We start from the raw sequence: 57,671 nt of genomic DNA, 5'->3' as shown, positions 1-57,671 counted from the left end.
GGCTCGGGGTGTCGCAATGGCGCACTCCGGTCGAGGGAAATGAGTTCTGCGTGGAGAGGCGGTTCGGCCGGGGGAGTGTGATCCATCTGGCGAGTTATCCCGGCAATGCGTATCTGGAGGAGTGGAATCCTCAATTTGAGGAGCTGCTGGCGGCGATCGTGCGCGACGCGGGAGTCAAGCTGCCGGTAGAGGTTCTCTCTCCCGCGTGCGGAGAAAAGGAGTTTCTCTATCTCAAGAGCGGCAAATCGGGAAGGAAAAGTGTGTTGTTCGTCTTTTTCCCGCCGGGGTGTTCCAGTGCACAGGTCGCACTCGGTCCGGAACTCTTCCCGGGGGGACAGGCTGCCGAGCTTTTCACGGGCGAACGGCTTCCGGTCTCCGTCGCGGCGGACGGACGTCGCGTCATGAAGCTGAAGCCGGGCCGCTGTCAGATCGCCGTCTGCACCGATGCGCCCGGCGTTCTGTGAACGTTTAAAATAAATTCACCGTTGCCCGGCGGATTGTTGAATACACTGTGCCGTGTTCACAATCCGCCTGTTTATTTTTAAGTCTTTTTTGCCTCCCGAGTTGTCTTTCCTGCGTGGTGAACGTTCATTGAAAAAAGCACGGGTTTTTGTGAACAAACTCTTGTCATTTCTCTTATTCTTTGTCATAATTATGAATGAACAAACGAGAAAGGAAATTCAGCAATGCCGGAAGAGATCACCATCAGGGAGGTGGCGAAACTGGTCGGATTTTCGACCGGTACAGTCAGCCGGGTACTGAACGGCGCTCCGAATGTGGATCCGGAGATCAACAGCCGGATTCTGCGGGCGCTCAAAGAGACCGGATATCTGGCAAAGGAACGTTATCGTCCGGGGCGGAAGACGCGCCGCTGTGGAAACCGGGTCTGCATGCTGATGCCGGGTATGAGTTCAAACTGGCGGGACAAGCCTCTTTTTATGAGCTGGGTTACTGGGATCGAGAGTGCGTGCCACAAATACGATTATCAGCTTGACATTCAGTTTTCGCATCCTGAACTTTCGAGTCGGGAACTTTCTCGGATGTTACGTCCTTATGATGGGATTCTGCTGGGTGTTCCGGCGCTGAATCCGGAGTTCCTGCCGTTTCTGCCGAAAAACATCCCGGTGGTGAGCTTCGACAGTGCCTTGCCGAATCTGCCATTTCCCCAGGTAACGGGTGACGAATATGCCGCGGGGCGATGTGTCACCAGTGAACTTATGCGATTCGGGCACGAAAAAATCGCGTTCGTGAATCCGGATATCTGGCACCGAGATTTCTCCGCCCGTTGCGCCGGATACATCGCCCTGATGATTGAAAACGGAAAATTTCGCCCGGAATATCTCATAACCTCGAGTTCTGAAATACAGGAAGTTGATGAGCCGATGGCTTCTCTGCCGGATCACTTCGCCACACTCAATTATCTACTTTCGCTGCCGGAGCCGCCGAGCTCTGTGATTTTCGCGAATGACTGGCATGCGGCCGGTTTCTACAATGCTTGTTTTTGCAGGGGAATCACAATTCCTGGCAATTCAGCATTGTTGCATTCGACAACACAGTGTCAATCTGCGAAATTCTCCATCCGAAACTCAGCAGTTATCAGCCGCCATTCGAGGAGTGCGCCTACCGCGCAGCGGAATTACTGTTCGGGAAAATTGAATCCGGGATGCTTCCTGACAAACGCAAACCGGAAATTCTCTGTCTTTCCGGTAAAATGATTCTGCGTGATTCGATCAAGACTCTATCTCGCGCTCTCAAATGACATATATTATTTATTGCATTGTTACAGTCAAAAAGGAGGAAAAATAAAACATTATCTATTTGCATTAATCGAATTTTTAATAGAGGATAATTGTTAAATGTACAAAAAGTATTTCCCTGTTTTTGTCTCGCAGTCAAGAGGGAGGTCAGAGAGAGAGAAAATGACTGTAAGGGCCACGTCTCTTTCCGAACCAACTCTTCAAACTACTCATCGGTCTTTCCATTATTTGCATTCGGTAAGCAATTCTTTATCCTCGCATCGATTGGCCGCAGTTGGGTCCGACTCTGCTCCGTTCGCGGCATCGGCGCCCTTTCGGGCGCAGATAGCTCGGAGGACGGCGATAATGTTTCCTGCCCTCAAAGGCCACACCGTATCCCAGGTAACATTTACGTTGATAGAACTTCTAATTGTGAAACTTTATCAAATGTACCTTTCTTCCCTTATTTTCACCGGGCTGTCAAGAGAGGGGTTCGGGGGAGAGAAAGCGGCTCGGGAAGCCGCGTCTCTCCCCGTACCAACCAACCATCAAACACCCCATTGGCCGATCATCGCTGCGCAACAGAGTCTCCGCTCGGCAAGCGGCGAGGTGGAGCAACAACGCGAATGGGTCTTTCCGCAGAAAAGCGGGAAGAGCCGTTCGCGTTTTTGCGGCTCATTCTCCCCGCACCGGTCGACCGCAGCCGAGTCCGACTCCGCCCCGTACGCGGCACCGGCACCTTGCCGGACGCCGGGGGTGCGGGGGCGGCGGACACGCCCCCTGCCACCCACGACCCGGTAACGAGAAAAGCGGCGTTTACGCTGATAGAACTTCTGGTGGTGATTGCGATCATCGCGATTCTGGCGGGTATGCTGCTGCCGGCGCTGAACCAGGCGCGGGAACGCGGGCGGGCAATCAAATGCGCGAGCAACATGCGCCAGATGGGTACTGCAATGGCGATGTATTCCGACACGTACAGTGATTATCTGACCCCGCAGGCCGAGGGGGGGATACATGTGGACCTGGGAGCACCAGATCTCACGTTTCATGGGAGTTGCCAACGGGGTGCAGCCGAACAGGAAAGACGGGACGGCACCGATTTTCAAATGTGATTCGGACGCTGTTGTCCGCAATGATGATACGAAGAATCCGCGTTCCTACTCATTCAACCGGGCGAAACTTGTGCTTCCGGCGGGTCGGGGCGGCTGCCGGATCGACAACAACCAGAAAGCGATCACGACCGATCCGGCCGATGGGTTGCTGATCGGGGCCAAGGTTACGCGCGTCTGCGCCCATTCGCATGTGATCATGATCGCCGAACGGATTCAGGAGAACAATTTCATCGCCAACAACTCCTGCAGCGGGGTGATGAATCCGCGTGCGCAGCGGGTGAACGGCACTTTGCCGATCAGCCACGGGCAGAGATGGAACTACCTGATGGTTGACGGGCATGTCGAGTCGCTTTCCGACTCCGAGTCGGTGGAGGGCAGCAGCAATACCAACTCCGAAACCGCGATCGGACGCTGGAAAGACAACTACTGAAATTCCGGAATGAAAATGGAGTCCATTATGAGAACGGCACTTTTCCTCCTGCTCCCGGCGCTTTCGATGATGATTGCGTCGGCTCTTGAGATTCGCAGTGCGAAATTCGGAGTCGGCGACAAGTGGGCCGATGTGACCGAACCGTTCAAGCAGCTGAAAGCCAATGACGATCTCTACATCGGCTGGATCGACGGAAACCGGATGGCGGGCAGAGATCCAGCCCCCCGCATCGCGAAAAAGCTCGTCGTGGTCTATGTGGACAACGACGGCACGGAGAAAACGGCCATGCTCGACGAGCGCACGATCAACGGCGTTGCGGCGAATACGCCTGTTTCGCAGGAGTTTCAGCTGGGGAGCGCCTGGTTCGGCGATCACGGCAAGTATCTGAACATCACGGAGAAAATGCGTGAGATCATCGCCTCCAACCGGGAAGTGACGCTCGACTTTCCGACCCTCGGGATCGACGTCAGGGACGATCCGGTTCCGGGGAAAAACAAGCTCGTGGTTCTTTTTTACAGCATCGACGGCCGGCAGTACTGCAAGCAGCTCTGGGAGAAAGACAAATTCAAAGGCAGTTCGATCTCCGGCGCATTTGATCCGATTCCGGAGGTGAAGAACGCCCGGACTCCTTTCCGCGGCATGGAGCTGGATACGGCGGTCTGGCAGTGGGCGATGCCGGTCGACGGTGTGATTTCCGGGGAAACGGTCTGCCGCCGGTGGCATATCTCTACATTCCTCCGAAGACGGCGAACGTGCGCGGCATTGTGGTCGGGCAGTTCAACATGCTCGAACTGCCGATTCTCGAGCATCCGAAGTTTCGCGAGACGCTGCAGAAACTCGATTTTGCAGCCGTCTGGATTGCGCCGTCGCTCTTCGGGGCGGACTTCAACTTCAAGGATGCCGGAAAGGCCGCGGCGGTTGGAAAGATGTTTGAAGATCTCGCTGAGTTGTCCGGCTGCAGGGAACTTGCAACGGCTCCCCTGGTCGGGATCGGCCACTCCGCCATGGCGAACTTTCCGTGGGAACTTGCGGCGTGGAAACCGGAACGGGCTCTCGCCGGGATTTCGTATGACGGCACTTTTGCAAGTCAGGCCGGGACGTTGAATGAAAACGACTTGAAACGTCTGGAGGGGGTGTTTCTCGACCGGGTTCCGCAGGGGCGTGCCGAACGTTGGAGCGGAAAAAAGGCCGGGGAGGCGATCGCGCACGGCAGCGATGCGGAACGGATTCAGATCTTTCCGATCTGCGGCCCCGTCGTCCGGATCGACAACGAGACGATGGCGGTCCGGTTCAACCGGTTCGGATTCACTTCAAGCCGCCATCCCGGAGAGATTTACATGATTGCGGTCTATCCCGGGGATGATACGTATCGGCGCATTGTTCAACAGTCGGTGATGATGATTCCGCACCGCAACACGAAAGGAGTCGCGCAGCGGATCGAATTCCCGGAGATTCCGGATCAGCGGGTCGGGACGAACTCCGTCACTCTTCAGGCCCGGGCGAACACCGGCATGCCGGTCGCATATTATGTCGAGTACGGCCCCGCGTATTTGAAAGATAACGAGCTGATCTTCACGGAGATTCCGGCCGGAGCGAAATTCCCGGTCGAAGTTTCGGTCGTGGCGTACCAGTACGGAAACGCCGGAAAGCCGCAGCTGCAGAGCGCCAACCCGGTCACCCGCAGATTCAGGATTGTCAAGTAACATGTTCATGTTCAACGGAAAAATGATTGCGCTTGCGCTAGCGTCAACATGCGCGCTGCTGCCGGCCGGGGCGGGGATGATCGATACGCTTCGTCTCGGGGATCCGGTGAGTGAAAAGGCGCACGGTTTCGACGGTCCGGAGACGCGCGTCGTCGCGGGAGGGCTCGGCGAAGCGGCCCGCGTGATTGCGCCGCCCGCAACCGCGAACTTCCGCAGCGAACCGGTCCGATTCACGATGAAAGTCGACCCGAACGCGCAGAACTATTTTCCCGCAAAATTCTGGGGCGGAGACATTTCGGAAAATCTGCTCATTTTGCATGCCGACGGGAGGCAGCTCGGTTATCGTCACCTCGGCGATTATGACATTCTCGATCACGGTGAGCCGGAGCCGCAGTTTCCGGGCCGGTTCGTTTACGTGACGTTTCCGCTGCCGAAGTCTCTGACCGAGGGCAGAAGGAGTCTGGATTTTGAACTTCATGCCACGGGGCGGATCTGGGGATACGGTCGCGATTTCAAACAGTACCAGAAAGAGATGGTCGAGCCCGGCCGCACGATGTACAGCTTCTACACGCATACCGGGAGTTTCCTCGAGATTCCGGCCGGGGAGAAACAGGGCGTCGCCCCGGCGCGCCGGAAGCCGCAGCCGGAGAAGGAGGATTTTTCCAGACTCAATGCACGGGTCGAACGCGATCTGAAGAACTTCCTGAAACCCGGGAAAATCGGCTCTCAGATGCAGATTCAGTTCGTCGCCCGGGCTTACTTCGTCGAGACGAGCAGCGCGTATCGCAATCCCGCCGCGGTTCGCGCGGTGATCGAGGGCATCGACCGGTATTTCATCCAGTTCCGGAACGATCCGAAACTCGCGGAATCCGACCGCTCCACCTGGAATCCCGGCTGGTTCGGTTTCGGACCGGTCGGGGAGGCGATCGTATTGCTGCATAAGGAGATCGCTCCCGAACTCACGTGCCGGATCGAGGATGAAAAAGGGAACTCCATTGTCCGACGCGAAGCGTGGGCCGAAATGCTCAAGGCCGCGAACGATTTTCTCGCGACTCATCGCCGGATGTATACGAATCAGTCGATGATCGTCGACATGAATCTGCACTGGAACAACCGCGCGCTGAATCTTCTCGCGCCCGGAGAGGGATTGCCCGAGGAGATGACTCTCGGATTCCTGAAAGAGTCGGTCGGCCTGCGGCCGTGGTCCGGCAGCCTCGGGAAAGACGGCAGAGCTGTCCGTCCTCAGGGGGAGAATTATATGCAGTTGACCGCCAAAGGGTTGACGAAAGAGCTCGGCTACGTCGGCAGCTACGGCGAAGTCCTCGACTTGGCGACTGGCATCTACAATGCGACCCGCCCGGCGCCGGGGGAACCGGGAGATCCGGAGATCGACGCCGCGCTTGCGAAGATGATCCGGGCCCGTTCGTACTTCCGTCACCCCGCGCTTTCTCCGGAGGGATATCCCGAGATGCGGCTCGAAACCGTCGTCGGCTGGCGGGACGTGCGCTCTCCCGGAGATGTGACCTATGCCGAACGGCCGACGCGCGATGGTTCGGCGCTCTATGCTCCGATGGCGCTGCGCGACCCGTTCGCGATCGGACTCGCGCAGCAGATGGTTGAGGAGCGGCAGTTCTTCCGCTCCGAGGAGACCCGCATGAAAGAGGGCGGATTCCGGGTCACTGCCGGACTGCTGCACTCGCAGAGCCAGTATGAAGAGCTGAAAAAGCTGCCGCGTTCTCCTTTCCGCATGCCGATGTCGCCGGATCAGCCGGATTTCGTTTTCAGTGACGAGGAGAACGGGGTGCTCGCATTGAAGTGCGGCGGGGAGATTCTCTATGCGTCGCTCTGCTGGCGAGCCCGGCATGCGGTGAATTTTCTGGCGAAAATCCACTATCTCACTCCCCGGATCGAGCGCATTGCGACCATCCGCGAGGAGATTGAGTTTGAATCTTCCGGCATGAATTATGTTCGGCCGAACTGGACGAATTTCGGATTCGGCAACGGCGGCGGCCACATTCACTATCCCGGGGAGCGGGAGTTCCGTTCCGCCCATGCGGGGGAGGTGCTGCCGATTGCGAAGATTCCGGAGGGAATTGCTTTCAAGCCGGGGCAGGAGAGTCCTTATGCCGGGCGCGGAGAGTTCTACCGCGCGAACTACGGGCCGTTTGAGATCGGCATGAATGCAACTCATGACAAAGAGTTTACCCTGCGGCTGCCCGCTGACGGCAACTCTTACCGGATACTTCCGGCCGGCCGGGTGTGCGCGCCGGGTGAGAAACTGGTGGTGAAACCCATGTCCACCATCGTATTAAGGAAAGACCAGTAACAGATGAAAGGAGTCGGGAAGATGAACAAGTTTTTTACAACGCTGCTCGCGGCCGCCTGCGCGGCCGGACTCTCCGCTGGAGAGCTCAAGATCGTGAAAGCCGCCTACGGGAACGGCGAACAGGTCAACGATGTGACGGAAGCGTTTCTGAAACATGCCGGCGGATTGCCGGGAACGTTTCTGACGATCACGCCGTCGAACAAGTTCTTCGCTCCCGACCTGGCGCCGCGCAAGGCCAAAACGCTGACCGTCACCTACACCGACGGCGGCGCGGAGAAGAGCGTCCGGATTCCGGAGCGTCAATTCGGCGTCGTGGTTGCAAATGCCGACCCCGCGCAGGAGTTCAAGGTGCTGCGCGCGTTCTATGGTTCCGGCAGGGAGTGGAAAGAGGTAACGGACAAAATTCTGTCTGTCATCGAGAACAATACCATCCTCGGGATCAACAACACGACCCTCGGCCCCGATCCGGCTCCGCGCAAAAAGAAAGAACTGCTCGTCATTTACACGCAGGACAATCAGGTGCGTTTTCTGCAGATCCCGGAGAAGACCGACTTTTCGGTTGACTGTTTCCAGAAGAAGTGATCTCTCACGGCAGGACAGGCGCGAAGAATGAAAGTCGAACTCTTTTACCAGACCCGGAACGGCGGATGGGAATCGGCAGGCATCGTCGATCCCGTCCGGGGAGCGAAATTCAAGAATGCCGACATCTCTCTGAGATTCACCTGTTTCCCGGCCGGGGAGGAGACCGGGTACGAACTCGAATTCTCCGCGCGATATCCCACTCGCGCCAAAATAGCCGGTTCGCTCGACGGAGGGGAGGCGTGGCATCTGATCCCGTGCTGCATTCACGGCGACAACAACCTTGCGAACGCGAAGCCGGGCCAGTACCCGAACCTGACGCGCGAATATCCCGAGGCGATCTACTCCTCGCCGGTCTGGGAGTTCCGCGCCGACCGCGCGAGCCATCCGGTTTCGATCGCGGTTACGGCGCGCGGGGAGGTCGGGGCGATCTCGATCGATCCCTATTGCCGTGATGGCGAGCGTCATCTTGTGCGCAACGGCCTCTTCGCCGAGTTGCCGGATCGCTTCGGGGTCACGGTCGGTTATGCGAATCTCCCGTTCACGTTCGTGAACAAGTACTGCGACCATGATGACGGCCGCTCCAAATCGACCAGTCAGCCCGTGACCGGAGCGAAATGTTCCGGGAAACTCTTTCATTTCCGCGACGGCTGCCGCGATCGGGTGCGCACGATCATCGAATCGCTTTACCGTCACTATCGCGAGTGTCCGAAATTCGAGAAGAGTTTCGAAGAGGCGGCGCGCGCCGTGCTGACCGCTTTCGTCGAACAGAACTGGTCGGATGCGTTCAATCACTATACGGATCAGGAGGCGCATCCGCCGCGGCAGCCGGAATTAAAACCGTGGCGCGCGCTGCTCGAGATCGGGTGGACGGGTGGATCGATCCTCGCTTATCCCTTTATCACGGCGATGGATGTGCTGAAACTTCCGGAGAAGTTTTTCCGCGGCCGCAAGTCCGGCTACGATCTCTTCAACGAGATTCTCGACGGGTACAACCCCGCTTCCGGGATGTTTTACGATCTGGTGCGCGAACTGCGCGGCAGCCGGGTCAACGGCTGGTGGGATTTCCTGAAGATCACACACGACCGGCACAGCGCCTACACGAACGGGCATGCGCTCTACTATCTCTTTCTGACGCTGACCCATTTGAAACGGCACAACCGGCCGATTCCGGCAGGCTGGCTCGAGCGCGCGATCGAAGTCGCCGACAACCATGTCGCATTGCAGCGTGAGGACGGCTGCTGCGGTTACGCTTTCCATACGGATCGGCGCGAAGTCTCCGACTGGAACGGGTTTGCGGGGTGCTGGATCGGCGCGGCGCTCGCCGCCGCCGGCGCTTTCACCGGGGAATCCCGGTATCGCGACGCCGCCCGCAAAGCGGCTCTGTTCTATCACAAGCCCGTTCGGGAGCAGAATGTCTGCGGTACGCCGATGGACACCTGGAAAGCCCCCGATCAGGAGGGGAATCTCGCCTTTATGAAACTCGTCCGGATGCTCCATGAGGAGACCGGCGAACCGCTTATGCTCCAGATGCTTGAGGACGGTGCGCACTATGAATATCTGTGGCGTTACGGTTTCCGGGCGGTGCCGGAGATCATGCCGCTGGCGGGCAGCGGCTGGAACTCCTGCGGCGGTTCGGTGACGAGCGTCTCGAATCCGCACATCCACCCGATGGGCGTACTTGTGATGCCGGAGCTCTTCTATCTCGCGGAGCGGACCGGAAACGAGCTGCACCGGATGCGCGCCGAGGACGGCATGGCGTGGATCATGAACTGCCTCGAACTCTATCCGGAGATCACCGGATACGGCCGCTACGGCGTGACCACGGAGCGCTACTGCCCGAGCGACGGGTTGACCGACTTCTGCTACAGCGACGGCCGCCCCTCGTCGCTCTGGTACTCCTACAACGGCTGGGCTGCGGCCAATACGCTTGAAGCGCTGCTCTGGATGGTCGCCAATCCCAGGTGAGTTTCCTCCGGAACGGCCCCCCGGGGCAGGGGGGCTTCCGGTCAGAACTCGAGTTTGAGCGTGACGATCTCGTGCGGCCGGGCCGAAACGTTGAGATTCGCCGGGTCGAGCTCGCCGAGTTCGCTTTCGTCGAGACGGCACTGTGTCACCCGCCTGAGCGGTTTCGCCGTCCGGATCGAAGCGGAGTGATCGGATGCTTCAAGGTTTACCAGTCGCAGAATGACGCTGCCGGGAGTCCCGTCGTCGGCGGGTTTCAGCGCCGTTACGGCAAGGGACCCGGTGATGCGGAGGAAGCTGCCGGAATCGGTGTTCACGGCATCCGCGCTTTTCAGCATCCAGGTTGAAACCGGAGTGCGCAGTTCCCGAAGCGTTTCGTACAGTTCGGTCCGGCTGCGTCCGGGCGGGAAAAACGCGATGGCGTACTCGAAAGGACGTTCTCCCGGGAGCTGTCCCTCCGTCTCCCCATTGGTCTGAACCGTGCGCCGGAATGCGCGCAGCAAAGTGATGACAAGCGAGTTCTGTTTGTCGTCAAGCGCGCCGCCCTCGTGGATTCCGGCGCGGGTGAGGAGGGCGATGCCGCCCAGGGAGTCCCGTTTGCCGAGAATGCCGTCGAAATTTTTCTCGATCATCTCGGGCTCGGGGAACGTTTCGGACTCTGCACCGGTCGTGCGCCCGGCCGGGCGTTCGAGGATCGTGAAAGCCTGACTTGCGAAGCCGTTTCCGGCGATGCCGGTCGGCAGCAGCATCTGCAGCCGGTAGTCCCGGACGTTGTTGTGTACGACCGTGCGGCAGTTCAAGATTTCGCTGCCGCGATCGAGGGCGACGGAAGTGACGATCTCGAGCGTGACGCGCTCCCGGCTCTCCGTGATTCCCGCATACTGTTCGCTCAGAGTTCCGTTGAAACAGAGTTCGCGCGGCATTTCATAACTCCGGACGATCTCGAATTCGGTTCTCTCCGGACCGTCCTGAACGAGCGTGACCCGGGCGCAGGAACTTCCGCAGACGCGGCGGTTGCCGACGGGGCGCACGTGATTCCAGCCGTCCCCGATTTCCCGGTCCATGCGGAAGTCGTTCAAGCCGGAATAGTTGCGGTTGCTGCGCAAATCGGTCACGTCGAACGTTCCGTCGGGATGGATCTCGAGGGAGAGAATCCCGTTCGAGGCGGAGGTCGGCGAAGTGGTCATGGTCGCGAAACTGCGCACGAACTCTTGTGCCGGGCGGATCTCGATGTTTCCCCAGCCGGCGGCCGGGAGCTGAGGCGCGCAGATGATCCTGTAGAGGTCATACCGGCGGTGATCCTGCCGGTAATAAGAACGGATCTGGTTGCAGGTGATGGATTTCAGTTGATACGGAATCTCTTCCCCATCCCCGCCGTAGAGCCGGAAGCTGTTCACGAATTCGTAACCGAACGGCTCGGATTGGAGTTTCGGATAGGGCGCGATCGTCCGGGCGGGGAACGCGATTTCAAGCTCCCGCATGCTGCCGACCGGATGCGGCAGCGGGTTGAAGAGGCGCATTGTGTAACGTCCGTCCGCCGCGACCGCTTCGCGCTCCTTGTCGTCGGTGAAACTCTGGCGGATTCCGGTCAGGAATGATTTCCCGGTAACACGTTCGTAATCAATGACGCGGAACTCCTCGTCGAGCGTGCGCGCGAGGTTGCCGACCTCCTCCATGCGGCCGAGCACCGCGCGGTGTACCTGATCGATCGAACAGCCGCAGATCGAATCGTGCGCATGGTTCTTGAGCAGATGCTTCCACGTGTAACGCAGCAGCGGCAGCGACTCGACGTCCCCGATGGCGGCGCGGATCGCGGCCTGCGGTTCGATCAGCAGTTCCAGCATGTTCTGGCAGAGATCGTTTGCCCGTTTCACGTCGGCGCGGGAACTCAAAGTCGCGCTGATCTGCCATGCGCCGTTCTTCGGACCGTCGGCGGGATGAATCTGTTCGCCGGTGATGACCGGAAGATCGGGGGAATTGTACTCTCTGTCAAAGAGTTCCGTGTAGTCGGTATGGATGATTTCCGCGTCGGGATAGAGTTCGCGGATGCAGTTGAACAGCTTTTCGGTCTCCCCGAACGGAGTGGCGTGGTCGAAGCCGTCGGAGAGAACGAAGCAGTCGCCCCACTCGTCGTAATCCTCCTCCACCCAGTCGCGGAAACGCTGCTTGAACGCCTCCGCGTCGAGCGGCAGCGGCAGGATGCCGCGGACGTTCAGCGTGAAATCGCTGTACCCGGAACGCTTTGAGAGATTCAGTGTTTTGATCCGGGTCCCGTCCGGGGACTCCCAGTAGATCAGGTGGCTGCCCCGGCCGCCCGGGACGCCGCGCCAGACGACCGCCCCCTTGAGGCCGAACCCCGCGAGAATCTGCGGCAGCTGCGCGATGTGGCCGAAGATGTCGCAGACGTAACCGACCGGCCAGGCTTTTCCGCCGAATTCAGATGCGATCCGCCTGCCGGCCAGGAAGTTGCGGATCATCGCCTCGCCGGAGACGAGAAACTCGTCCGGCATGACATACCACGGGCCGACATTGAGTTTGCCCGCGCGGATCAGCTTTTCGAGGCGCGGCCTCCAGTCCGGACGGATCTCGCAGATGTCCTCAAGGACGACGGTCTGGCCGTCGAACGTGAATTTGCGGAAAGCCGGCGTCGAGTCGTAGATTTTCAGCAGTTCGCGCGTCGCGTCGATCAGGTATTTGCGGAACTCCTCAAACGGCTGATACCATTCGCGGTCCCAGTGGGTCGAATTGAAATAGTAGAATTTCATCGCTTCCTCCGTGGTTTGGAAGAAGTATAATTCTCCGCAGGCGTTTTTTCCAGCCGGAAACGTGAAAAAAAGAGGAAAACCGCCTGAAGTCGTCATCTGCTGCCGGTTTTCCGCCAGCGGATCTCGGCCATCCAGAGGTCGTGGACCGCGATGACGGAGTTCGGCGTCCGACCCGGCAGAAGAACCCGGACTTTCGGAATGAGCAGACGCGGCGACTGCTCCGGAGCGTCGAGCCGGAGATGGGTCATCATGCCGTACCGGTTCTCGCCGCCGGCGCACCAGAAGTTGCCGTTTTCGACGAGGAACGGACCGGAGAAATTCAGATTTTCCCCCCAGCTTTGCCTGATATTGTAAGGCTTGAGGAATTCGGGACTCCCCCAGCCCATTGTCTCAATTCCGCCGGTCTCCGGATTGAAGCGGACGAAAATCCCGTACAGAATGAGCTGCCGGCGATCTTTCCAGGTTGTTCCGGTGAGGCTGAAGTCTGTCTCCGCGTTTCCGGGACGGAAGAAATTGTAATTGGTCCGGCGATCCAGAAACGCCCGTTTCTCTTCCACGAAATCCTGAAGTTTCTCCGCCTTCCCGGTATTGAGATCGTATTTCCAGAACCCGGACAACTTCGGATCGATCGCGATCACCGGGAAGAAGAGAGTTTCCCCCCGTGATGCTATCCCCCCGACATAATAGGGCTTCGCGGCTTTTTCCAGCGGGTGATCCGTCCCGTTGCGCTGCGTCGAAATGTGGGTGCGGAGATCTCTGCCGTCCGGGCGGAACGAGATCAGCGCAGTGAAGTCATCTCCGAGAAATGCGTAGATTCGCCCCTTGTGCCGCAGCAGCGCATGGACGCGCTGCTTGACGAAATCGGTGTGAACGGTCATCTTTCCGCTGTGGCGGTTGATCGAGATGATCTGATCGTCGGTGCCGATGAGGATCATATCCCGGTCGCAGAAAAGCGTCGCCCCGCCGTAGACGTAACGGCGATAATCCGCAAGATGGAGTTCGTTCGAGTTGAACGTCCGGATCTTTCTGAGGCGCAGCCGGGTTCCGTCCCAGTGTTCCAGCGTGTAGGCTCCGGTATCATTCGCGTATCGCAGGAGACAGCCGTCCCGGCCGCCGTCGGCATTGGCGGCCGCCGCAAGCAGCTGGTCCATGTACTGCGGGGTGGGGGCCATGGGCGACAGCGGGGAATCCGCGCTCATCTGCTCGCCGCTGAGCGAATCTTCGCGGCTGCGCCAGTTGGTCAGGATCGGCCGGATCACGTAATCGGGATTCCATCTCTGAAGTTCGGCCGGATTGAGCAGGTAGAACTCCCGGGAGAGCGGAACGGCCCAGACGGGGGTGCGCATGGTGAGCGCATCGACTTTCTGTTTTTTCAACAGGTCGAAGAGGCGGGCGGGGGAGGCGTTTCTCGCCGCCCGCGGGTCGTCCGGTGGCAGTCGGGCGGCTTCGAGCTCCGCAAGCTGCTGTTTGAGAGCGGCGCTCGGGAGAATGGAGTTGCCGATGTCGCAGAGTTTTTCCCGCCGTTCCTGCGGCTGCTCCATGATCCATCCGGCGTATTCCGCGACCGCATCCCGGCTGTTCTCCTGCATGCCGGGCTTGTACTTGAGGCGGGCGAGCATCGCCCGTCCCTGCGCCTCCTGACTCAGGTTCGGCGAGCGGGCGAGCCGTTCCGCGATGCTCCGGTAGAGGTCGCGTTCCTGACCGTCGGGGTACGGCAGAAATCTGGTTATGCTCAGATTCGCGTCGGGATATTGCGCCGCATAGCCGCGGAGTTGATCGATCTCCTTGTCGAGCGCCTGAAGCTGGAGTGCCCGGTCGAAGTAGAGGGCGGGCGAACAGCGCATGGCCGCGCAGGAGGCGTAAGCCGCAAGCTCCTTTTCGTTCGCCGGCGGGCCTTTCAGCTCGATCTCCGGCAGACAGGCGATCAGCCGGGGACGGTATTGAGCGACCCAGCGGCGGAGCTTCCCGTGCAGAGCCGGGGGCAGCTCGGAGGTGTCGAAATGGTCGAGCATCGCGTAGATCGTAACGGCCGAGAAGTTCTTGAAATAGTAGGTGCCGACTCCGCGCTCCATGAGGGCGGCGGCCTCCTGAATGAGCTCGAATCTCGTCTCGTCGGAAGCGCCGTTCGAGAGTTCAAACCGCATCGTGTCGAGAGCCCAGGTCTGGTAGAGAACGTTGCCCGGATCGAGTGCGATCGCGGTGTAGGAGCGCTCCATGGCCGCACGCGGATTCCCGTGCCGTTTCTGAAAGAAGAACTCGTTGTAACAGCGGCGCGCCTCCGCTTTCACGTCCGGATGTTTCTCCGGGAACGGCATTTGGAGAGAGTCGCAGATTGTGCGCAGAATTCCCTGCGGGTCATTGCGTTCCGCCCCCTGAACCGTTCGGTTGAGGAGCTCTCTGCCCGCTGCGTCGGTCAACCGCAGAGCGGCGGCCCAGTCGGATGTTCCCCCGCCGGCGGGAGTGAATTCGAGTCGGATGAACGTGCTGCCGGCGGGCAGGCGTACTTCCGGCCGGTTATCGGAGTCGTCGAGTCTGAGCATCGTGGTGTCCGGCAGGTACTGCAGCTCGAGTTCCAGGCGCGCGGCCAGCTGCGTGAATTCCCGGGGCAGGTCGGGCGGCAGTGCGCCGCGGCCGGCGGCGGAAAAGAGCAGCGTGCGGCGTTTTTCCGGCGTTTCCACCGCGCGGACAGCCTCGCCGATCGCCTCCGCCACGGTTTTTCGCGCCTCGTCCGGATTCTCGGGCAGAGAGCGGTTCAGCAGACGCAGGCCGCCGGCCTGATCGAAGATGACGACTCTCGACGGATATTTTTTCCGCGTCCCGTATGTGAGGCCGTCCCCGACGACCACAAGCAGGTCGGTCCGGTTCAGCCGTTTCAGCGTGTTCTGCTTCAGGAGTTCATCCCGGCGCAGATTGAGTTCCCGGAGAATCCGGTCGATCTCCCCGGATTTGAGAAAGAGAAACCCGCGTCCGTTGTCGGGCAGCAGTTCGCGGAACGGTTGAGAAACATCTTCCCCGGCGAGAATGGTGCAGGCCGGTTCTTTCCCGGTACAGAGTCTCCCCAGACACAGAAGAGAGACGATTGCGAACAGCCGGAAGCAAACCGCTCCGGTGAATGTGAATTTCATGATGTTCTCCCGTATGGATGGCTGCCGCCGGTCCGACCGGGCCGTCCGCACGGGGGGGGCGGTCTCCGAGGCCGGCGGCAGAGGCGTTGTTTATTCAAATGCTTCCTGAAAGCAGACTTCGACTTTCCGCGTGCGCGGCCCGTCGAATTCGCACAGATAAATTCCCTGCCACGTGCCGAGGAGCAGTTCGCCGTTCCGCACCGGAACGGTCAGCGAAAAGCCCATGAGTGAAGCCTTCAAGTGCGCGTCGCTGTTCCCCTCCATGTGGCGGTAGAAACTCTCGTCGTGCGGAATGAGCGCGGCGAGTTTCGCGAGCAGGTCGTGTTTCACATCGGGGTCGGCGTTCTCGTTCACGGTCAGCGCCGCGGTGGTGTGCAGACTGTGCAGATGGCAGATTCCGCACTTCAATTCCGCGGGTACGAGGCGCGCGACCATGCTGCTGATGTCGATGAGTTCGCAGCGGCTGCGGGTCGTGATGGTGAGTCGAGGCATGATGTTTGTTCCCTGAATCGGTTATGATTCTTCTTTCATGGCGTTGATGACCTTCTGCATCGAACGGTAGACGGCGAAACCGGTCTGCGGCTTGAGCGTCTGCAGCTTTGAAAAATTGAACGCCGATCCGTCGCGCGCGGCCCGGGCGATCGAGAGCAGTTCGGCCATGACCTCCGAGGTCATCCCGGCCCGCTCGAACGCCTGAAGCATCGGCGGGGGAATCTCATGCGTACTTTCGATCCGGCAGAAGATTTCGAGGATTCGCTTTGAAACATCGTAATGAATTCCGGCGGAGGCCATTTCGCGTGCCGCCGAGTTCAGAACGCCGTCGGGGATTTCGGCATAGCGATATCCCGTATCGACATCTGCCTCCGGGGTTTTCACGGTCTCGCGCTTCGGTCGCCGCGGCTTGAGTTCGTAGAGCGGTTCTTCCGGTTCCGGCGGGCGCGGGCGCTTCTGATCCGCGACCCGGCCGGGAGCCCACGGACGGGGCAGGGGGTGCGACGGGTCGGGCGTCGGCTGAATGATCGGCGTGTCGGGCTCCGGCGCGATGGGGCGCGGTTTCGGCGACGAGCTCACTTTCTCTGCCGGAGTCTCTGTTCCGGACGGCTGCGGTTCCGGCAGATCGGGTCTGACGGCGTCCGGCTCCGGTTCGCCGAGGCGCGGCTTCTTCGCCGTGACTTGGACCGGAGCGTCGCCGAGAGTCGGCATCGGCGGCAGCGTCGGATGTTTCGCGTCGGGCATCTCGGGGCGATAGTAGTCTCCGCCGAGGTCGCGCCGCCGCGTCATCGCCGCCAGAATGAGCACGAGCAGGAAAATCAGAAAAAAGAATCCCCCGATGGCGGCCAGAACCATCCATTGTGCCATGCGCTCCCCCCCTTTCTCCGGAATGCTCCGCTCCCCGTGTTTTCGGAATACAATACCCCGAAACGGTCGAAAAGCAAGAGCCCTGCCGGGAAAAATCGTGGATTTCCCGTCAATAATCCGGCTTGCTCCCGGTGGTGATCGTGTGTTTCCCGTTGCGGTAGGAGAGCGTGAACCCGTCCGGTGTCCGGGTGTAGGGGAACGCTTCGCCGGTTTCCGGATCGAGCGGCAGCGCGGGCAGCAGTTCGGGGACGAGCGCTTCGAGCCTCTCCGGATAATTCCCCGTCTGCGAACGGTAGAGCTTCAGCGCGAGCAGCGTCGGGAACAGGGTGCGGGCGACTTTCTCCCGTTTGAGGCAGGACAGAGCGTGTTCCGGGAGGTGTCCGGATTGTTCCGTCCCGCCGATTTTCGCTGCGGCGCGGAGCTCCGCGATCAGCGGCTGTGCCGCGACCCGGTCGCGCACCTGATCCGATATCAGCGAGATGACGAAGATCCTCTGGAAAAACGGCAGCGGCTGGTTGTGGAACGGATAGTCGAGCTCTTTCGGCCACCGGAGCGCCTTTTGAAGATAATTCGCCAGAAATTCCATCTCATCCGAAACCGTGTAATCGGCGTTGCGGAAGTAGTCGAGACAACGGCGGTACTCCTCCGCGTACTGCGGTCCGTCCGGTCCGAGCTGGACGATATTTTTTGCCAGCATGCTGTCGAGGGCAATGCGCACGAGTCCGCTGAGCGCGAGCTTCGGCGCGGAATCGAGCGTTCGCCCCACCTCCTGTTCGAGCCGCAGGAACGGCAGAATCCGGTCATGCTTCCCCTGCCAGTGATAGACCGCCGCGGTGCCGCCGAGCTGGCGCGCCGCGCTGCGCAGCGTGTTCAGCATGGGGAGAAAACCCGGCAGGTCATACTTTTCCGGGAAGAAGCTGTTGTGCGGCTTCAGTGCCGCCGCCGCCGCGAAATACGCTTTCGCCTCCGGGGAGTCGAGCTCCGCCGCGGTCATGCTCCGCATTTCCGGCGTGACCGGGGAGTCCGGCGCGGTCCAGGAGTGGATCGATTCCAGCGGCAGTTCGATCCGCGGCTCGTGTTTGTCGCAGTGCTGATACCACGCTTCCGAATTCCGGAGCAGCGTCTGGAGCGCTTCGGCTCCGGCCGGATCGTATGGATGCTGGAACTCGAACGTGCGGCCCGTCTGTTTCGCAAGTTCGAGCGCTCCGTTCGCGCGGAGGAGCGTCACCCCGCAGGCGCCGCCGAAGAGCAGGAACGAACCCGCCGTCCCGACGGCGAAGTCGCGCAGCGCCCGCAGCGGCGTATTGCGCTCTCCGCGCCGCCGGAGAATCACGACCCAGCCGGCGAGCAGCGGGATCGCCGGGAGAAAACCGCAGCAGTAGGCGAGCCCGGGCCGGATGTACAGCAGCGTTTCCGGGACGGGCAGCGCCAGCGCGATCGCCGCCGAAAGTCCGCTGAGCGCCGGGGCGGTGAACAGCCATACGAGAAAGCCCGCGAGCAGCGAACGCCCGGTGGTTTTTCCGATCGCGCGCCCCGCCAGGCCCGACAGATAGAAGTAGAGCGTGATTGCCAGGAGGCAGCCGATGTAGACCAGGTGATAAAGCCGCAGGAACTCTCCATATCCCTCCAGGGTGCAAAGCAAACGGTAATCGTTCGGGACATGGGTACACCAGATTCCGAGCCCGATGGCGAGGATCACCGGCGGAAGAAGTGCGGCAAGACATTTCGCCGTGCTCCGCTCCGGCGCCTCCCGGGAGAAGAATACGCCGAACACCCACGCCGCGACTCCGAGCCCGGGAATGAGAAGATTGGTACGGACGTTCAGGGACGGATTCCACACGGGGAGCAGGATGACCACCGCCACCAGCGGCGCAAGGCCGATGATCGCCGGAACGAGATTGCGTTTCCAGACGTTGAGGATCTCTTTGAGAAACTTCATTTCCTGTTTCCTTTCGCTCTTTCCTGTTTTGCGATTTGGAACAATCTGTCGAATCCGGGGTTAAAGGTCGAGCACTTTCTCGAGCAGCCGGGAGGCGGGCGCGAGGCGATGGAGGCGGATCAGCAGATTCCAGAGCGGATCGACCTTCTTCCAGGCGGCGGAGTAACCCGCGTGGCGCAGCGCTTTCCCGAATGACGGCTGGTGCGAGGCGCCGCGCAGAATGTTGCGCCAGCGGTAGAACTCCCGGTAGCTCCGCCAGTAGCCCGCTTCGAGTTCTTCCGGCGTCAGGTGGTCGTGACGGATCACCGCGTGGCGTGTATCGTAACGCTCCCAGTCGCGATGCAGCAGCCGTCTTTCCCGTTCCATCGCCCGGAAGAACGGCGTGCCGGGGTAGGGGGTCGCGAGATGGAACGTCGCGCTCTCGATCCCGGTCGAAACCGCCCATTCGACCGTCCGGTCGAAGACGTCCGCGCGGTCCGCGGGGAGCCCGAAGACGAAACTCGCGTTGACCATGATCCCGTGCGCGTGAAGCCGCCGGACGGTTTCGGCGTATTCGTCGATGCGGTTGATCGTCTTGTGACACGCCGCGAGCGACTCCGGATTCAGCGACTCGAAGCCGATGAAGAGACTGCGCAGACCCGCCTCCGCCGCCGCCTCGAGCAGCGCGTCATTTTGCAGCGAGCGGACCGTCGCCGCCCCCTGAAAGAGCCGCCGCATGCCGCGCATCCCCGCGAAGAGTTCGCGGACAAAGCGTTCCGACCCGAAGAGGTTGTCGTCGAGAAAGAACAAGTGACGCCCCGGCAGCGACTCGATCTCCGCGAGCGCCCGGTCGACCGGCGCGGTGTAGAACTGCCGCCCGCCCGCGAAGAAGTTCCGCGTGTAGCAGAAGTCGCAGCTCTGCGGACAGCCGCGCGAGACGACGATCGAGTTCGGCGCAAGGTAGTTCCGGCGCTTGATGAGGTCGCGGCGGACTGGCGGGACGGTTTCGAGCGTCCGGACCTGATCGGCATAGATTTTCCGGGTGTTCCGGCGGCGGAAGTCGCGCAGAAACTCCGGCCATGCCGCGTGGGCGGGGCCGAGCACGACAGCGTCGGCATGCCGCAGCGCCTCTTCCGGCAGCGAGGTCGGATGAAGTCCCCCCATCACGACGAAGATCCCGCGCGCGCGGTAACGGTCCGCCATCGCGTAGGCGCGGTGCGCGCTCGTGATATAGACCTCGATCGCCACGAGATCGGGCTCGCCGTCCTCCGGAACCGGTTCGACATGCTGGTCGTAGAGTTCAATCTCGTCGTCCGGCTCGAGATACCCTGCGAGCGTCGCAAGTCCGAGCGGAGGGAAGAGCGCGTATTTGATCGGGCGGAAGAGTCCTCTTTCCGCCTCTGCCAGCGCCGGGAGAATGAACCTGACCCGCATCCTCTTCTCCGTTGTGGTGGATATCGATGGTGAATCTTTTTTTCGATACTATGCCACGGCAGTGCGGTTTGTCAAGTCGGGAAGAAAAAAAGGACGGATTTTTCTTTCTCCGTCCTTTCCCGTTGTCGTTGCGGATTATTGTTCCGCAAGTTCAAAGTAGAGTGCCGGTCCCTCCGGCAGTGCGGCGGTGTCGACCTCGAGAACCTGCGTGCCGTCCGGCTTCCGGACGACCGGCAGCTCCGAGCGCCGTTCGCCGTTCATCGCAAGCGCCCAGGCGCGCAGCGGTTTTTCGCTCTTCCGGCGCAGCGTGATCCGGAACTTGCCGGTCTCGACCAGAATCGCGGGGTTGTTCGTTGCGGCGAAGTCGAGACAGTGCTCCATCGTCTCGTCCTCGAACACCATCCCCTCGTGGAGCGCGTTCGTCACATAGACCGCGAGCAGCCGCTTCGCCTCGGCGACGGGGCGCATGCCGTCCATCGCCGCGAGCGAGAGCGAACCCGGCGTCGTCAGATTTTCCAGCACGGCTGCCTTGAGTTCCGCCCGTCCGCCCGCGAGCGAGCACATCCCCTGAAACCGTTCCGTATCGATGGTCATGTACGAGCGTTTCGCATCGAGAAACAGCTCTCCGGTGGAGGACTCCAGCACATTCCGGTTGCGGCTGCGGTTGCCGGGCGGGAGGATTCCGAGCTTTCGGAGCTGTGCGAGCGTTTCGGCGAAGCGCGCGCTGTCACTGGTGGACTCCTCTGCGACGGTCGACTCCCATTCGCGATAGAGCAGTTTCCCGCCGACCCGCAGCGGCAGCGCCAGCTCTCCGGGCGGCAGCGGCGTGCCCTCTTTCGCAACTCCGAGGCGGACCGCCGGGGCGAGTGCCGAGAGGTCGCCCGTCACGGGTTTGTTCCAGGCGCGCGCCTCCTCGATCCCGCGCTCCGTGAAGAGCAGCGTCACGCCGCGCTTCCCCTCGGAGACGTCGCCGCGCGCGAACATCAGCGCCGCCGTCGTCATCGAGGCGCGGGCGACCGGATCCTCGAACGGCATCCACGTGAAGATGAAATTTCCCCGTTTCGAGTGGATCGTGTGGTTGTGCCGCATGATCCCGTCGTACCCCTGAAACGCCGCGAATGCCGCGAACGAAAAACTCTCCTCGTACCGGCAGCGGTTGCAGAACACCGTCGCATACTCGTTCAGGAAGAACGGTCTGCCGGTGATCCGGCTCCCCGCGTTGTAGCGCGCCTGCGTCGCGCCGGAAGCGAGGTCGCTGGACATGTTCTGCCGCGACGGACGACGCGGATCTCCGCCGGTATGGGCGTGATACGTGTGCATCGTGACGAGGTCGGCCCCGGTGCGCAGATTGTTGTAGTGCATGGACTTGGTCATGTCCCACAAGGTCGTGATTCCGCAGTATCCCATTTGGCGGAGTTCCTGTTTGTACCAGGCGTAGAGTTCCCGCCATTTCTTCGTGATGAAGCGGTTGACCTGGACGCCCTCTTCGGTCGGAGAGTCCCATGTTTTGCGCGAGAACATCGGCGCATCGGGATCTCCGAGGAAGCTCCGGAACTCCGGCAGCGCCTTGTCCCAGCTGTAATTTTTCTGCCCGGCTCCTCCCCGGATGAATGCGAACTCCTGCTCGTTGAAACAGGTGACGACCGCCAGAAGCGGATCTTCCGCGAGTGGAAGATCCGTGTACGGATTGCGGTGCGTGAGGAACGCGCCGACGCCGATCCGCCAGTTGTCGCGCGCGGATTCATCGAAGAGGATGTTGAACTTCATGAAGAGTTCAGCTCCTTTTTTCATGCTTTCGCTGGTCCAGCTGCGGACGCCGTTGTATCCGCAGTCGCTGAGCATCGCGTTCAGCATGATGTAGATGCCGTTCTCTTTGCAGCGGAAGAGGAAGTAGTCGATCCGGTCGAGCATCTCCGGATCGAGATCCGCTCTGCCGTTCTCCACCCGGATCGTCTGTGCCGGGATGTCCAGTTTGTACATGTTGCAGCCGCCGCGGCGCAGTTCGAGGACGAATTCATCGATGTCCTCCTTGCTGCCGAATCCGCTTTCGGCGAGGAGGATCCCGCCCGGACGCATCGGCTCCGGATCGATCTCGGCGGAGCTCGTCGCGAAGAAACGGGCGGGCGTCTCCGGCGCATCCTCGTAGGCGAGGTGTCCCGTCGCGTTCACAATGACCCGGCGGTCGGCACGCCGCGGCACGAGAAACGAGAGATCCAGGACCGAACCGGGCACCACGCACGGCGAGGCGGTGCGTTCGAGCGCTTTCCACCGTCGGCCGGGTTCGATGCGCAGATTTTTCGCCTCGTTCCGGATCGTATACTCCCGGTCCGAGAGCGTGACGCCCGCGACGATCCAGACCGGATCAGTGCCGGGAGTGCGGAACTCCACGGAACGGATCTTCCCGATCGCGGGATCGATGTCGAACTTCGAGAGATAGAGTCCCGTGTTCGCGCCGCTGCCGTTCGGCCACTTCGTTGCGACCGCTCCGTTCGGAAGATCGCGCGGATTCCACATGTCCGCAAGTTCGCGGCCGCGGGAGACGGCGGTCTTCTGCGTTCCGTGTTCGCCGTGCAGGAGGATTTTCCCCTCCCACGCGACCTGCGGATTCTCCCAGGCCATCGTGTGGAGCACGTAGAGAAAACTGCGTTCTGCGTCACATTTCACCTCCGCCCCGACCGGTCCGGACGGAAAATGTCCGGCGGAACGGAACGTGATGACCGCTTTCCCGCCGTTTTTCCCCGGGTCGGCAATCCGGAACGGAACCGAGAGAAACTCGTTCTTCCGGAAGTCGAATCCCGCCGCGTCGTTGTTCGGCCCCTGATCGCTCCAGCCGCCTTTCCCGTCTCCCTCGACTTCGTCTCCGAACCCCATGTTCGCCGCGGAACCGAGGTCGATGAACACATCCTCTTTCGCGCATTCGCGGAACTTCACTCCCGCGATTTTGATCGTGCTTCCCGCCGGAACATTGCCGAGAAACAGCGACGGAACCCGGATCGTTTTCGCTTCGACTGACGTGGTGAAATCCAGTCGGAACAGCTGCCACTGCGGGGTCAGGGCGATGGTTTTATCCGCCCCGCCGCCGAGTGCGGGGTAGGGCGGTGCGTTGCCGATCGCCCGCACGGTGATTTTCGTCGGAACGGAACCGGCCGCCCGGAATTCGATCCGGCAGGCGGTGCCCGGTTTGACTTTGGTATCCGAGATGAAATTCAACTGGATCGCATTGGCTCCCGCGCCGGGTTTCCGGACGACGACGCCGAACCCCTCCTGCCCGTTCCTGCCGGCGGGCAGGCGGATCAGTTCCGCCTGTGCCCCGCTGGCGACGTAGAGCTGCGGTTCACTTCCGTGGGAGAGGGCTCCTGCCAGAGTCAGCAGGAGTGTCATGTATTGCAGGATTTTCATCAGTTCTGCGCCTTGCCGTCCCAGGTCCAGACATTGTCGTCGTAGGTTGCCGCGCGCAGCGGACTGGCCTTGTCATAGAACAGTTCCGCTCCGGTGATTGAGTCAGCCCTGCCAACATGACCAACCACATGACCGTCGGCGTAGACGACATTGACGGTTCTCCCATGCTGTGGATAGAGGACGCCGTTCCATGAAGAGTTTATTTCCGCCCAGTTTGACAGTTTGTAGTAACGGGCTTTCCAAGCAAACCAGTACGATTCTCCAAATATGAGAAATCGTGAAGCCTGCCGGACTTTGGTGATCTTCATTTTGCTCGAATTGTCGCCGCAGGCGAAGATATTCAGGCCGTAATTGCACCACTGCCAGAGCGCGATGTCACCGTCATATTTGCTTTTGAACAATCCCTGATAGTGTCCTGTGACTGGTACGGACGGGCAGGTCAGATTCTCCCAGGAGACATAGCCGCTTTTCAGGAAGAGACGGGGAAAATACTCCTTCCCGTCTGAGCAGTACGGCGTCCAGTCGTTGTAATCCTGCGTGTAAAAAGCGAATGCCTTCCCGAACTGGTGCAGATTGTTCTGGCAGCTCGCCGTGCGCGCTCTTTCCCGCGCCTGGTTCAATGCCGGCAGCAGCATCGAAGCGAGAATTCCGATAATTGCAATCACGACCAGAAGTTCGATCAATGTAAAATTGCGCCGTCTCTTTGTCATAACACTTTCTCCTGCGATAAGGGTTTGGGGTGATTGTTTCATATTCCTTTCAGATAAACCGTCAACGGAATTTTCCTGTGTTCGGCCGGAAGCTGATTTTCCCGGAAGTGCCGGGCGATCCGCTCTCCGATGGCGAAGCCGGTCTCTTCAAACGGAATCTCGATGCAGAGCCCCTGGTACTCCGAATGGATCGCATGGGTTTCCGCGATCAGCCGGCACTGTCCGATCGGGTCGATTCCGCTTTCATTCAACAATTTGCGGATGGTTCTGTAATGTTCGCCGTGTGCGTAAAGTGCGTCCGGGACGTCTTCCCGGAGACGTTCGGAGATTTCCCGGAAAACCTCAGGGCCTTTCCACGTGTAGGTCGTCACGTCGACTTTTTTACCCGCAGCCGCGTAGGCGGAGTTGATTCCCTCCAGCAGGAATGTCGTCACCGGATTCAGGAAGATGAAGTGAAGTTTGGAACGCCCCTCCGCGATCAGTCTCCTGCCGATTTCGACACCCGCTTTGCGGAAATCGAAACAAAAGCAGTCAATACCGGAGGTGCTGGCATCGAGATCCCCGTTGACCTGGAGGATGACTTTCAGCCCCGCTTCTTCGTGCAGACGCCGGATCAATTCGGCGCGCTCCGGGCCCATGTCCACGGCGACGAGTCCGTCGAGATACTGGTGCGAGATCTCCGCGAAAAGCGACTCTTCATCCGGTCCGGTCAGACTCAGCGTCCGGACGTTGCAGCCGTTTCGCGTGAGCGCCAGCCCGCTGTTCGCCATGAGACTCCAGACCTGGTAGGGATAGTAGAAGTATTTCCCGTCCCCCGCCAGCAGCCCGACCAGCGGCGGCATCTCTCCGAGTACCGGGATGAAATTCTGGATCTTCGTAAACGTTCCGATTCCGCGATGCCCCTCCAGAAATCCCTCTTCCACGAGATTCTTCAGCACCCGCGTGACCGTCGCGCGACCGACCCCGAACATAGCGGCAAGTTCGTTCGACCCCGGAATCAGCATCTTCTCATTCGGATGCCGGTAGATCAGATTCATGATGTAGTGCCGGATCTTCACGCTCTCGCGCAGCCGCGTCTTTGATTCCTGTTCCTGCATATTTTTTTTGATTTGAGACATTCGTGATACATTTGCTTTGTGATAAATTATACCGGAAAATCCCTCGAATGTCAATAGGCAAACGAATTTTTTCTTGAAAAAAAAGTTTTTTCCGGGGAATTCCCTCACTTTTCCGGGCGTCCGGGCGCTTTTTTCCGGGGAGTTTGCGGGGCGCGAGTCCGGGCTGCGACACCCGCCGCGGCAGAGGAGGGGAGTTGGCAGGGAGAGCTGCCGGGCCGGGCGTGCCCGTCGGTCAGCGGGGAGGGGGAAGCGGATACGCGCCTCCCGCGGCCCGACAGAACATGACGGACCGGCGGCAGGCGCTGAGGAATCGGTTGGTTACTTTTTCAGGCTGCGGAAATACTCGACCGTGGCGGCCATTCCTTCGGCGAAGCTGTAAGACGGCTTGAAGCCGGTCGCTTTGAGTTTGTCCACCGCCGCCATCGAGTGCTTCACGTCGCCGGGGCGCTCGGGCAGATAGACGATCTCGGACTTTGACCCGGTCAGGCGGATGATCTCCTTTGCGAGGTCGTTGATCGTGATTCTGCCGCCGTAGGCGATGTTGTAGACGCCGGTGAAGTCGTGCGTCGCCATGAATGCGTTCGCGGCGACGATGTCTTTCACATAGATGAAGTCGCGCGTCTGTTCGCCGTCGCCGAAAATGGTCAGCGGTTCGTTCGCGACCGCTTTCGCCGTGAAGATCGGCACGGCGGCGGCGTAGGCGCTCTTCGGATCCTGGCGCGGGCCGAATACGTTGAAATAGCGCAGACAGGCGGTCTGAAGCCGACCGGTTTCCGTGAACATGCGGCAGTAGTATTCGCCGTCGAGCTTCGTGATCGCGTAAGGGCTCTTCGGTTCGGGGAACATCGTCTCGACTTTCGGCACGACCGGATTGTCGCCGTAAATCGCCGCGGAAGTCGAGAAGCAGAGCTTCTTTACGCCGGCGCGGGCCGCCTCTTCGAGCACGACCAGCATGCCGGTGTCGTTGATGTCGATACATTCGATGATTTTCGTCATCGACTCCGGAACGCTGATCATCGCGGCGAGATGGAAGACGTAGTCAACATCTTTCATCGCTTTCGCCACGACGGCGCGGTCGCGGATGTCGCCCTCGATGAATTCAACTTCAAGACCGTCGAGATTCTTCCGGAATCCGGAGCGCAGATTGTCCAGAATCCGCACGTCGGCCCGCCCCTGAAAATATTCCGCGATGTGGCTGCCGATGAATCCGGCTCCCCCGGTGATCAGAATGCGCATGATAATGCCTTTCCCGTGAATGTGGTTGTTGAGTTCTTTCCGTCTAATATAAACCGGGAAGAGGGTTTGCCAAATGGAGTTTTGCCGATTCATTATGGATTTTTCGGCAAATCTTCATCCTGCCGGACAGGATTCCTCCGGAAAATCGCGCGAAACGGTTTGCAAAAACGGCCGAACGGGTGTACATTGTGGTATTATTTGGATTTTGGAGTTGCAACCATTATTGTTTTGTAGAAGAAGCCAACTTTTACTCACCAATCAATCACGGAGGAATCATGGCTAAAAAAATGCAAACCATCGACGGGAACTACGCGGCGTCGTACGTTGCCTACGCATTCAGCGAGGTGGCGGCGATCTACCCGATCACCCCTTCCTCGACGATGGGAGAGTACGCCGACATCTGGGCCAGCCAGGGCCAGAAGAACATGTTCGGCCAGAAGCTCGAAGTCGTTGAAATGCAGTCCGAGGCCGGCGCTGCCGGCGCGGTGCACGGCTCTCTGTCGGCCGGCGCCCTGACCACGACCTACACGGCCAGCCAGGGGCTGCTGCTCATGATTCCGAACATGTACAAGATCGCCGGCGAGATGCTGCCGACCGTCTTCCACGTTTCGGCGCGCGCGCTTGCGGCGCAGTCGCTGTCGATCTTCGGCGACCACTCGGACGTGATGAGCTGCCGCGCGACCGGTTATGCGATGACCTCCGCCGCGTCGATCCAGGAGACGCACGACCTTGCGCTCGTGGCGCATCTGTCGACGCTCGAGAGCGAGATTCCGTTCCTCGCATTCTTCGACGGATTCCGCACCTCGCATGAATTCCAGAAAGTCGAGCTGCTCGACTACTCCGATATGAAAGCCATGCTCGACATGAAGTACGTCGAGCGTTTCCGCGACCGGGCGCTGCGTCCGGACAAACCCTATGCGAAGATGGCCGCCCAGAATCCGGACGTCTACTTCCAGGGCCGCGAAACCACCAACAAGCGCTACCAGGAGCTCCCCGGCATCGTCCAGAAGTACATGGACAAGGTCGCGGAAGTCACCGGCCGCAGCTATCACCTCTTCGACTACGTCGGCGCGCCTGATGCGGACAAGGTCATCGTCGCGATGGGATCCGCCTGCGAGACCATCGAGGAGGCGATCGGCTACCTGAACGCGAAGGGCCAGAAGCTCGGTCTGCTGAAAGTCCATCTGTTCCGGCCGTTCGCCGCCGACGTTTTCGCGAAAGCGATTCCGGCCAGCGCGAAGAAAGTCGCGGTTCTCGACCGCTGCAAGGAGCCCGGCAGCCTCGGCGAGCCGCTCTTCCTCGATGTCAAGGCCGCTCTCGCGGATCGCGACGTCACCGTCATCGGCGGACGTTACGGCCTCGCGAGCAAGGAGTTCACGCCGTCGATGGTGCTTGCGATCTACAAGCACATGGATGGGAAGAACACGCACAACTTCACCGTCGGCATCAACGACGACGTGACCGGGCTTTCGCTGCCGATCGACGAGACGATCGTCACGGAGCCGGCCGGCACGACCGCCTGCATGTTCTGGGGTCTCGGCGGCGACGGTACGGTCGGATCCAACAAGAACTCCGTGAAGATCATCGGCGACCACACCGACAAATATGTGCAGGCCTACTTCGTCTACGACTCGAAGAAGTCGGGCGGCATCACGGTTTCGCACCTGCGTTTCGGTGACAAGCCGATCACGAGCGAATACACGATCACCGCGCCGAACTTCGTCGCCTGCCACAATCCGGCGTACATCGGCCGTTACGACATGCTCGCCGGAATCGTCGATGGCGGCACGTTCCTCATCAACAGCGAACTTCCTGCGGACAAGGTGTTCGAGAGCTTCACCCGCGACATGCAGGAGACGATCGTCAAAAAGCATGTGAAGGTCTACACGATCGACGCTCTCAAGCTCGCGCTCGAGATCGGCAGCGCGAAGTATGTTTCGACCATCATGCAGACCTGCTTCTTCAAGCTTGCGAACATCATTCCGGCCGATGAGGCGATCAACTACATCAAGTCCGGAATCGAGAAGAAGTTCAAGAAGAAGGGCGACGACGTCGTCAAGCAGAACCAGATGTGCGTCGACCGCGCGCTGGCGATGCTGCAGGAGGTCGCAGTTCCGGCTTCGCTCGACGGCGTTGCCGCGTTTGAGGCGATCGAGACGATCACGCCGGAAATGGGTACGTTTGCGAACACGCTCATGAAGCCGATTCTCCACCAGAAAGGCGATGAGATTCCGGTTTCGGCGATGAGCTATGACGGTTCGATGCCGACCGCGACCTCTCAGTATGAGAAGCGCGGCATTGCGCCGAGCGTTCCGAAATGGGATTCCGCGAAGTGCATTCAGTGCAACCAGTGCGTGATGGCGTGTCCGCACGCCGCGATCCGCTCGAAGCTGATCGCTCCGGCCGATCTGGCCGGTGCTCCGGCCTCGTTCGAGACGGTCGACGCGAAGCCGCCGGTCAAGAAGGAGCTCGGACTCAAGTTCCGTATGCAGGTCTTTATTGAGGACTGCACGGGCTGCGGAGTCTGCGTTGAGACCTGCCCGGCCAAGGAGAAGGCGCTGGTCATGACTCACACGCCGAACGAGCGTGCCGCCGGACAGGATGCGAATGTCGAATTCTTCCTGTCGCTGCCGGACAACGTCATGGGCGGAACGAATGCCACGACCGTCAAGGGGTCGCAGTTCCTGCGTCCGTACTTCGAGTTCAGCGGCGCCTGCGCGGGCTGCGGCGAAACTCCGTATGTGAAGCTGGTCAGCCAGCTCTTCGGCAAGCGCATGATCGTCGCGAACGCGACGGGCTGCTCGTCGATCTACGGCGGTTCGTTCCCGTCGCTGCCGTACTGCAAGGACAAAGACGGCCGTGGTCCGGCCTGGGCGAACTCGCTCTTTGAGGACAATGCGGAATACGGCTTCGGCATGCGTCTCGCGGTCGATACGAACCGCCGGCAGCTGATGTCCTGCATTGAGAAGATCCGTGAACTCGGCGTCTGCTGCGACGACATGAAAGCGGCGCTCGACTACGCGGTCGAGAACTGGAAGAGCACCTCCGACGAGGCGATCGCGAACCAGGAGAAACTCGGCGAGCTGCTGAAGGTCGCGGTTGAGAAGTCCGAGGGCGAAAAGCGCGAAGTTTACGCGAAGATGCTCGAGCTCAAAGACTACTTCGTCGATAAGTCGGTCTGGATTCTCGGCGGTGACGGCTGGGCGTATGACATCGGTTTCGGCGGCCTCGATCACGTCGTGGCGCAGAATCGCAATGTGAACATCCTCGTGCTCGACACCGAGGTTTACTCGAACACCGGCGGCCAGGCTTCCAAGTCGACGCCGATCGGCGCGGTGGCGCTGTTCGCGAACAGCGGCAAGCGTCTGACCAAGAAGAATCTCGGCTTCATGTGCATGAGTTACGGCAACGTCTACGTCGCGTCGATCGCGATGGGCGCGAACCGTCAGCAGGCGCTGACTGCGATTCGCGAGGCGGAGGCGCACAATGGTCCGTCGATCATTCTCGCTTACGCTCCGTGTATCGCGCACGGCATCAACATGACCAGGAGCCAGACCGAGGCGAAGCGCGCGGTCGAAGCGGGTTACTGGCCGCTTTACCGCTACAACCCGGCCGAGGAGCAGCCGTTCAAGTGGGAGACGAAGGAGGCCACCGCGAGCTTCCAGGAGTTCATCCGCAGCGAGAACCGCTACAAGTCGCTGTTCAAGACCTCTCCGGCCGATGCCGAGGAGCTGCTCGCGAAAGCGGAGGCCGATGCGAAACGCCGCATGACCTTCTACAAGAACCTCGGCGAAATCATGAAGTAAGCCGAGCGATTGCTCAAGCAAGCCCGTCCCGGATTCGGGGCGGGCTTTTTTCGTCTGGAAACATTGCGGTTTTGTCATCGAGAAAACCGGATGGAAGTGTTGACAAACCGGCTCTTTCATAGTATGTTATAACTTATGTTTGCAAGGAAGAATGTGGAGAGGATGCAATGAAATTGATCTATCTGCTGCCGGTGGTCATCGGAGTCGTCGCCGTGCTGATCGCCGCAGGCTGCTGCCGTCGGGCAGGGGAGACGGAGAGAGCGCCGGAAGCGGCGGTCCCGGTGGCGACGACCGATCTGCCGCTCGGGATTATCGGCGAGACCGAGGTGATTCATCTGCCGGAGTTTTCCGTTCCATTCGAGGCGCGAATCGACACCGGGGCGACCACCAGCTCGATCGATGCGCGGGAGATCCGGACGTTTGAACGCGATGGAAAGAAGTGGGTTTCGTTTGTGATTGCGTCGCGAACCGGGAAGCAGACCCGCAAATACGAGCTGCCGGTGGTGCGAACCGTTCGCATCAAGCGTCACAATGCGGAGTCGATCGAACGGTTTTCCGTCATGATGACGTTCCGGATCGGCCATCTGACGCTGGAACGGGAGTTCACGTTGAGCGACCGCGCCAAATTTCAATATCCGGTCCTGATCGGCCGGAACGTCATCACTGGAATTGCCGCGGTCGATCCGTCCCGGCGCAATGTGCTTTAGGAGCTTGGCGCAGAGATGCCGGAATCGCAGTTTCATCGTCGTTCGTTGTATATTCTCGTCGCTCTTCTGGTCGTGGCGGCGCTTGCGGTCGCTGCCGTCAAGATTCATTTTTTCGGATTCAGTCTGAGCAACCAGGCGGAGTTCTTCTATCAGGTCGATTGCGCTGTTTCGTTCGATCCGGAGCCGGAGAAGCCGGTGCGGATCTCGATTGCGCTGCCGGAACCACCGGACGGCTGGGCATTCGGACTCGATCCCGGTACGCCGTTCCAGATCGAGGATGGGAACGGGCGGCGGCGCATGGTGCTGGAACTTGCTTCCCCCGTCCGGCAGAATCGGGCTTCGTGCCGTTTCCGGCTCGTTCCCGCCCCGTCCCGGCGGGCGCCACTTCCGGCAGCTCCGGAACAAGACGTGTCCGTCGTCGTTTCGGATGCTTCCCGGGCGGCGGCGAAAGCGATTCTGGACCGGGTGGATGCGGAGAAGAAACTTGCCCCTGCCGAACTGGTTCCCGCGCTGCTCGGGCAGCTTGGCGCCATGCCGCGCCGCGAGAAGCGGGCGCTGGTGCCTGTCTCCGCCGGGGATGAGACGGTCGAAGCGGCGATTCTGCTGCTCGAACTTCGCGGAATTCCCGCACGTGCCGTGCGCGGCATTTTGCTCGATCAGAAACGGTATCTGCAGCAGCCGGACAACTATCTCGATGTCTGGTACGGCGGGGCGTGGCACATTTTCCGGCCCGGCACGGGAACGGAAGAGACGCCCCGGGAGTTTCTGATTCTGCAGCGGAGCGATCGATCGCTCTATGAGATCGCCGGAGTGAAACGGTCGTCGATCGGCTATTCGGTGACGAAAGTTCCGGCCGGTGCGGAACGCCTGAACCAGATTCGGGCACAGATCCTCGAGAAGCGGGATCTCTCGGATTTTTCGCTCTTTTCGCTGCCGGCCTCGGAGCAGAATGCGTTCAAGCGACTTGCGCTGCTGCCGTTGGCGATTCTGCTGATCGTGCTGATCCGCAACATCGTCGGAATCCCGACGATGGGGACGTTCATGCCGGTGCTGATTGCGATGGCGTTCCTCGAGATGAAGCTGCTGCCGGGTCTGGTCAACTTCGTGCTGATCCTCACGGTCGGACTGCTGATCCGGGCGTGGCTCTCGAAATTGAATCTGCTGATGGTTCCGCGGATTTCGGCGGTGGTGGTCGTGGTGATTCTGCTCATGCAGCTCATCAGTGTGGCGGCAAATTTCCTGAATTTTCCGGAGTTCGTCGATGCGACTTTCTTCCCGATCATCATCATCGCCTGGACGATCGAGCGCGCGTCGACCACCTGGGAGGAGGATGGCGCGACGAACACGCTCAAACAGCTTGTCGCCAGCACCTGTGCGGCGGCGATCTGCTACTTCATTCTTTCGAGTGCGTATCTGCAATATGTGCTCTACACCTTTGCGGAATTGAATCTCATCATCCTCGGCGTGATTCTGCTGCTCGGGACCTACACCGGTTACCGGTTCACGGAACTCATGCGTTTTCAGCCGCTGGTGAAGAAATGAAACGGTTCAGGTTGTCGTTGCCGCGCATTGTTTCCCCGCGGAGTTTGCGCCGGGCCGGGGTGCTCGGGATGAACCAGCGCAATCACGCTTACATCATGCGCTACAATCGTCGCGCGGATTATCCGGATGTGGACGACAAGCTCCGGACCAAACAGCTTGCGATCCGGTACGGCGTAGCCACCGCCGAGTTGATCGGCAGCATCGAATCCCAGTACCAGGTCAGGAGTTTTCTCGACCTGGTGGCGAACGCGCCTGATTTCGTCATCAAGCCGGGGCATGGCAGCGGCGGGCGCGGTATCCTCGTCATCACGCACCATGACGGGGTGAAGTTTCACAAGCCGAACGGGGAAATCTGCGACTACGATTTCATCTATGAACACATTTCAAACATTCTTTCGGGACTTTACAGCCTCGGCGGGCAGGTTGATTATGCGCTGTTCGAGCGCTGCATCGACTTTTCGGATGTGTACAGCCGCTTCAGTTTCCAGGGCGTGCCGGATGTGCGGCTCATCGTATTCAAAGGGTATCCGGTCATGTCGATGATCCGGCTTGCGACGAAGGAGTCGGACGGGCGCGCGAATCTGCATCAGGGGGCGGTCGGCGTCGGCTTGAGCATCCGGGACGGACGGCCTCGTTTCGCCGCCTCTCACAACCGCGAGGTCACGCATCATCCTGATACGGGGGCGGCGTTCTCCGAGCTTGTGGTTCCGCACTGGGAGGAGCATCTGGAGCTCGCGGCCCGCTGTGCCGAGATGACACCGCTGGGATATTTCGGCGCGGACATCGCGACCGACCGCAAGCGCGGTCCGCTGCTGCTTGAACTCAATGCCCGGCCGGGGCTGGCGATTCAGATCGCGAACGGGCAGGGGCTGCTTTCGCGGCTTCAGCTCATCGAATCGCTGCCGCCGGGTGCGCATCCGACTCGCGCAGAAAAGATCGCGTTCGCGCGCGAACATTTCGATTGAGCGGATGCGTCGCCCCGGGGAAGCGATCGTTGTTGGTCAGAGAGATCTCTTTTTCCGCCGGTGTCCGAGGATGATCGCGAGCAGCGCGACAATGATGATCCCGAGGATCACGCGCATTGCGGCGCGGTTGTCGCCTTCATCCGGTTCCGGTGAGTGGACGGTCTCTTCTTTCAGCTTCCGGCCGCTGATCTCCTGTTGTTGCTTTTTCTGCTGTTCGAGTGCCCGGGCGGTCAGCTGTTCATACTCTTTGCGCAGTTCGGGGTCTTTCAGCTGTTCCCGGATCATCTCGCGCAGTTTTTCGTTGCGGGTCGGGGGCAGGTCGAACTTTTTCATGAGTTCGACGTGGGTTTCGGCGATCTGCCGGACGGTTTCGGCGTCAGCCTTCCAGTACCCCTTGCGGACCGTCTCAAGCATGACGGAAGTCATCTCCTGAAGCGCAGCCGGATTGTTGTCTTCGAAAAACTTGCGTAATTCAAGCCCGAGCTTGTCGTCGATGTAGACCTCCTTGTACTCCTGCCAGAGATGATCTTCCAGCATATCCGGTTTCATGGCCTCCCAGCCGAACGTGTTGTGAAACACTTCCACGAAGCTGCCGGTTGCGGGGGCGCCTTCCTTCATCATCTCCCGGATGTATTTCGGGTTCAGCACCGTGCTGCGCGCCTCGACCATGGCGGCCTCGCCGGCCTCCTGAACCCGGGCGCGGCCCGGCGTGCGCAGATCGTTGAAGTAGGCGCCGGGATCTTTGCCGGTCACATGGCGCGCCGCCAGGCTCAGCCCGCCGGTGAACTCGTAGACGTGGTCGAGGGAGAGCGGCCCCCAGCTGTTCGACGAGCGTGACTGGACCACGGTGTCGGTGTTCTCGAGTGCGGCCTGGAAGACTCCGTCGACATGTTCGCCCCAGTGATCCTCCGTGTAAAGTGCGCCCATGTTGTTGATGTAAAGTTCGGCGATCTGCTTGGTGTCGTCCCATTTTCCGCTGTTCTGCACCATCCCGGTGACGCCGGAGCCGAAATTCCCGTTTACGCCGCCGAAGAGCCGGGCATGGCTGTACGACTTCGCCTCTTCCGGCGACATGCCGTTGGCGATCAACGCCTTGACGACAGCCAGGGATCCTTCGCGCACGAAGTTTCCGAATTCACCCTCCGGATCAGTTGCCGCGAGGCGCACCGCCTTGTCGATGAGGCGCATGCGGCTGGTCGCAGCGCCCCGGAACTGGCCGGAAGTCTGGATCACCACATCGATACGCGGGCGTTTGAGTTCCGACATCGGGATGAGCCGCACGTCCTGCACCCGGCCGCGCGAATCCCAGATCGGTTCGACGCCGAGCAGGAAGAAAATCTCCCCGATGTTCGTTCCCTGCGTGCGGATGAACTCTCCTCCCCAGAGCGAGAAGCCGACTTTTTTCGGATATTCGCCGGTGGTTTTGAGTTTTTCGGCGATGAGCGCTTCCGCGAGCTGCCGGCCGACGGCGTAGCTTTCGCGGGTCGGGGTCCGTTCCGGGTCGATGCCGTAGAGATTTTTCCCGGTCGGGACTGTATCCGGATTCAGAACCGGGTCGCCGCCGGAAGTTGCTGCGAGGTAGCCGCCGTTGAACGCGTTCACAATCGCGTCGAGCTCCGCCGGAGTCGATTTCAGCAGATCGGCACGGGCGCGGAATGTGATCTCCTCCGGCTGCGGTTTCATTTTCGGTGCCGCTGCCGGAGTCCGGCGCATTGTTCCGTCACCGCGCATTTTTTTCATGGCGGCCATCATCTCCGGCGGGATGTCGCGGCCGTCGGGGAGTTTGCCGCTCTGCATCATGCGGTGCATCTCATCGGTTTCTGCCGACGGATGGGGGGCGGAAGGTACGGGGGGTGGGGAGGAGACGCGTTTGAATTTCTCCGGATTCTTCAGCGCTTCCCGGGCTCGCTCATGTGCCTGAGCCAGGTAGTGCCGAGTGAAAAAGTGGAGATCTTTTCGCTGTTCCTCCGTCACCTTTCCTGCTTCGAGATCGGCTTTGAAGAGCGCGTCCGCGATGGCGTCGACGGTCATGAGACGGGCGGTTTCATCCGCCTCTTCCGGCGTGTAGGGGCGGCCGATGACATACATGCCGCGATTGACCTTCGCATCCTGGATCTCGTGCAGGAAGTTGTGCAGTTTGCTGAAGTCCTCTTCCGTCGGCTTTCCGGAAGCGAATCCGGCGGAGAGTTTGAGGTCACGGTCGTAATGCTCCTTAGTGGCGATTTCGACGATGGACTTCACATACTCGGCTTTGAGCATGGCGTTTTCCGCGGTTTCGAGCTGGTCGAGTTTTTCGTGCAGCTGCGTGAGCGCACCGTAGCCGTCGGCCTGCATAAAGGGGGCGGTCAGATGACTCACCATGGTGGCGTAACTGCGGCGCTTGGCAATTTGCGCCTCCCCGATGTTGTTGATGATGTAGAGATAGTAGTGCGGAATCCCGCTCGCAAGCACGTCCGGCCAGTCGTAACTTGAGAGCGCCACCTGCTTCCACGGCGTGAATTCGAGACTGCCGTGAGTGCCGAAGTGCATCATCGCATCGGCATGGAATCCGTATCGGATATAGAGATAAGTCGCGATGTAGGTGTGCGGCGGCGACATTTTGACGCCGTGGATGAGTTTGCTCTCCTCCTCGCCCTCGCCGGGGAGCGACTGCGGCATCAGGATGATGTTGCCGAACCGGATCCGCCCGAGTTTCATGTTCCCCTCCGGGGTGCGGAACGATTTCCCGGGGAATTCGCCGTACCGTTCCACGACCGTCTGATAGAGATCGGCGGGCATGCTCTTCGCAACCCAGGCGCGGTACTCCTCCGGTGTGATCGTGACGCTCTGGATGCGCGGCGGATCAGCCTCGTTTGTTGCGTCGGCCGCGACTCCGGCGTTGGTGCCGAAAGCGGCTTTCCCCGCTTCGATTTCGCGATTCAGCTCCTCGGCGTTTTCGGGGAGGGGGCCGGTGGTGTAGCCTTCGGCCTGCAGGCGTTTCAGCACGTTCAGCACCGATTCCGCAACGCCGAGCCCAGCGGTGGCTGCCTCTTTGCCGACGGAGCCGTAGTAGATGATCGCGATCTTCTTGTCGGCGTTCGGTTTGCGTTTCAGGTCCGTGGTTTTCTTCACGAGTTCCGCGAACCGTTCGAGCCGCTCCGGAATCATGCGGAACTCATAGAGTCCGCGCCGGTTGCGGAAGAGCGCCGAGAGAACATAGGGAACCGCGCCGCCGTCGAGCTCCGGCATCGTGATGCTCTGGCTCAGCATGCCGCCGGTCATGCCGCGCTGGTCGCGCAGATACTCTTCGTAAGGGGCGTTGACCTTGATCGGGCAGAGGAGCGGGACGTTGTGTTTCTTCAGAAGTTCGACGGTTTTCTCCCCGAGACGGCCGTGCGGCTGGTAGATGACGAGGTCGGGCCGGACTTCGCCGAAGATCGGTTCAAGCCCCCGCATCCCGCTGATGCCGACGACATTGAGCCCTTTCTTCTCCAACGCGCCGATCAGCTCTTCAATCGCACCGCCGCCGTTGCCGGAGAGGATGCACACCGTCGCGGCATCCGGCTTGTGGCGGCCGCTCTTCTGATACCAGGCAAGGTACTCCCGGTAACTTTTGAACGCATCCTCCTCGGCGATGTGGAAGAAGGGGCGGTACTCCGGTTTTTCCGGCGGTTCCGGTTTCGGCGCCTGAAGCCGCTTCCCGTCGATCTCGTAGCGGATGAAGTCGAGCATCCGCCGGAAGTTCTTTTTGCCTCCGGAGAGATATGCCGAGAGCGTTTCGCGCTGTTGTTCCGTCAGAGTGCTCAGCGCGGTCTCCTGCCGGGTTGAGGCGGTCGTGTAGACCGGTTTCCTCAGGTCCGCGAGAAGCTGCTGCTGCTCTTCCGTGAAGTTCAGTCCCATGCCGAAGAAGAGGATGAAGTCGTAATTCTTCAGCTCTTCGCCGCTTTTCTCCGTCCACTTCAGCGCGTCGACGCGGATCGCGGGATTGATCTCCTGATCGAGCAGCGGAGCGAGAATGTAATCCGGGTAGTTCACGAACGCGACCCGGGTCTCCGAGCCGTAGTGATGATAGATGCCGAATGCTGCGGCAATGACTGCGATTGCCGCCGCAAGCACAAGATATTTCCAACTCCATTTCCGCATATTCAATTCTCTCCCTCCGGAACGTAGATGACTTCTCCTGATTCAAGGCGGTAGGCGATTCCGACGCGCTGTCCGCGGCCGGAGCCTGTGGTTTTTTCGGATTTGTAGCGGGTGACTTTATTCTCTTTCTTGACGATGATCTCCATGTCGGGTCTGCCCGCGTTTTTGACGAATGTCGCGTCCTCGGCGGTCAGAAATTCGGTCATGCGGCTCTGAATCGCAAACGCGACCATCAACGCCACTGCGAATACCATCGCCGCATCGAAGAGATTCATGAGGCTCGAGCGCGGATCGACCTCGTCCTCGTCGCGGAAGAGATCGCTGTAACGGCGTTTTTTCATCGGTTTCCCCCCTCGAGCCGGCGGTCGAGAACATATTGCAGATTAGAGATCTCCTCCGCGAACCAGTGGCGTTTGACGGAGTAGATCAGGAGTCCGATCCCCGCCACCAGGCAGCCGACCACCGTGGTCGCAAACGCGATCTGCATGTTGTACGCCATCGAGTTGATGTCTCCCGAGGCCAGCCCCGCGAGCGCCGGACCCATCGGGATGAGAGTCCCCATGAGTCCGAGCATCGGACCGATTTTGGTGAGGAATTTCGCGCGTTCGAGTTCGCGCTCATAACCCTGTTCGATCTCGGCGATCCGTTTTTCGCATTCGAGTTCGTTCCAGCCGAGTGCGTCGAGTTCTGCCAGATGGCAGCCGAAGATGCTCCCTTCGTCGAAATCCGCGGCATCGACTCCGGGAGAGTTGCGGATCTTCTTCAGGAGTTCGCTGCGCTTCCTGCGTTGCTGCAGCAGCACGAGGTAGGTCGAAAAGAACCCTCCCAACGAAACGAGAGACGCGATCATCGCCGCCAGCAGCAGCACGATGACCGGCAGCAGCAGGCTGTTTGAGATCCAGTTAAGAATTTGTGTGACGGTGGACATGACATTTCTTCCTTTTATAATTGAAACAGATGGTAAAAACAATCATGCTCAGCAGCACCGGAATGGCGAGCACTCCGAAGACTGCGAGCGGTTCGAGATAATGTTCCTCTCCGGCCGCGGGGATCAGCCGGGCATTCGCCGCAACCGGCAGGAATACCGCTCCCAGGAGCAGAACCCACTCCGCATGCATCGCGAAGAGAATCCGGGATTCCCGGTCGCGCCGGAGCAGCCGGACGAGTTCTGCCAGAGCGATCCCCGCTCCCGGAAGGGCGAATGCGAGAATCCAGGTGATGTGCCGGAATTCAACTCCCGGGAATTCATTGAAGAGCCGCATCTGCAAATAGAGCGCGCCCGCCGGGAGCAGCGCCGACGGAACGAATGCCGCGAACTTCCAGAGTTTGATCCGCTCCCTCGATTCATAGGCCGCCAGCAAAGAGAAGCCCGCGATCAGCGAAAACAGCTCCTGTATGACGACCAGCGCACACCAGTTTTCCAGCGCGGCCGCTCCGGAGAGCGAGGCCGTCACCGCCGCGAGGCTCGTTTGCGCGATCCGATCCTCAAAGAGGAACGGCAGCGGCAGGAGCAGAACGGCAGTCAGGAACTCCCAGCGCCGCGGCAGCAGGGCCAGTTTGCAGAAACTCTGGAACGCCGCCGCGGCGAGGACTGCGGAGAGAAAGAGCGTCATAAGTTTCTCCTTCTCCTCCGTTCGGAATCTGAAGCGCTCATTGGTTCTCCTCCGGCGTGACAAAGGTGAAAGAGAGGAACTTCCAGTCGCCGTCGTTTCCCCGGCGGCAGATCGCCGTCCCGATTTCGCCCCGCTGGTTTTCGAGGTGGAGACGGCATCGCTCCGGTTCCGCTTCGTAACTGCTGATCCGGTTCAGCCGGCTTTCCGACGAACTGAATTTCCGCATGGCGTACCAGGAGCTCGCGGTCTTTCTGGCACGCGGGTCTTCGCAGTGCCGGGCAAATTCCGCCGCCGCTCCTTTTCTCGCATATCCGGAAAGTGTTTCGATGAATTCGTCCGCCTCGGCGTGTTCTTCCGGCGTGATTTCCCGCAGTCGGAACTCCTCCGGCGTCCCGGCCGGCGAAAAAGCGTGTATCACCATCGCAGCCCCGATTAGAATGAGCAGAGCGGCTCCGGCTTTCTTTGAATTTGACATCTTTTCTTCTCCTTATATTTCAATCAGTTCAGTCGCGTCAGGGTAAAGATAATTGAAGTATTTTTCGTTCTCATCCGGATCTCCGAAGCAGCCATAGAGATTGACCGCGTCGCCGTCGCTGAACAACTCCGAAGTGACGTGCCCGTCCGCCCAGGAGACATTCGCCCGCCGCTGGTGACGGAATCCCGTTGTCCCGTTCGTGTGCCCCATCCCGTAACCGTAGGGGCAGAGAATCGGCCCGGTCACGTTGTTCGCCTGAATCTGGCTGTCTCCGAACATCACGGTCTCCGTCGGATTCTTTACCTTGGCGGGTTTGGTCACTCCGTTGCTGATCTGCCCCTGGAAGCAGGTCGTCGTCGAATATTTCCGGCAGGAGTAACCGTATCCGCCGAGCGAATCCATCTTCGTCATATCTCCGGTCTGAAGTCCCGCCGTCGCCGCGAACGTCGGGCAGATGATCGCCCGCGGCGTGCTGCCGTAATATGGAAACAATGGCCCCGCCGTGTAGTCGTAATGCCCTCCGCTCCCTCCCATTCCGCCCGCGCTGTTCACCCCGTACCAGTAGGTCGTCGAACTTTTCGCCGCACGCACTTTCACGTACACCTCGTTGTCGGCTGTGTACATGATGTTCGCCGCCGTCAACTGTTTCAGCCCGTTCAGGCATGAGGTCGAGCGTCCCCGTTCCCGCGCCTGGTTCAACGCCGGCAGCAGCATGCTCGCCAGAATCCCGATGATCGCAATTACAACCAGAAGTTCAATTAATGTGAAATCTGTTCTGGCTCCCCATAACTGCGGACGCCGGTTGTGTCGGGCGGCGTTGCCGGTTGAGCGGGGAAGGGGAGCGGGATCATACGGTTTCCGCCGGAAACAGTTCCGGGAGACGACTCTTTCGCGTGACATGACGAGAGATTCCTTTTTGTTGTTAGTTTTGGCTAATTTGCCTTGCAAAAAAAATTGCTTTATTCAATATAGCATCGGGAAATGAAAAAGCAAGGGGTTGAGATTAGATTAATCTAATTAATTATAAGAAACCTTATCCTGAACATCGATGCGGATGGGGTCTCCGAGAAAATGCGGGCCGCGCCCGAGGAGGATGTCGAGGACAGCTGCGGAACGGGAGAGTGTTTCGCGCAGATGATTCCGCAGTCGGAAGCGGGGAGCGCGGACATCCTGCGCGGCGAAGCCGATCGCGTCGATCCCGTTCCGTTCCGCGAGGTAAAGCGCGCGTTTGCAGTGAAACATCTGCGAAATCACCGTGAATCTCTTCTGCCCGAACACCTTGTCCGCCCTGATCACCGAGTCCAGCGTGCGGAATCCGGCATAGTCCTCGTAGATATCCTCCGGCTTGACGCCCCGCGCTTCGAGCGCCCGGCGCATCGCCTCCGGCTCGTTGTAATCTTTCCGGCTGTTGTCGCCCGAAACGATGATCCTGCGGATCTTCCCCGCGTGATACAGCTCCGCCGCCGCCTCGATCCGATAGCGGAAATAGAGGTTCGGGCCGTATTTCCCGTGCGGCTTCGTGCCGAGCAGCAGCCCGACTTCCCGCGCCTCGATCTCGTCGACGTCGGTACTCACCCGCTCCCCGCACCGCTCCACAACGATGTTCGCGTAGAGCGTGAAGCAGCCCGCTGCCGCAATGATTCCAACCGCCGCAAGCACGGCGGACCGCAGTTTGCGCCGCGTTTTCCCCGGAGGAGGAAGCAGACATCGGATCGGACGGCGCCAGTCCATGCGTCAGATATTCCCCAGCTGAACGTATTGGAATCCGCGCTCCCGCGCCCGGTCGCCGATCCGGTGCAGCAGCGCCGCCGGCGTCCGCGGACTCTGGCGATAGTGGTAAGCCGGAAAATAGGCGTTGAAATGCAGCGGCGTGTCCAGCCCGAGCGCCGATTCGACCCAGTCGAGATACTCCTCGATCATCCGGGGGGAGTCGTTCTTCCCGGGAATCACCAGATTCGTGAGTTCCAGATGCCCCCCCGCCTCGTTCTTGAAGATTTCGCACGCCGTTTTGACCGGCTCAAGCGAGCCGCAGCACATGGTTTTGTAGAACTCTTCGGAAAAACCCTTGACGTCGATGTTCGCCGCATCGACGAGTCCGTAAAGTTCGCGCGCCGCCTCCGGCTCGATGAATCCGTTTGTGACCAGCACGGTTTTCACTCCCGCGGGCCGCGCGATCTTCGCGATGTCCATCGCGTACTCGATCCAGATCGTCGGCTCGTTGTAGGTCAGCGAGATCGACGGACAATCGTTCGCCAGCGCCAGCGAAACCGCCTCCGCCGGTGTCACCACCCGCCAGTCCCCCGAAGCGTTGTAAACTCCGTGCGAGAGCGAGCTGTTCTGGCAGAAACAGCAGTCGAGATTGCACCCGAATGCGCCGAACGAAAGCGTTTGCGTCCCCGGCAGAAAATTCATCAGCGGCTTCTTTTCGATCGGATCGATGGCGACGGCGGCCGGCCGCGCATAGGCGAGTGTGAGCAGTTCTCCCTCCTCGTTGCACCGCGCCTTGCACCAGCCGCTGCCGCCGCGGCCGATCACGCAGTGCCTCGGGCAGAGATCGCAGCGGACGGCGCCTGCTGGCAGGCTGACATAAAATCGGGCCGGATTGCTGGACATGATTCTCCCTGGCTGTCAATGATACGGATTTCCTGAACTTCACTCGCAAAACGTAATCCGCAATCCCGCAAAAGTCAATCTTTTTCCCGGAAAAAAGAGAATTTTCCCGCGGTTTTCGGAAAATCCGGCCGCTTGTGTTGCTTTTTCCCGATCGGAGCGCTATATTATTTCCGAATGATACCGCAATTATTTTTTTGAGACAGGAATCCCGGTGATGAAAACTTTTGATGGGTTGTTTGAAGAGTTGAAAGCCAAAGCCGCCGCCGCCGATCCGGCCTCCGGCACGGTGAAGGAACTGGCACGCGGCAAACATTTTATCGGCAAGAAAGTCGTCGAGGAGGCCGGCGAAGTCTGGATGGCCGCCGAATACGAGGGCCGCGAGAAAACCGCCGAAGAGATCTCGCAGCTCCTTTATCATCTGCAGGTCATGATGATCGCGAACGACCTCGAACTCGATGATGTCTACAAATACCTCTAACGATAACGATCAGGATACCGCACAATCATGTTGAAAATGGCGATTCCGAACAAAGGCGCTCTCTCCGAGGACGCCGTTCGGCTTCTCGGGGAGGCGGGGTACAAGTGCTCCCGCTCCGGCCGCGAACTCGTGGTCAGCGACCGCGTCAATGAGATCGATTTTGTCTTTCTGCGCCCGCGCGACATCGCGCTCTACGTCGGCAACGGCGTGCTCGATCTGGGCATTACCGGACGGGATCTGCGCGCCGACAGCGGCGCTCAGGTCGTCGAACTCATGCCGCTCGGTTTCGGCCGCTCGCGGTTCTGCTTCGCCGTGCCGAAGAATTCGGGCCTTTCGGTCGAGACGCTCGGCGGACTCCGGATCGCGACCTCCTATCCCGAACTGCTGCGCCAGAACCTCGAGAAACGCGGACTCAAATGCCCGATCGTCCGGCTCGACGGCGCGGTTGAAATCTCGATCCGCCTCGGCGTCGCCGACGCGATCGCCGACGTCGTCGAATCCGGCGCGACTCTGCGCGAGGCCGGACTCGAGATCATCGGCGAACCGATGCTCCACTCCGAGGCCGTCCTCATCGGGCGCTCCGGGGAGCTGCAGAACTGCCCGGAAGTGAAAAAGCTCATGGCTCGCCTCCGGGGGATCATCGTCGCGGGCAGCTATGCGATGATGGAGTATGACATTCCGCGCGCCGCTCTCGAGGCCGCCTGCGCGATCACGCCCGGAATCGAGTCCCCGACCGTGGCGCCGCTCTCGAATCCCGACTGGGTCGCCGTCAAGGCGATGGTCCTCCGCCGGGAGTGCAACCGGATCATGGATGAACTGTACGACATCGGCGCTCGTGGAATCATCGTGGCGGACATCCGCTCCTGTCGACTTTAACTGTTGAGCGCAAAAGGCATTGTGAAATGAAAAAAGAAATTCTCGTCCGGGCTCGCGAGGTCTTTGACACCGAGATCGCCGGAGTGATGACCGTCCGGGACAATCTCGGCGAATCGTTCAAACTGCTCGTCGAACGGTGCATGAAAACGATCTCCGCCGGGGGCAAGCTCGTGTTGACCGGCGTCGGCAAGAGCGGGTATATCGGCAAGAAGATCGCGGCGACGCTTTCGAGCGTCGGCTCTCCGGCGGTATTCATGCATCCGGTCGAGGCGCGTCACGGCGACCTCGGCATCATGCAGAAGAACGACCTGCTCATCGCGCTCTCCTATTCGGGGGAGACCGAGGAGCTTCTCGCGGTGCTGACTCCCGCCAAACGGCTCGGAGTCGAACTGGTCTCGATCACCGCCAGCCACGAATCGAGTCTCGGGCGCATGAGCGACCTCGTGGTCGAAATGCCCGTGCCGAAAGAGGCCTGCCCGTTCAACCTCGCGCCGACGACGACGACGACCGCTCTGCTCGTGCTCGGGGACGCTCTGGCGATGGTTCTGCTCGACGAGCAGGGGTTCACCAAGAGCGATTACGGCCGGCTTCACCCCGGCGGCGCGATCGGCCGCATGGTTACGCTGCGCGCCGAGGATATCATGCGCGGACGCGACCGTTCCGCGATCGTCGGCAGGGATGCGACCGTGCGCGATGCGATCATCCGCATGAGCGCGGCGCGCTGCGGATCGGCGATCATCGAGGATGCGGAACATCGGCTGCTCGGGATCTTCACCGACGGCGACCTCCGGCGCTGGGCGGAGAAAGATCTCTCGGTGCTCGAACGCACGATGGCCGAGGTCATGACTCCGAATCCGGTTGCGGTTCGCGCCGATCAGCTCGCGGTCGAGGTTTTGAAGGTGCTTGAGAGCCGCCATGTCGACGATATCGTCGTGACCGATGCGGACGGTTTTGTCGCCGGTTTCATCGACGTGCAGGATCTGCCCGGGCTTAAACTGATGTAGAAAACGCTTTCCGGATGAGGGAGAGGGAGGTACGCATGACCAATTACAAACGATGGTTGTTCGCCGCGCTGCTGCTGGCCGCCGCTCCGCTTGCGCTCCGGGCGGACGACACGGAAGCGGTCGAGCTTTATCGCGAGGGCCGCGCCGCCTACGACGAACAGGATTATCGCGCGGCATCGAAGAAATTCGAGGAGGCTGAACTCTATGCGGATTCCCCGGTCATCAAGTCCAATGCGTTGCGGGCGCGGATCGCTGCTCTGCAGATGTGCAGACTGCCGTACCAGGAGTTCGAGGCGATCGAGCGGCTGCTGACCGGCTATCCGGAATATGCGGATTTTGCCGCCCTCGTGCGCCGCGAGTATGAGATCGCGAAGATGTACGACGACGGCGTGCGCGAACCGGCGTTCTGGAGTCTGCGCTGGATTCCGTGGCTGGTCGGGGACGATAAGAGCATTGAGATCTACCGGAAAGCGCTGGAGCGGGCGCCGTTTTCGGAGAATGCTCCGGCGGCGCGGCTGCGGTTGGCCTATCTGCTCGACCAGGAGGGGCAGATCAAGGAGTCGCTCGACGAGCTCCGGCGGGTGATCCGGGAGTTCCCGGATTCTCCGCAGTGCAAATGGGCGTATCTCGCGCTCGGGAACGGCCTGTTTGAACTTTCCCGGCGCGGTGACGGCGACGCGCGCTATGCGCGGGAGACTTACGATGTGTTCCGCGAATTTCAAAACAAATATCCCGATGCGCCGGAAAATGATTTCGTCCGCGTCGTGCTCGCGAAGAGCCGCGACATTCAGGCGGAACGGCTGCTCGGCATCGCCGAATTTTACGAGGATTCCGGCCGGAAAGAGGCAGCGGAGCGTTATCTGGCGCAGGTGCTCCGGGAGTTCCCGGACACGGAGGCGGCGGGTGACTCCGAGCGGCGTCTGGTCGAACTCGACAAAAATTTCGTGCCGGATGATTTTGTCGTATCGAAAGATTCCCGGATTCAACATTACCGTTCCTATCCGCTTCCGGCCGAATCCGGCAAGCTGCTGATCGTTCCGGGGCGCGGGAACCGCAAATATCTGCTGCCGGTCTACGATCTCGGTCTGGGGCGTGAGGGGGATCCCCCGGCGGTCGCGACGGGAGAAAATGAGGTGAAACCATGAAGCGATATCTCGGATTGGCCGCCGTGGCGGCGGCAATGTTGTTCTGCGGCGGCTGCGGTTACCGGATCGGCAGCCTCGTGCATCCGCAGCTCAAGACCGTCGCGGTCGCACCGGTTCAGAATGAGACGCTCGAATACAATTTGACCGCGCAGGTCCGGAATCTCCTCTGCGAACGGTTCATGACGGATGGATCGCTGAAACTCGTCGACGAGAAAGAGGCGGACTGCATCGTCTACGCCCGGATCGTCGACGCGAAATATGCCGAAGTCTCCTGGGCGGAGAGCACCCGCGCCGAGGACGGCGAGGATATTCTCCTGCCGAACGAGTGGAGTGTGACGCTGGTGATCGAGTATACGGTGATCATTCCGGGCCGGGTGCAGCCGCTCGTATCCGCCCGCAGGGTATCCGGAACCGCGAACTTCCAGACCGGGCCGGATCAGTTGACCGGGAGGATGAACGGCGTCCGGCAGGCCGCCTATGCCGCGGCCAAGCAGGTTGTTGCCTCGTTTACCGAAGGATGGTGAGCCGCAGGCGGGAAAAGTAGGAGTTCTGCTGCTGCGATGGTGATCGGATTTGTCAAAAAAGGACAGTCGCTGTTCATTCTCTCCTTTCTTGCGCTGATCTTCTGCGGAACGGTGTTTCTGAAGCTGCCCTGGTCCTATCGCGGGACGCTGCCCTGGGTTGACGCCTATTTCACGGCCACGAGCGCGGTTTGCGTGACGGGATTGTCGACGGTGCCGGTGGGGGATTTCACGATATTCGGGCAGGTGGTGATTCTCATGCTGGTTCAGCTCGGCGGGATCGGGATCATGACGCTGTCGGCATCGATTCTGCTGCTGCTCGGGCGTGGACTTTCGTTCAGCAACACGCTGCTGATCTCCAATCTCTCCGACAACTTTTCGCTGCGCGGGACCGAAGGGCTGACCCGGACGGTCATTCAATATGTTCTGGTCAGCGAGGGAATCGGGTTTCTGCTGCTGCTGCCCGGATTTCTGACGAGTTACCCCTGGGAGGAGGCGGTCTGGTACTCGTTTTTCCATGCGATTTCGGCATTCTGCAACGCAGGATTGTCGCCGTTTCCGGACAGCATGATCGGGCAGACGCGCTGGACGCAGATGACGCTGGCCGCGCTGATTGTGTTCGGCGGACTCGGGGTCTACGTGATCTACGATCTGCTCATGGTGTTCCGCCGGAAACAGTACCGGCTGCGGGTTCATTCGCGGGTCGTGCTGGTTACGACGCTGATTCTGATTGTCGCCGGGAGCGTGCTGCTCTGGCTGAACGGCTGGGCGAGGGGGACGAATCTGAGCTGGTTCGACGCGATTTTCCAGTCGGTTGCGGCCCGGACGGCGGGATTCAACAGCGTCGACATCGGAGAGCTGCCGGCGGAGAGTCTGACGCTGATCATCATCCTGATGCTGATCGGCGCCGCTCCGGGGTCGACGGGCGGCGGAATGAAAGTCAGCACGGTGGCGCTCGCGGTCGCATCGATCGTCGGCACATTCAAGGGGAATCCGGAGGTTCAGATGTTCCGCCGGACGATTCCGATCTCGAATGTTCTGCGCGCGTACACGATTATGGTGACGTTCATTCTGCTGACCTGTGCGGGGGCGGTGTTTCTGCATATGCTCACGCCTGACCGGTTTGCGATGATGGAGTGTTTTTTTGAATCGGCCTCCGCGATCAGCACGACGGGGCTGTCGACGGGGGCGACTTCGAGTCTGACTTCGTTCGGGAAGATCTATCTGGCGTGTTACATGTTTGTCGGCCGCATCGGGCCGTTCACGATCATGCTGTTCCTGCTCAGCCGGGAGAAGAAACGGCGGCTGCGTTATCCGGAAGAGCGTATCATCATCGGTTAGGGGAGGATACCGGAAATGTCGAAAAATCATTATGCCGTCCTCGGGCTCGGTTCGTTCGGGGCGAAGCTGGCGGTGGCGCTCGCGAAAGCGGGCAACACGGTGTTGATTGTGGATATCGATCAGCAGCGGGTCGACGATCTGCGCGACAAGGTCACGGAGGCGGTCATCGCCGACGTCAGCAACGAGGAGGTTGTCCGGGAGCTCGATGTGCGCAAGTTCGACGCGGTGATTCTCGGGATGAGTTCCCACTTCGAGGATCAGGTGCTCGCATTGACGCTCGTGAAGCAGGAGGGGGCGCGCAAGGTGATCGTGAAAGCGAACACGGTGATCCAGGAGCGGATTCTCTTCCGGCTCGGGGCGGATGAGGTGATTCAGCCGGAGCAGGATGTCGCCGAGCGTCTCGCGCGCCGGCTTACGATGGACAACATCAGCGATCTCTTCGAGTTCAAGGGGTCGGCGATTGCGGAAGTGACGGTGCCGGAGTCGTTGTCGGGGCATTCGCTGCGGCAGCTTGATCTGCGCAACCGGTTCAACGTGACGGTGCTGCTGCTGCGCAAGCCGGGGGGCTCCTCCGAGACGGTCATGACGCCCGACACGATTCTCGAGAAGGGCGATCAGCTTACGGTATTCGGAAGTCAGAAATCGATCATCGAACTATTCAGGGAGAAGTGAAAAATGAGTGAGTGCATCTTCTGCAAAATCATCAAGGGTGAAATTCCGTCGTGCAGGATCTATGAAGACGATCTGGTCTATGCGTTTCTGGACATCGGTCCGATCAACTTCGGACATACGCTGGTGATTCCGAAAGAGCATCATGAATCCTCCGCGACGATTCCGGAGGCGACGGCGGGGCGGATGTTCCGGATCGGTTCGCGGATCGGGGTGGCGCTGAAGCGTGAGCTTGATTACGAGGCGTTCAATCTGCATCTTGCGGACGGAACCGCGGCGGGGCAGGTGGTCATGCACGCGCATCTGCATGTGATTCCGCGCGGCGTCGAGGACGGTTTCCACTGGAACTGGCGGCAGCTGCGTTACGGCGACGGGGAGGCCGCCGCGGTGGCGGAGAAGATCGTGAAACGGCTTGCCGCGACCGTCGCGGGAAAGTGAATCGACCGGAAAGGAGGCGGGCATGAGGGGGTTGCACATTGCCGCGCTTGCTGCATTGCTGATCGCATTGCTGCCGCTGCCGGGGAGGGGGGCGGATCAGCTGGACCGGATGTTTTCGCAGCTGGACCGGCTTGAGCGGTCGTTCTGGCGGGCGCTGCCGATGAAGTCGGATTCTGATTTTCACCGGGAGACGGAGGATCTGCTTTCGGAGGTCACCATGACGGCGCGTTCGATTCAGAGTGTGGCGTCGCGGGCGGGCAGCCGCCATCCGAATCTGACGGCGGAGATGAACCGGATTCAGACGATTTTCGAGGAGATCGATCCGGCTTCCGCGAAAGGGTACCGGTTCGGTTCTTTCAAGTACACGTCGTTGCGCGACTACCGGTCGCAGTTCCGGAGGGATCTGCCGGAAGAGAAGCGCAAGTTGAAACTCGAGCCGACCCTGGAGAATGTTCAGATCGACGACTATCAGCGTTGGCTTGACGAGGTTGTGGAGGACAATGCCGCCAAAATCGGCCGTCAGCGCGGCAGCGGGAGCAGGACCACGGAGCTGCTCCGGGAGCACACGACGACTTTCTTCACTGCGATTGCGACGATGCGGGTGACGCTCATGAAGTACCGCCAGGAGAAGAAACTCTCTTTCCCTGAGTGACCCGGAGAAAGTGAAATCCTCCGCCGGTTCGCATGCCGGGTCACTCCTCTTCGGCCCAGGCGATCTGGAGGTCGCCGGTCACGTGTTCGAGCACGTACCGCGCACCCGTGGCGTCCGGTTCGAGCCGGGAGGCGAATTCCGACTCCTGCGCGAGCGTCCCTTTCGGATCCCCCCTGTAGAAACGCACCGACTTCACGTGATCGGCTTCCGGGCGGAACACGATCCGCGCATCGGTGAGCCCCGTCACCGTGATCCGGCGCTTGACTCCCGGCATGATCGAGGTCGATTCGCGGCATTGAATTCGGCCGTTCGTCATCGTCACGAAAATCCGGCACTCGAGGTTCGACCAGCGCCAGGCCGGATAGCGCGCCATCCCGCCCGCCAGAATCGTATCCGCCCCCGTGAAGAGCGGCGCCCCGTCCGGAAAGCGGAACGTCTGCTCCACGGTCGTGTCGGTCCCGAAACCGGAGAGATAGAGCGCGTTGTTGTGATAACGCAGCGTAAGACGCGGATCCGGCGTCAGAGCATCGTACTTTTCAAATTCGATCCCGTATCCGAAACAGCGCACTCCCCGACGCATGAGCTCCTCCGCCGGATAGTGGCTGTTCCGGTCGAACGGCGTGGCGAAGTGGCAGTGTTTCTGCATCGAGAATGAATTCGTTCCGCGCACCCACACCACGCTGCCGCCGTTCCATTCCGGCCGGGTTATGCGGGCGAGAGCCGGGCGGCTGTCGCCGCCGCGCCGGTACTCCTCGAGAATCTCCGCCGGCGTCTCCGGCGCGAACACCCGGTCGAGCGGACCGCCCGAGTAGCGCGGGAGGTGTTTGACCAGCCGCAGGTCGGAAAGTTCAAATTCTCCGGCAAGTCCCTCCGCCGGAACGACTCCGAGCAATTTTTCAATCGCTTCGCCGCGGGCCGGCCCGTAGAACAGCACGTTTCCGCCGGCGGCGAGATGCGCTTCGAGTTTCCCCGCCACGCGCGGAGTCTCCATCGCGCAGGTCGGCACGACGAGAATCCGTCCCGCGAACGTTTCCGCCGGAGCCGGAACGAAGTTGTCCGTCGAAATCACGGTGTTGAGCGGAAAACCCGCGTTCAACGCCCCCCGGATCAGATAGTCGTTCGCAAACACCTCCTCCAGACGCTCCCCCGCATAGACGAAGTCGTGGTACTCGTTGAACGGATAGACCCAGACGAGCGGTCCGGCCTGATCCGGCGCCGTGCGGCGCGCGTCCTCAAGGTATGGAATCACCTCCAGCGGCACCTGATCCGGCATCCGCCCGCAGGAGTCGTCGATCGAAAGGATGTGCAGCGCGTTCGCGAGCATGATCCTGCCGTTCCCGTCGAGCCGCGCGACCGCCATCGGCAGATAGATGTCGTGCGGACTGCGGCCGTAGCGGTCGAGCCACGGCGAATTCATGAACCAGATGTCGTGCGTGTAGTAGCGGAACGGAAACTTCTTCCCTTTCGGCAGTTCGGCGATGTGACTCATCCAGCCGGCCAGCTCCATGCCGAAATCACCGTCGAGCGCGGCCCAGGGGGAGTTCGGCGCGACTTCGAGATCTTTCACCTCGCGATAGATTTCGCGCAGCGGCGTCGCGTCGCTGGTCAGATCCATGCCGGTCGTGAGATTCGTCCCGCGCGTTTCGATCGGGAAATCGGGGCATTCGCGCCGGAAGTCGCGCCAGAAATCGTGCATCGCCCGGCGGACATCCCGCGCTTTTTCCGGGAAGAAGTCGTATCCGTCGAAGATCGCGCCCGTAGCTCCCCAGGTTTCCATGCCGAAGCCGAAGCCGTTCGAGAACCAGATGTAGTCGAACTCCATGTCCGTCAGGTATTTCTGTGACTGTTTCCCGATGAACGTTCCGAACGATTCCCCCTCTGGAATCCCGTTCGGATAGGCCGCGTAACTGCGGGAATCCGCATGCAGCGTCGTGTAGCAGCAGACGAAACTCCTGCCGCCGAGGCAGAAGCCGCGGCAGATCTCCGGATGGCGTTCGTATTTGAAGCTCGAGCGCGCGAATTCCGGCCCGGAATCGAACGTCGCGCCGATGCGGAGTTTCCGGTCGTATTTGCGCCGGAACACCTTTCGCAGCGTCCGCATGAGCTCGCGGAACTCGCCGTAACTCCAGTCCGGCGCCTGATCGCCCCCGGGGAACAGTCGCGGACGTTCATGGATCGTCTGGAGTTCGGCGGGTTTTCCCGGCTCCGCGCCGTGCGGATTGGCCACGCCGATCCACTTCGCCCACTCGAACGTCTCCTCCATCCAGCCGTTGTAGTCGAGAATCTCCGACCCGTCGGCGGCCCAGAACATCAGCGAAACGCTGCCGCTCTCGCGGATCAGCGGATCCCACTGGCGGAAAATCTGCTCCGCAACGTGTTCAAATCCCGCGACACTGCGCTCCCGAAACGGTTTGAGCGATACTTCCAGATCCAGTTTTTCCCATTGCATGAGCGATGACTCCCGGTGATGAATTGAGTTTCGAGAATAAGTATAATCCCGGAAACGCGCTTTGACCAGGCTGCAGTTTGCAAAAACGCGGAAAAAAACGAAAAGTCAATCTGGTCCAAAGCGGTTATTCCGCGATTTTGCCGATTTCCCGTTGCATGTCGCGGCCGGAGGTGATATATTGATGAAAAAGGAGAAGCCGTTCATGCGGAAAATTCTGTCGCTGCTGTTGTTGATCACGGTTCCGGTGCTGCTGCCCGGTACCGCCGCTGCCGCCATGTCGGACCGGAACGGACTCTCTTTCGACCGGATCGAAAACTGGGATTACATCCTGTCCAGGCTCGACTCCCAGATCACGCGCGCGGATCAGATACTCTCCTCCTACCAGTCCTCGCGCGAGTTCGACGCCGCGAACGCCGATTTCTCGAAGCGGATCTATATGCAGGCGGATGAACTGCGGTTCCTGCTCTCGGTGAGCGCTCCGCAGAACGTGTTTGAAATCACGCTGCGCTGCCAGCAGATCGACGATCTCTATGTCATCTTCCGCCGGCGCTATGATGTGCTCAACACGATCCGCAATGCGTCGGCGGAACTCACGGCCCGGACGGAGACGGTCCGCAGCGAACTCGATCAGATGAGTTCACGGCCGCAGTTCCACCGCTACGAGGAGAGAATCCGCGAGGTCACGGCGAAATATCAGGCGTTCCGGGACAAGTCGAACAAGATCACCTCCGAGCTGGAGCGCAGTCTCGATCCCGAACTCGAGACCATGATGGAGGAACTCGTCAAAGAGGCGGCACAGGCCCGGACGGAAACCATCGATCAGGCCTTTTTCTCCCGACAGACCACGTTCTGGCAGCTGCTGCCGGGGATGAAGCAGATCATGCAGTACTGGTATTACACCTCGATGGATGCGAAGCACTTCGGCGGCAGCGGTCTGACCCGCGGAGATTATCTGACGTTTTTCGCGATTTTTCTGCCGCTGCTGCTGGTGTTTCTGGTGGCGGGGCCGCGCCGGCTCTATCCGTGGCTGTTGAAGCAGACCCGGTTTCCGGACATGTATCGCAAATCAAAGCTGTTTTTCGTGGCGGGTATTCTGCTGGTTCTCGCTTGTTCGCTTTATTTGTTCCAGTTCCGGACGGAGCTGAATTACTCCTCGCAGGTGCACCAGCTCAGCCAGACGTTCGGAGCGCTCGCGCTCCTGTTTCTGGCGCTGGCGTTCCGGATGGACCGGCCGGCGATGCGGCGCTGTCTCGGGCTTTATCTGCCGTTCATCTTTCAGAGTCTGGGAGCCAACGTGCTGTTCACGCTGGTGATGCCGTACCAGCCGCTGATGCTGATTTCGGTTCCGTTGAACGTTTTTTGCATGTTCTGGGCGCTTCTGATGCTGCGTCGCAGGGGGTATCCGGTGTTCGACCTGGTCATTGTCTGGTCGGCGATCGCGGTGGTGGCGGTTGAAACGGTGCTGATGGCGTGGGGATTTCTGTACATCGGCTTCACGATGATGCTGACCGGCTTCATCGTGCTGGGGCTGTTCGAGGCGGCGATTGCGGCCAGCCGCATCATTTTCAACCGGATTGCCGAGCATCCCGAGGCGCGGATGAGCAACATTTTTCTGCGTCATCTGGTTTTTCCGGTGATCTGGCTCGGGGGGATCGCCATCATCGTCGGGAATATTTCGAGCACCTACTATCTCGGCGGCTGGCTGAGCCACTGGGCCGGGGTGCAGTTCAACGTCCACAACTTCCTGTCGTTCAGCGTGAACGATCTCGTGACCGTGATCGTGGTGCTGTTCATTCTGCTGTTTCTGGTCATGCTCGCGAAGTATTTCATCCTGAATGCGTTTGAAAGCAGCCGCGACCGCGGAATGGTCCTGTCGTTCGTCACGCTCGGAAACTACATTGTCTGGGCGTTGTTCGCGGTTTTCGTGCTGCTGGTTCTGGAGGTGCAGTATTCGAGTGTGCTGGTGATTCTCGGCGGTTTCAGCGTCGGGTTCGGTTTTGCGCTCAAGGAGGTTCTCGAGAACTTCATCTCGGGGATCATTCTGCTGGTGGGGCAGCAGGTGCGTCCCGGCGACGAGATCGAATTCGACGGGATTTACGCGAAAGTGCGGGCGGTCAGTTTCCGGGCGACGGTGATTGAGACGTTCGACGGGTCGGTCATCACGCTGCCGAACACGAATGTGCTCTCCAAGGACTTCCGCAACTGGACGCGCATGGGCAGCCGGATGCGGCGCGATCTCCATATCGGAGTCGCTTACGATTCGGATTTGAAACTGGTCCGGCAGACGCTGCTGGATGCGGCCGCGGCGCTGCCCTCGATCTACCGGCAGCCCGTGCCGGAGGTCTACTGTTCGGAGTTCCAGGAGAGTGCGATCGACTTCACGCTGCGGGTCTGGGTGCGGACCGGCGCTCAGGTGATCGTGCTGTCGGCTCTGCGGGAAAAGGTCGCTGAACTTTTTGAGGAGCGCGGCATTTCGATTCCGTTCAATCAGCTCGACGTGCGGCTTGTCGAAGTGCCTCCGGCCTCTCCGGCAACCTGCGGCGAGGCCGGTTCGGACGGGAATTGATGATATGCGGATCGAATTGCGGAAGGTGGAGTTATGGGTCGTTTTCTGCGGATGATGCTGCTGTTTTCGGCGGCGGGCGCCATCGGGTCGGCCGGAGCGGAGCGGATTCCGATGAGCAGGATCAGGGCGGAACACCCCCGGCTGCTGGTCGGGGAAGAGGAATTTCAATCGCTGAAGCGCAATGCGGCGACTCCGGAGGGGCGGGCTCTTGCGGAGCGGATCATTCACGATGCGGAGTCGCTGCTGGAGGTGCCGCCGCAGGAGCGCCGCATGGAGGGGAGGCGGTTGCTGATGGCGAGCCGAACCGTCCTCTTCCGGGTCACGACCCTCTGCGTCGCGGAGAAACTCACGAACAGCCGGAAATACGCGGACCGCGCGATCCGGGAGATGGTCACCGCGGCGGAATATTCCGACTGGAACCCCTCCCATTTTCTCGACGTCGGCGAGATGACGCTCGCGCTGGCGATCGGCTGCGACTGGCTCTATGACGCCATGACGCCGGAACAGCGCGAACTCGTTCAGCGCGCGATTGTCGAGAAGGGACTCAAGCCGTCGTTTCAGGGGAAGCAGTGGTGGGTCACCGGCGACAACAACTGGAATCCCGTCTGTCACGCGGGGATGGTGGCCGGGGCGCTCTGCGCCGCCGATCTGGAGCCGGAACTCGCGGAGAAAACCGTCGCACGGGCGGTCGAGAATCTGCCGCGTTCGATGAAAGCGAGTTATTTCCCGAACGGGACCTATCCCGAGGGGCCGATGTACTGGGGATACGGGACGGAATTCACCGTCGTTCTGCTCGGGCTGCTCGATGCGGCGTTCGGGGAGGATTTCGGTCTCTCGGCGCAGTCCGGCTTTTCGCAGACGGGGGATTTCATCCGGGCGGTGACCGGGCCGACCGGAAAGTTCTTCAACTACGCCGACTGCACCACCTGGAGAGGGGCTGATTTCGCGATGATTTACCTCGCGAAGAAATTCAATCGCCCCGACTGGTTCGACCGGATCGAGCGGAAGCTGCTGCTCGGTTATGCGCAGGCGCGGCCGAAAGGCGGGCGAACCGGGAACCGGCTGCTGCCGCTTGCGCTGCTCTATCTGGGAGTTCCCGGTGAATCGCGTCCGGCGCCGCTCTCCTATTACAGCGGGGATGAAGCGCTTGTGCCGATCGCGGTGCTGCGGTCGGATCAGACGGCGAATGCGGCGTGGATCGGCCTCAAGGGGGGAGCTCCCGCCGGACCGCACGGACACATGGACGGCGGATCGTTCGTCTTTGAGACGGGAGGCTGTCGCTGGGCGGTCGATCTCGGGATGGAAAATTACACGAAGATCGAAGCGACTTCCGTCAAACTCTGGGACTCCCGGCAGGAGGGGGGCAGGTGGACGCTCTTCCGGCTCGGCCCCGAGAGTCACAACATCCTGCGCATCGGCGGTGCTCCGCAGAATGTCAAGGGAAAGGCGCGCTTTGTGAAGCACTCCGAAACCTCGGCGACGATGGATCTGACACCGCTTTACACCCCCGCCGCCCGGCAAGTCACGCGGACGGCGTCGCTCCTGCCCGGGCGGGCGATGGAGCTCCGGGACCGTCTGACCGGTCTCGCGCCGGGCGTTCCGGTCTGCTGGCAGATGTGCACGGAGTCCGATCCCGAGGCGCTTCCGGACGGATCGCTCCGTCTCCGGCACGGGAAGAGGTCGCTGATTCTGAAGAAAAACCATCCGGGTGCGTGGAGGATCGTCCCGGCTGAAGAGCTGCGCAAACCGTTTGAATCCCCGAACCGGCGGGCGAAGATGGTGCGGTTTGAAGTCGCCGCGCCGGAGAGCGGCAGGCTCGAACTCGTGGTGAATTTTCTGCCGGAATGAGAAAAGCCGGAAGAGAACGTGCTCTTCCGGCTGCATGAAGTTCCGGCGATTGCGGTTACTCGCCGCGCGGCGCCTCCTCCGGGAACAGCCCCGCACTCTCCGGCACCGGGAGGAGCCGGCACGATTCGAGGCCGGAAACGCGGGCGTTCTTTTCGGTCGTGGAGTTGACTGCTTTTTCCGCGGTCGGGGCGATGGTGCATGATTCGAGAATCGCTTCGCCTTTCTGGTCCGCGTCGATTGCAATCGCGTTTCCGACGAACGTGCAGTTGACTGCGGTTGCTCTGCCCCCGCCGGTGCCGCAGACGTGGAGTCCGGCGGCGGTGCCGGAGCCGCCGCGCTTCACGGCGTATCCGCCGACGCAGTTTTCGAGACGGGCGCTGCCCCAGACGCGGAAGTTGCGTTTGTTGCGGAAAGCCATGCAGTTTTTCAGCACGGCGTTTTTCGTTTTGATGTCCCAGCCGCCGTCGGTGCAGTCGTATGCCTTGCAGTTGATCCAGCGGATGTTTTCGGTGTTGCCCTCGGCGCAGAATCCGTCGGCGTTCCAGTATTTATCCCCGGCGTCGTCGTAGGCGTTGCGGGCGACGCAGTTCTCGAACGTGATGTCGGAGTCGACGCTCCCTTTGGCTCCGCCCATCCCGAAACACATCTGGAATTTTTCCGTGGCGAACTCCCTGCCGCCGGAGTCGGCGGTGACGTCGCGGACGACCGCGTCGCGGATGCCCCCCTGCAGCCGCACGCCGCGCTTGGTGAAGCCGGTTGCCGTGCACGCCTCGATGCGGATGCCGGTTCCGCCGTTCAGATAGATCCCGTCGCGGACGCTCGTGAAAGCGAGGTCGCGGAACGTCAGGCGGCGTGTCCGCCGCCCCCCGCACCCCCTGCGTCCGGCAAGGTGCCGGTGCCGCGTACGGGTCGGAGTCGGACTCGGC

Annotated in this window: 43 protein-coding genes and 2 pseudogenes (1 of these 45 running past the window's edge); 25 read left to right on the top strand and 20 right to left on the bottom strand. The window is 60.5% G+C overall.

The window, feature by feature from the left end; all coding sequences use genetic code 11:
• From Q0J85_RS05350 to Q0J85_RS05310, 10 genes and pseudogenes are all read left to right on the top strand, one after another.
• A protein-coding gene (locus Q0J85_RS05350; protein WP_294478938.1) for an alpha-amylase family protein crosses the window boundary here: on the top strand, positions 1-464 show its end. It extends 1,627 nt beyond the left edge of the window; 464 of the gene's 2,091 nt are visible here — the last part of the coding sequence; the start codon falls outside the window, past its left edge; the stop codon is at positions 462-464.
• 222 nt (positions 465-686) lie between these two features.
• A pseudogene (locus tag Q0J85_RS05345) lies at positions 687-1,511 on the top strand (LacI family DNA-binding transcriptional regulator); the annotation flags it as partial.
• 44 nt (positions 1,512-1,555) lie between these two features.
• The gene (locus tag Q0J85_RS15445) at positions 1,556-1,759 is read left to right on the top strand and encodes a hypothetical protein (protein ID WP_367274606.1); all 204 of its coding nucleotides are present in this window, start codon (positions 1,556-1,558) and stop codon (positions 1,757-1,759) included.
• Positions 1,760-2,476: 717 nt separating this feature from the next.
• Positions 2,477-2,722, top strand: a pseudogene (locus tag Q0J85_RS15440) (type II secretion system protein); the annotation flags it as partial.
• Positions 2,723-2,801: 79 nt separating this feature from the next.
• Positions 2,802-3,278 (top strand): hypothetical protein, encoded by a 477-nt coding sequence (locus tag Q0J85_RS05335; RefSeq protein ID WP_294478935.1) that lies wholly within the window; start codon positions 2,802-2,804, stop codon positions 3,276-3,278.
• Positions 3,279-3,305: 27 nt separating this feature from the next.
• A complete protein-coding gene (locus tag Q0J85_RS05330) occupies positions 3,306-4,382 on the top strand; it encodes a hypothetical protein (protein ID WP_294478934.1) in 1,077 nt (358 codons plus the stop codon).
• Positions 4,283-4,981 carry a hypothetical protein gene (locus Q0J85_RS05325; RefSeq protein ID WP_294478932.1) on the top strand — a complete coding sequence of 233 codons (699 nt, stop codon included), beginning with the start codon at positions 4,283-4,285 and terminating at the stop codon, positions 4,979-4,981. Before Q0J85_RS05330 ends, Q0J85_RS05325 begins: the two co-directional genes overlap by 100 nt.
• A 1-nt stretch (position 4,982) precedes the next feature.
• Positions 4,983-7,307 carry a hypothetical protein gene (locus Q0J85_RS05320; RefSeq protein ID WP_294478931.1) on the top strand — a complete coding sequence of 775 codons (2,325 nt, stop codon included), beginning with the start codon at positions 4,983-4,985 and terminating at the stop codon, positions 7,305-7,307.
• A 21-nt stretch (positions 7,308-7,328) separates the two neighbouring features.
• The gene (locus Q0J85_RS05315; protein WP_294478929.1) at positions 7,329-7,889 is read left to right on the top strand and encodes a hypothetical protein; all 561 of its coding nucleotides are present in this window, start codon (positions 7,329-7,331) and stop codon (positions 7,887-7,889) included.
• Positions 7,890-7,916: 27 nt separating this feature from the next.
• Positions 7,917-9,854 (top strand): hypothetical protein, encoded by a 1,938-nt coding sequence (locus tag Q0J85_RS05310; RefSeq protein ID WP_294478927.1) that lies wholly within the window; start codon positions 7,917-7,919, stop codon positions 9,852-9,854.
• Positions 9,855-9,895: 41 nt separating this feature from the next.
• Here Q0J85_RS05310 and Q0J85_RS05305 read toward each other — a convergent pair whose 3' ends face one another.
• From Q0J85_RS05305 to Q0J85_RS05260, 10 genes are all read right to left on the bottom strand, one after another.
• The gene (locus tag Q0J85_RS05305; protein ID WP_294478925.1) at positions 9,896-12,616 is read right to left on the bottom strand and encodes a glycosyl hydrolase-related protein; all 2,721 of its coding nucleotides are present in this window, start codon (positions 12,614-12,616) and stop codon (positions 9,896-9,898) included.
• 92 nt (positions 12,617-12,708) lie between these two features.
• Positions 12,709-15,741, bottom strand: coding sequence for a hypothetical protein (locus tag Q0J85_RS05300; RefSeq protein WP_294478919.1), 3,033 nt, complete (start codon positions 15,739-15,741; stop codon positions 12,709-12,711).
• 90 nt (positions 15,742-15,831) lie between these two features.
• Positions 15,832-16,233 carry a secondary thiamine-phosphate synthase enzyme YjbQ gene (locus Q0J85_RS05295; RefSeq protein WP_294478918.1) on the bottom strand — a complete coding sequence of 134 codons (402 nt, stop codon included), beginning with the start codon at positions 16,231-16,233 and terminating at the stop codon, positions 15,832-15,834.
• Between the two features lie 21 nt (positions 16,234-16,254).
• On the bottom strand, positions 16,255-17,100 hold the full coding sequence (locus Q0J85_RS05290) for a hypothetical protein (protein ID WP_294478917.1): 846 nt from the start codon (positions 17,098-17,100) through the stop codon (positions 16,255-16,257).
• A gap of 109 nt (positions 17,101-17,209) precedes the next feature.
• Positions 17,210-19,039: a hypothetical protein gene (locus tag Q0J85_RS05285; protein WP_294478916.1), complete on the bottom strand. Its 1,830-nt coding sequence runs from the start codon at positions 19,037-19,039 to the stop codon at positions 17,210-17,212.
• 60 nt (positions 19,040-19,099) lie between these two features.
• Positions 19,100-20,452 (bottom strand): radical SAM protein, encoded by a 1,353-nt coding sequence (locus Q0J85_RS05280; RefSeq protein ID WP_294478915.1) that lies wholly within the window; start codon positions 20,450-20,452, stop codon positions 19,100-19,102.
• 135 nt (positions 20,453-20,587) lie between these two features.
• A complete protein-coding gene (locus tag Q0J85_RS05275) occupies positions 20,588-23,851 on the bottom strand; it encodes a hypothetical protein (protein ID WP_294478914.1) in 3,264 nt (1,087 codons plus the stop codon).
• On the bottom strand, positions 23,851-24,561 hold the full coding sequence (locus Q0J85_RS05270; RefSeq protein WP_294478913.1) for a type II secretion system protein: 711 nt from the start codon (positions 24,559-24,561) through the stop codon (positions 23,851-23,853). Before Q0J85_RS05270 ends, Q0J85_RS05275 begins: the two co-directional genes overlap by 1 nt.
• Before the next feature lie 38 nt (positions 24,562-24,599).
• Complete coding sequence (locus Q0J85_RS05265; RefSeq protein WP_294478911.1) at positions 24,600-25,679, bottom strand: GntR family transcriptional regulator; 1,080 nt, start codon at positions 25,677-25,679, stop codon at positions 24,600-24,602.
• 318 nt (positions 25,680-25,997) lie between these two features.
• Positions 25,998-26,915 (bottom strand): NAD-dependent epimerase/dehydratase family protein, encoded by a 918-nt coding sequence (locus Q0J85_RS05260; protein WP_273304978.1) that lies wholly within the window; start codon positions 26,913-26,915, stop codon positions 25,998-26,000.
• A 275-nt stretch (positions 26,916-27,190) separates the two neighbouring features.
• Here Q0J85_RS05260 and nifJ point away from each other — a divergent pair, with 275 nt between their 5' ends.
• The 4 genes from nifJ (at position 27,191) to Q0J85_RS05240 (ending at position 33,935) form a co-directional block, all read left to right on the top strand.
• A complete protein-coding gene (gene nifJ, locus Q0J85_RS05255) occupies positions 27,191-30,721 on the top strand; it encodes a pyruvate:ferredoxin (flavodoxin) oxidoreductase (RefSeq protein ID WP_294478905.1) in 3,531 nt (1,176 codons plus the stop codon).
• Between the two features lie 167 nt (positions 30,722-30,888).
• Positions 30,889-31,428, top strand: coding sequence for a RimK/LysX family protein (locus Q0J85_RS05250; protein WP_294478904.1), 540 nt, complete (start codon positions 30,889-30,891; stop codon positions 31,426-31,428).
• Positions 31,429-31,443: 15 nt separating this feature from the next.
• A complete protein-coding gene (locus Q0J85_RS05245; protein ID WP_294478903.1) occupies positions 31,444-32,970 on the top strand; it encodes a 7TM domain-containing protein in 1,527 nt (508 codons plus the stop codon).
• Positions 32,967-33,935 carry an alpha-L-glutamate ligase-like protein gene (locus Q0J85_RS05240; protein WP_294478902.1) on the top strand — a complete coding sequence of 323 codons (969 nt, stop codon included), beginning with the start codon at positions 32,967-32,969 and terminating at the stop codon, positions 33,933-33,935. The genes Q0J85_RS05245 and Q0J85_RS05240 overlap by 4 nt, the downstream gene beginning before the upstream one ends.
• 36 nt (positions 33,936-33,971) lie before the next feature.
• On the opposite strand, the gene Q0J85_RS05235 is transcribed toward Q0J85_RS05240, so the two are convergent.
• From Q0J85_RS05235 to amrS, 8 genes are all read right to left on the bottom strand, one after another.
• On the bottom strand, positions 33,972-38,057 hold the full coding sequence (locus Q0J85_RS05235) for a cobaltochelatase subunit CobN (RefSeq protein WP_294478899.1): 4,086 nt from the start codon (positions 38,055-38,057) through the stop codon (positions 33,972-33,974).
• Positions 38,058-38,059: 2 nt separating this feature from the next.
• A complete protein-coding gene (locus tag Q0J85_RS05230) occupies positions 38,060-38,398 on the bottom strand; it encodes a DUF2149 domain-containing protein (RefSeq protein WP_294478897.1) in 339 nt (112 codons plus the stop codon).
• Positions 38,395-38,985: a MotA/TolQ/ExbB proton channel family protein gene (locus Q0J85_RS05225; RefSeq protein ID WP_294478896.1), complete on the bottom strand. Its 591-nt coding sequence runs from the start codon at positions 38,983-38,985 to the stop codon at positions 38,395-38,397. Before Q0J85_RS05225 ends, Q0J85_RS05230 begins: the two co-directional genes overlap by 4 nt.
• Positions 38,960-39,670, bottom strand: a complete 711-nt coding sequence (locus Q0J85_RS05220; protein WP_294478894.1) for a hypothetical protein — start codon at positions 39,668-39,670, stop codon at positions 38,960-38,962. Before Q0J85_RS05220 ends, Q0J85_RS05225 begins: the two co-directional genes overlap by 26 nt.
• A 37-nt stretch (positions 39,671-39,707) precedes the next feature.
• Positions 39,708-40,145, bottom strand: a complete 438-nt coding sequence (locus Q0J85_RS05215; protein ID WP_294478891.1) for a hypothetical protein — start codon at positions 40,143-40,145, stop codon at positions 39,708-39,710.
• Positions 40,146-40,157: 12 nt separating this feature from the next.
• A complete protein-coding gene (locus Q0J85_RS05210; RefSeq protein WP_294478890.1) occupies positions 40,158-41,045 on the bottom strand; it encodes a prepilin-type N-terminal cleavage/methylation domain-containing protein in 888 nt (295 codons plus the stop codon).
• Between the two features lie 117 nt (positions 41,046-41,162).
• Positions 41,163-41,876 (bottom strand): ElyC/SanA/YdcF family protein, encoded by a 714-nt coding sequence (locus Q0J85_RS05205; protein WP_294478888.1) that lies wholly within the window; start codon positions 41,874-41,876, stop codon positions 41,163-41,165.
• A gap of 3 nt (positions 41,877-41,879) precedes the next feature.
• Positions 41,880-42,758 (bottom strand): AmmeMemoRadiSam system radical SAM enzyme, encoded by an 879-nt coding sequence (gene amrS, locus Q0J85_RS05200; RefSeq protein WP_294478886.1) that lies wholly within the window; start codon positions 42,756-42,758, stop codon positions 41,880-41,882.
• Positions 42,759-42,972: 214 nt separating this feature from the next.
• Here amrS and Q0J85_RS05195 point away from each other — a divergent pair, with 214 nt between their 5' ends.
• Genes Q0J85_RS05195 through Q0J85_RS05155 form a run of 9 tightly spaced genes read left to right on the top strand, consistent with a single transcriptional unit; the run spans position 42,973 to position 49,882 of the window.
• Entirely contained in the window at positions 42,973-43,236 is a 264-nt protein-coding gene (locus tag Q0J85_RS05195) for a phosphoribosyl-ATP diphosphatase (protein WP_294478884.1), read from the top strand.
• 27 nt (positions 43,237-43,263) lie between these two features.
• Positions 43,264-44,112, top strand: coding sequence for an ATP phosphoribosyltransferase (hisG, locus tag Q0J85_RS05190; RefSeq protein WP_294478882.1), 849 nt, complete (start codon positions 43,264-43,266; stop codon positions 44,110-44,112).
• Between the two features lie 26 nt (positions 44,113-44,138).
• Positions 44,139-45,116 carry an SIS domain-containing protein gene (locus Q0J85_RS05185; RefSeq protein ID WP_294478881.1) on the top strand — a complete coding sequence of 326 codons (978 nt, stop codon included), beginning with the start codon at positions 44,139-44,141 and terminating at the stop codon, positions 45,114-45,116.
• Between the two features lie 35 nt (positions 45,117-45,151).
• Positions 45,152-46,261 carry an outer membrane protein assembly factor BamD gene (gene bamD, locus Q0J85_RS05180; RefSeq protein WP_294478879.1) on the top strand — a complete coding sequence of 370 codons (1,110 nt, stop codon included), beginning with the start codon at positions 45,152-45,154 and terminating at the stop codon, positions 46,259-46,261.
• On the top strand, positions 46,258-46,785 hold the full coding sequence (gene lptE, locus Q0J85_RS05175; protein WP_294478878.1) for an LPS assembly lipoprotein LptE: 528 nt from the start codon (positions 46,258-46,260) through the stop codon (positions 46,783-46,785). The genes bamD and lptE overlap by 4 nt, the downstream gene beginning before the upstream one ends.
• Before the next feature lie 36 nt (positions 46,786-46,821).
• Entirely contained in the window at positions 46,822-48,123 is a 1,302-nt protein-coding gene (locus Q0J85_RS05170; protein WP_294478877.1) for a TrkH family potassium uptake protein, read from the top strand.
• A gap of 15 nt (positions 48,124-48,138) precedes the next feature.
• Positions 48,139-48,795: a TrkA family potassium uptake protein gene (locus Q0J85_RS05165; protein WP_294478876.1), complete on the top strand. Its 657-nt coding sequence runs from the start codon at positions 48,139-48,141 to the stop codon at positions 48,793-48,795.
• Positions 48,796-48,798: 3 nt separating this feature from the next.
• Entirely contained in the window at positions 48,799-49,230 is a 432-nt protein-coding gene (locus Q0J85_RS05160; RefSeq protein WP_294478875.1) for an HIT family protein, read from the top strand.
• A gap of 22 nt (positions 49,231-49,252) precedes the next feature.
• Complete coding sequence (locus Q0J85_RS05155; RefSeq protein ID WP_294478874.1) at positions 49,253-49,882, top strand: hypothetical protein; 630 nt, start codon at positions 49,253-49,255, stop codon at positions 49,880-49,882.
• Between the two features lie 40 nt (positions 49,883-49,922).
• Here Q0J85_RS05155 and Q0J85_RS05150 read toward each other — a convergent pair whose 3' ends face one another.
• Positions 49,923-52,331: a hypothetical protein gene (locus tag Q0J85_RS05150; protein ID WP_294478872.1), complete on the bottom strand. Its 2,409-nt coding sequence runs from the start codon at positions 52,329-52,331 to the stop codon at positions 49,923-49,925.
• Between the two features lie 202 nt (positions 52,332-52,533).
• Between Q0J85_RS05150 and Q0J85_RS05145 the strand changes: the two genes are divergently transcribed.
• Both Q0J85_RS05145 and Q0J85_RS05140 read left to right on the top strand, forming a co-directional pair.
• The gene (locus Q0J85_RS05145) at positions 52,534-54,897 is read left to right on the top strand and encodes a mechanosensitive ion channel domain-containing protein (protein ID WP_294478871.1); all 2,364 of its coding nucleotides are present in this window, start codon (positions 52,534-52,536) and stop codon (positions 54,895-54,897) included.
• Positions 54,898-54,930: 33 nt separating this feature from the next.
• Positions 54,931-56,745, top strand: coding sequence for a heparinase II/III family protein (locus Q0J85_RS05140; RefSeq protein ID WP_294478869.1), 1,815 nt, complete (start codon positions 54,931-54,933; stop codon positions 56,743-56,745).
• A gap of 55 nt (positions 56,746-56,800) precedes the next feature.
• Here Q0J85_RS05140 and Q0J85_RS05135 read toward each other — a convergent pair.
• The coding region (locus Q0J85_RS05135; RefSeq protein WP_294478868.1) for a right-handed parallel beta-helix repeat-containing protein at positions 56,801-57,671 on the bottom strand (871 nt) is incomplete at its 5' end.

The sequence above is a fragment of the uncultured Victivallis sp. genome (assembly GCA_944389935.1).
Lineage (GTDB): Bacteria > Verrucomicrobiota > Lentisphaeria > Victivallales > Victivallaceae > Victivallis.
This window is presented reverse-complemented; position numbering and strand designations above follow the sequence as displayed.

What these genes read in the sequence shown, in the direction of transcription:
- Q0J85_RS05250 (WP_294478904.1), top strand. Translation starts at nt 30,889, where the DNA reads ATGAAATTGATCTATCTGCTGCCGGTGGTCATCGGAGTCGTCGCCGTG.
- amrS (WP_294478886.1), bottom strand. Translation starts at nt 42,758, where the DNA reads ATGTCCAGCAATCCGGCCCGATTTTATGTCAGCCTGCCAGCAGGCGCC.
- Q0J85_RS05265 (WP_294478911.1), bottom strand. Translation starts at nt 25,679, where the DNA reads ATGTCTCAAATCAAAAAAAATATGCAGGAACAGGAATCAAAGACGCGG.
- Q0J85_RS05260 (WP_273304978.1), bottom strand. Translation starts at nt 26,915, where the DNA reads ATGCGCATTCTGATCACCGGGGGAGCCGGATTCATCGGCAGCCACATC.
- Q0J85_RS05305 (WP_294478925.1), bottom strand. Translation starts at nt 12,616, where the DNA reads ATGAAATTCTACTATTTCAATTCGACCCACTGGGACCGCGAATGGTAT.
- Q0J85_RS05220 (WP_294478894.1), bottom strand. Translation starts at nt 39,670, where the DNA reads ATGACGCTCTTTCTCTCCGCAGTCCTCGCCGCGGCGGCGTTCCAGAGT.
- Q0J85_RS05195 (WP_294478884.1), top strand. Translation starts at nt 42,973, where the DNA reads ATGAAAACTTTTGATGGGTTGTTTGAAGAGTTGAAAGCCAAAGCCGCC.
- Q0J85_RS05230 (WP_294478897.1), bottom strand. Translation starts at nt 38,398, where the DNA reads ATGAAAAAACGCCGTTACAGCGATCTCTTCCGCGACGAGGACGAGGTC.
- Q0J85_RS05280 (WP_294478915.1), bottom strand. Translation starts at nt 20,452, where the DNA reads ATGCGGGTCAGGTTCATTCTCCCGGCGCTGGCAGAGGCGGAAAGAGGA.
- Q0J85_RS05275 (WP_294478914.1), bottom strand. Translation starts at nt 23,851, where the DNA reads ATGAAAATCCTGCAATACATGACACTCCTGCTGACTCTGGCAGGAGCC.
- Q0J85_RS05225 (WP_294478896.1), bottom strand. Translation starts at nt 38,985, where the DNA reads ATGTCCACCGTCACACAAATTCTTAACTGGATCTCAAACAGCCTGCTG.
- Q0J85_RS05270 (WP_294478913.1), bottom strand. Translation starts at nt 24,561, where the DNA reads ATGACAAAGAGACGGCGCAATTTTACATTGATCGAACTTCTGGTCGTG.
- hisG (WP_294478882.1), top strand. Translation starts at nt 43,264, where the DNA reads ATGTTGAAAATGGCGATTCCGAACAAAGGCGCTCTCTCCGAGGACGCC.
- Q0J85_RS05165 (WP_294478876.1), top strand. Translation starts at nt 48,139, where the DNA reads ATGTCGAAAAATCATTATGCCGTCCTCGGGCTCGGTTCGTTCGGGGCG.
- Q0J85_RS05315 (WP_294478929.1), top strand. Translation starts at nt 7,329, where the DNA reads ATGAACAAGTTTTTTACAACGCTGCTCGCGGCCGCCTGCGCGGCCGGA.
- Q0J85_RS05215 (WP_294478891.1), bottom strand. Translation starts at nt 40,145, where the DNA reads ATGTCAAATTCAAAGAAAGCCGGAGCCGCTCTGCTCATTCTAATCGGG.
- Q0J85_RS05240 (WP_294478902.1), top strand. Translation starts at nt 32,967, where the DNA reads ATGAAACGGTTCAGGTTGTCGTTGCCGCGCATTGTTTCCCCGCGGAGT.
- Q0J85_RS05300 (WP_294478919.1), bottom strand. Translation starts at nt 15,741, where the DNA reads ATGAAATTCACATTCACCGGAGCGGTTTGCTTCCGGCTGTTCGCAATC.
- Q0J85_RS05320 (WP_294478931.1), top strand. Translation starts at nt 4,983, where the DNA reads ATGTTCATGTTCAACGGAAAAATGATTGCGCTTGCGCTAGCGTCAACA.
- Q0J85_RS05310 (WP_294478927.1), top strand. Translation starts at nt 7,917, where the DNA reads ATGAAAGTCGAACTCTTTTACCAGACCCGGAACGGCGGATGGGAATCG.
- Q0J85_RS05145 (WP_294478871.1), top strand. Translation starts at nt 52,534, where the DNA reads ATGCGGAAAATTCTGTCGCTGCTGTTGTTGATCACGGTTCCGGTGCTG.
- Q0J85_RS05235 (WP_294478899.1), bottom strand. Translation starts at nt 38,057, where the DNA reads ATGCGGAAATGGAGTTGGAAATATCTTGTGCTTGCGGCGGCAATCGCA.
- Q0J85_RS05295 (WP_294478918.1), bottom strand. Translation starts at nt 16,233, where the DNA reads ATGCCTCGACTCACCATCACGACCCGCAGCCGCTGCGAACTCATCGAC.
- Q0J85_RS05325 (WP_294478932.1), top strand. Translation starts at nt 4,283, where the DNA reads ATGGCGAACTTTCCGTGGGAACTTGCGGCGTGGAAACCGGAACGGGCT.
- Q0J85_RS05285 (WP_294478916.1), bottom strand. Translation starts at nt 19,039, where the DNA reads ATGAAGTTTCTCAAAGAGATCCTCAACGTCTGGAAACGCAATCTCGTT.
- lptE (WP_294478878.1), top strand. Translation starts at nt 46,258, where the DNA reads ATGAAGCGATATCTCGGATTGGCCGCCGTGGCGGCGGCAATGTTGTTC.
- Q0J85_RS05185 (WP_294478881.1), top strand. Translation starts at nt 44,139, where the DNA reads ATGAAAAAAGAAATTCTCGTCCGGGCTCGCGAGGTCTTTGACACCGAG.
- Q0J85_RS05155 (WP_294478874.1), top strand. Translation starts at nt 49,253, where the DNA reads ATGAGGGGGTTGCACATTGCCGCGCTTGCTGCATTGCTGATCGCATTG.
- Q0J85_RS05245 (WP_294478903.1), top strand. Translation starts at nt 31,444, where the DNA reads ATGCCGGAATCGCAGTTTCATCGTCGTTCGTTGTATATTCTCGTCGCT.
- Q0J85_RS05150 (WP_294478872.1), bottom strand. Translation starts at nt 52,331, where the DNA reads ATGCAATGGGAAAAACTGGATCTGGAAGTATCGCTCAAACCGTTTCGG.
- Q0J85_RS05330 (WP_294478934.1), top strand. Translation starts at nt 3,306, where the DNA reads ATGAGAACGGCACTTTTCCTCCTGCTCCCGGCGCTTTCGATGATGATT.
- Q0J85_RS05140 (WP_294478869.1), top strand. Translation starts at nt 54,931, where the DNA reads ATGGGTCGTTTTCTGCGGATGATGCTGCTGTTTTCGGCGGCGGGCGCC.
- Q0J85_RS05210 (WP_294478890.1), bottom strand. Translation starts at nt 41,045, where the DNA reads ATGTCACGCGAAAGAGTCGTCTCCCGGAACTGTTTCCGGCGGAAACCG.
- bamD (WP_294478879.1), top strand. Translation starts at nt 45,152, where the DNA reads ATGACCAATTACAAACGATGGTTGTTCGCCGCGCTGCTGCTGGCCGCC.
- nifJ (WP_294478905.1), top strand. Translation starts at nt 27,191, where the DNA reads ATGGCTAAAAAAATGCAAACCATCGACGGGAACTACGCGGCGTCGTAC.
- Q0J85_RS05160 (WP_294478875.1), top strand. Translation starts at nt 48,799, where the DNA reads ATGAGTGAGTGCATCTTCTGCAAAATCATCAAGGGTGAAATTCCGTCG.
- Q0J85_RS05290 (WP_294478917.1), bottom strand. Translation starts at nt 17,100, where the DNA reads ATGGCACAATGGATGGTTCTGGCCGCCATCGGGGGATTCTTTTTTCTG.
- Q0J85_RS05205 (WP_294478888.1), bottom strand. Translation starts at nt 41,876, where the DNA reads ATGGACTGGCGCCGTCCGATCCGATGTCTGCTTCCTCCTCCGGGGAAA.
- Q0J85_RS05170 (WP_294478877.1), top strand. Translation starts at nt 46,822, where the DNA reads ATGGTGATCGGATTTGTCAAAAAAGGACAGTCGCTGTTCATTCTCTCC.